Genomic DNA, 57671 nt, shown 5'->3' with positions numbered 1-57671 from the left:
TTTGCACAAATCTGGTCGGCCAGTTCGTGAACTGCTGTGTTGAGGTCGGCAATGCCGCAGACCGAATATAGGAACCCTGCCGATTGGGCTTCCCGGGCGTTCATCCTGCGGCCGGTATATAGAAGTGCGCGTGCGGGCTGCGGCCCGAGGGCCTCGACGATGTCGCTCATGGCGTCTACCGGATAGGCAAGGCCAAGCCGCCCGGCAGGGACCGCGAACAGGGCTTCGTTGCTGGCAATGCGCATATCAGTTGCTGCCGCCAGGCCAAAGGCGCCGCCAAAACAGACACCGTTGATCATTGCCACCACCGGTATCGGGCACAGCCGCACGGCTTGAAAGGCCGATGAGTTGGAAAGCTCATAGCCCTGTGCGGTCGACGCATCCTGGCGAACCTCATCGAACTCGGAAATATCCGCGCCTGCTGAAAAGTCGGTGCCGCCCTCGCCATGCATGATGATGCAACGAATGTCACCCTGCTCGCATAACCAGTTCAGGGCTACCGGAATATCGCGCCACATCTCGAAGCTGATTGCATTCTTGCGTTCCGGGCGATTGATGCTCAAATATCCCCTGTTCCCGTCGGTTGCCGCAATCAGGCCGTTTTGTGCGAATGTGTGCCTTGATTTCATTAATAATATATCCATTTGAATTTCGATGTGTCTGGCCTATCTTTACCGGATGTTGTTTTAAGTGCGATAGGGGTTGCACAGTTTGTGTCGACAGGAGCGGTCATCCGTTCCACACTTTTCGAGGCCCGGTTGGGGCGCTCATCGGAGGACGAAAACATGGTTGCTGACAAGGCTCTGAGTGCGGAGCAGGTCAAAACGATGGACCCGATCTGGGATGCAATCCGGACGGAGGCATTTCAGGCTGCTGAAAACGATCCGGTGCTTGCCACCTACCATTACTCAACAATCCTGAATTTCAGGACGCTCGAAGATGCCGTCATTCACCGCGTATGCGAGCGCCTCGATCACCCGGACATGCCGACGAATCTGCTGCGGCAGACTTTTGAGGAAATGCTGGCAGACCAGCCGGGCTGGAGTTCAATATTGCGAGTCGATATTCAGGCCGTTTACGATCGCGACCCGGCCTGCGACCGTTTCATCGAGCCGGTCCTTTACTTTAAAGGGTTCCATGCCATCCAGGCGCACCGGCTGGCTCATTGGCTTTGGGAGCAGGGGCGACGCGACTATGCGCTTTATCTCCAGAGCCGTTCTTCCGAGGTGTTCCAGACGGATATTCATCCGGGTGTGCGCATGGGCAAGGGAATATTCCTTGATCACGCGACCGGTCTGGTGATCGGCGGAACGGCGGTCATTGAGGACGACGTTTCGATATTGCACGGCGTTACGCTTGGCGGCACCGGCAAGGAGCCGGGCAACAGGCATCCGAAGGTTCGTCACGGCGTGCTGATCGGCGCGGGCGCCAAGATTCTGGGCAATGTCGAAATCGGCTGCTGCTCGCGCATCGCTTCCGGATCTGTTGTCTTGCAACCGGTTCCCGAGTCGACCACGGTGGCCGGCGTGCCGGCCCGTGTTGTCGGAAAGGCGGGTTGCAAGGAGCCGGCGCGTTCGATGGACCAGATACTGGGCGACGACTGAACGCAAGCTGTGCACAGCCTGGTATCGCGCTAGCGTAAAACAGCGAAATTCACATTGAGGCCTTTACAGCCGGATGATTGCATTGCATGAAACCGGGCGTGCAAGGCAATCAAACGGAGAGCATCTTGAAGCCCGAAGAACTGCGAAAGCTCGATTCCTATTTCAAACGGACGTTCAATCCGCAAATGGAAGTGCGGGCACGGCCGCGCAAGAATGATTCCGCCGAGGTCTATATTGGCGACGAGTTCCTGGGCGTATTGTTCCGGGACGACGAGGACGGCGATCTTTCCTTCAATTTCTCGATGGCAATTCTGGATATCGATCTCGACGATCATTGAGAAGACCGCGCGGCACCTTTTCAATCCCGCGTAAGTCGCCAAAGCAAGTTTATGAAAAGCCGCACGCGATGCGGCTTTTTTTTATGATGGCTGACCGTTTTTCGCTGCCTGGAACGCATCAAGGACATAGGATTTGATCGCAGCGTCCAGCCGCCTCCATTCGGGAAGAAGCTCGCGGGAAAAGCGGTATGTCACCGTCAGGTCCGCGCTGATGTTTATATCCCGCATGCAAGAATGTGCGCCGGAGGGCAGACCTTGCTCTATCAGACAGCGTGCTGCAAATGCGGCTTCATTATCCCGAGCGCCAACATAGAGCATCTCACCGGCATAGCGGGTGTCATTTCCAAATTCGTATGCGAGAAGCCCGCTTTCCTTCGACAGCGTGCCGCCGTCCGTCAATTTGCTGTAAACCGGATCAAGCCGCGCTGACATGTCCAACGGCATGGAGCGTGCCGACAACGACAGGAAAACAAGCCGCTGTGAATTATCGACATCATTGAACTGCTTGCGGTTGGCGTGTGTGTAGCCTTCAAGTTCAGGCCATGTGAAATAGGCATCAATGCGTTTGTGCACACCACCTTTGCGCTGGTATTCGAAGCGGATCGTGTTGGCCGGCAGCGCAATAGATTTGCCGTTTATCCTTATTGTAACCGGTGTTGGATCGACACTGTGCCCGCTCATGACCATGCGTTCGCCGATCATGCGTCCACCGATGCTGAGCGCCAGGGTCAAGACGCCGACCGCGGCAATAAAGACAGCAGCCTTGCGCAGCAACCCCGGAGAGATAAGAGGCTTGATTTCCCCGGGCAGCGTTGACGACGTCGGCTGATTCATGAATAGAGGATCCAACTGGCTCCCGCCCATACGCAGGGGAGCAATCATAATCTTCCAAGATCATTCAGGATTATGGTTAATGGGTCGTAAATTTGCGATGCGGCAGAGCCTGAAATTTGCATTACCGGTAGGTGACCGATGCGGTCACCGCCAACCCTAATTGGAGGAATTTATGCCACTTTACAGACTTGGCACCGATAGCCCGGTCGTGCCGGACGGATTTTACTGGGTTGCTGAAACAGCGGTCCTTATCGGCCGTATCGTTTTGGAAGAAGATGTCGGCATCTGGTTCGGAAGCGTGTTGCGCGGCGACAATGAGAACATCACCGTGGGGGCAGGGAGCAATATTCAGGAAAACTGCGTTCTGCACACGGATATGGGGTTTCCGCTTACCATAGGTGCAGGGTGTACAATTGGTCACAAGGCGATGCTGCATGGCTGCACAATCGGCGATAACAGCCTTGTCGGAATGGGAGCAACGGTACTGAACGGAGCCAAAATAGGCAGAAACTGTCTCATCGGCGCTGGCGCCCTGGTGACGGAAGGCAGGGAAATTCCCGACAACAGCCTGGTAATCGGTGCACCTGCCAAACCTGTTCGCCAGCTCGATGACAAGGCTATTGAAACACTCAAATGGTCAGCGCAGCACTATGTCGAGAATGCACGGCGGTTCTCCAGCGATCTGGTGCGTGTCGACTGATATTTTTGTATTTGCAAAAATTGGGGAGGGAGCCGGCGTGATGCCGGCTCCCTAGGCCTGGTCTGAGACGGGAAGGGTGGGGACTGACCAAGGCCTTACTGTTTGCGTGCCCCGCAACCGAACTGCATTTGATGCCGATATTTCGTGCGCACCGCCCGTCGCCGATACGCCAACGGCAATTTAGTTATCCCTGATGCTGCCGACCGTGGTGGGCCTGCTCTGCTTCAGTCTGGTCCATTTGCCTGAATGACGTGACGATTGTCGCTTGAGGAATGTGTATTCCGTATCCGACCAGAGCAGCACCTTGTCGCGCATATTGTCCAGAATATAGTCGCCAAGATCCGTGCGAACGGTCAGCACAGCGTGACCAGAACCGTCAGGCTGGCGCACGACCGTGATAAGAAGATCGGAGGGTTTCAATCCGGCATCCATGAGGCGCTGCCTTTTCAGCAGCACATAGTCTTCACAGTCACCCACGGACTTGGGATAGGCCCATAGCTCTTCGACGCCGAAAATCTCCATGTCGGTCTGCGGCCTGATCGCCTGGTTGACGGCATAGTTGACTTCCAGGATTTTCCGCCAGGCTTTCCTGGTCAATTTCATAGGCCGGGATTTGCGGGAACGCTGATTGCATTCGTCCGGATTGGCCCGACAAAAATTGTAGTGCCCGACCGGCTGGCTGGTAACACCCAGTGTCGTCATGTTGGAGGCGTTGGCCTGCGCTTCAATCGGCAGCGTAAACAGCGCACACACAAGCACACCCTTCAAATATGCTCTTGTTTTCATGTCTTTGTCTCCCCGTCTCTGTGGGAGGGACAATGACATCTAAGTTTTTACATCGCGCAAATAATAACAATATAACTAAGTACAAATGATTGATATAGTTGAGATAAATAAGAATAAAATCAATATAAAATAAGAATAAAAATTGTATAAAACTTGAAGCAAATTTTCCGGGTTTTGCTATCGTGCGGGAATCCCGCCTGTGTCCATCCGCCGCGTTGTATACACCTGCCGGCGTTGCCACCTTTTTGGGATACAGACGGCAGGGAACCGCGCCATGGATAAAACAGAAAAAGATCTCAGTGCCCATTGGGAGGCTGCGTATGCGAATACGCCGGCAGAAGATGTCAGCTGGTTTCAGTCAAGCCCGCAATGTTCACTGAGCCTGATTCGGCATACGGGCCTCGGCCGCGATGAACCAATTGTCGACGTCGGTGGTGGAGCCTCGACCCTGATCGATCACCTTTTGGATGATGGCTTTGGCGACCTCACGGTCGTTGATGTGGCCTCAACGGGCCTCGAACAATCAAGAAGACGGTTGGGAAAAAAACGTGCCGCCGGCGTTGAATGGGTCGTTGCTGATGTGACGACCTGGCAGCCAATGCGGCGATATCGTCTGTGGCATGACCGAGCCGTCCTGCATTTCCTGACCGATCCGGCTGATCAGGCGCGATATGTAAAAACGCTAAAGAAGGCCGTCGAACCTGGCGGGTGGGCAATCATAAGCGGATTTGCACCCGGTGGACCGCGCCGCTGCAGTGGCCTCGATATCGTTCAGCATGATGAGACGAGCCTCGGCAAACTGTTGGGCGCGGAGTTCAAATTGCTCGAAAAGCGCGATGAAACGCATCTCACGCCGTCGGGCAAGGAACAGGCATTCCGCTTCTGCCTGTTTCAGCGTGAGAGGACCTAGGGCGCCCGTCCTGCGGCACGGCGCGTCCATCCAAATACGCGGACAGACTCGTTTCCCGGTAAAGGCGCACAGGTTAATTGGTCCCGGCTGATCTGGAGACTAGATAAAGTTTTCCAGCGCGTCGGGTGGTTGGATGGTTGCGAACTCGATGGCAACACCGTCGTCGAAATGCCTTACGACGCGTGCGCGCATGGTTCCAAGTATCACCTGAGCGCCCATTTCCGGACGGACTTCCAATTCGAGAGCCGCGCCGGACATGGATAGATCGACGATGCGGCACGGATACGTGTCTCCGTCCGCCAGCCTGATTTCAGCATTTGGATTGCGCGGCACGATCCGCTCGTGGCGGCGGTCTTCCGGCAGCCCGAGCTCGTTGCGGTTTGCAAACCAGGTCAATTGGGCAGCAAGCTTCTGGCGCTTCCTGTCCGTCGCGCTTACCGCAATGCGGAAGCCGTCATCCAGCATTTCCGTGATTTTGCCTTCGATGCGGCCGATATGATCGATATAGGAAACAATCCGTTCGGTGATTCGCGGCAGAGCTGCACTTTTGAACTGCACCTCGCCTGGGGACATTGCCACCGCCACGCATTCATATTCGGTGAAATCCGCACACATCAGCCGGCCGTGCAAATTGACGACAACATTTTGATATGTCGTGTCATCTTCCGGTTCCGTCAACAGCGCCTGTGCCGATCCTTTTGCAAAATGCATGTGGCTAAAATCCGATCCTTTAAATTGTCCTTTCACAATAGGCTGTTCTGGTTAACAAGCGGTAATCAGCCGGCCTAACTATTTAGGAATTTTCCCATGCAATTGGACTGGAAAAAGACAACGCATGGTTGCGATTTGCGATGCGGGGATCGGATTTCATAATTAAGGTTAACAACTGCTTTACGTTGCCCGGCCACATGGGCTGTGGCATAGGTGGGACAACACTTCACTGGCTGCATTCAGCAGCATCACAGCACAGACTCAGGTTCGGGTGGGGCCCGACCAAAGCCGTTTGACAGCATTGTCAAACGGCTTCTTTTTTGCCTGCCGCTGATATATGAGACAATCGGTTGTAGAGCAGGAAAGGCGCTTTCATGACAGGCGATCACGGTTCCGACGGTTCAAGCGGCACGAATGCCTGGGGAAATGCCCGCCGGGCACGGCAGCCGATGTTTAATTTGCCGTCGGTAATCACCTGGATGCTCGCACTTATGTGGCTGCTTCAACTCGGCCGCGATTTTCTGTTGAGCCGCCTGCAGGACTATCAGGTTCTGATCGAGGGTGGTTTTATCCCGCTCAGATACTCTCTTGCGGCTTCAGAGCAGAGCTACGCCTGGCTGTGGACACCTGTCACATATTCGGTATTGCACGGCGGTTTTGCTCATCTGATCGTCAATTCGATCTGGCTGATGGCGTTCGGTGCGGTGGTCGCAAGGCGAATAGGCACCGGTAAGTTTTTGATATTCTGGGTTCTTTCGTCCATATGCTCGGCCGCACTCTACTGGGCTGCCAATCAGGGCAGCAATATACCGATGATCGGTGCATCCGGCGTGGTTTCCGGGCTCATGGGGGCTGCGGCGCGTTTCGCATTTCCGATGAACGGCCGATTTGACCGCTTACATGCGCATTTGCTGCCCCGCCTGACCCTGCAACAGGCAATGATGAACCGCACCGTAATCACCTATGTAGCGATCTGGTTTGGCATTAATGCGCTGGCTGCATTTGGACTTGCTGCCGGTGCAGAAGAAGGTGCGCAAATTGCGTGGGAAGCGCATATCGGCGGATTTCTATTCGGCTTTTTTCTCTTTCCGCTGTTTGACCGGCCAGGGCCTACATAGGCTGGAAATGGACGCTATATGTAGAGGAAGGATGGAATCGGCACGATTTGCCTTCCCATTTACCTGTGGCGGTCAGAATCAAAATTATTTAGTAATTACAGATTTTTAAAGCTATTTCTTGATGGTATTTTTATCCACAGCTACACGTAAGAATAAGCCACATGCACCAACATTGGAGTGCGGGTTGCGCTTGCAATTCACAATCAACCCGCGCACCATGTGTTTCGAGGAATGGCGAGCGCGCAGATTTCGCAGGCATTGCGTGTTTGGGTGACTGCGTCCTCGGCAAAAGGAGGTCACGATGACAGTTAAAGCTATTTTGGATCAAAAAGGTCGGGATGTGTTTACCGTGGGGCCGGACATTACGGTCGCGGAAGCCGGCAAGCAGCTTTCAGTGCACAAGATTGGTGCAATCGTCGTTGTGGATTCGGCTGACAAGATATGCGGTATCTTGTCCGAGCGCGATATAGTGCGCGCCCTGGCGGAGAACGGTCCGGCTGTGCTGGACAACAAGGTTTCCTCGGTCATGACATCGAAGGTGAAGGTTTGTGACGAGACCTTTTCGGTCAACCGGCTGATGGAAATGATGACTGAAGGGCGCTTCAGGCACCTTCCGGTTGAAGTTGAAGGTAAAATCGGCGGAATAATCTCCATCGGTGACGTTGTTCGCATGCGGATTGAGCAGGTCGAGCGCGAAGCGGAAGAAATCAAGGCTTATATTGCAAGCTGAATCGCAAACCCGAAAATCACGAGTAACATCAAAGGCGGCCTGCGGGTCGCCTTTTGTTTTTGCGCCGCGGCAAGGTTTTCACAAAGATCGCTATAGTGCCTGACGGATTTTTTCCGCATTGGCTTTCAAAATTTCTGGATCTTCCATATCGCCGGAGTGCGGCTTCAGCTTGATGCCCTCAAATCGCGGGATGATGTGGAAGTGCAGGTGATAAACCAGTTGCCCGCCGGCGGGCTCGTTGAATTGATGAATGGTCACGCCGTCGGCGTCAAATGCCTTGACCACGGCCTTTGACAGGCGTTGTGTCGTGGCTATGACGCTCGCCAGATCGTTTGCTTCAACATCGAGAATGTTTCGCGCGGCGGCCTTGGGAATGACCAGGCAGTGGCCTTCGCCCCTTGGCATGATGTCCATGAATGCAAAGGTCTCGGTATCCTCATAGACCTTGTGGCAAGGCATATCGCCTCGAAGGATTTTGGCGAATATGTTGTCGTTGTCATAGGCCGCCATCTGCGTCATCGTCGATCCCCATTCATGCATTTTGCGTTGCCGCGTCAATTTGCGGCCACGGCAACGATTGCCTGCTGGGAACTGTTCCGTCAAGCGGCATCAGGCCGGCTGCCGTGACCATATTGGCGGTGGCGGCAGCCAAAGAAGTGTCGCCCGCAGGAACGACAAAAACACTTGCAAGCTTGATTAAACCCTGTCGAAGATACGATAGAGCTGAAAGAATCAACGCGATCACCGGTTGCAAGCGAGTTGCCTGCAACGCGCCGGAGGCATTGCTGAGGCAATCAACGGGAGAAAATCATGGCATCCAAGAAAAACGTTTGCGAAGTTCTGCTGGAAAACCTTCATGCAGTTGGGGTGCGCAAGATCTTCGGCGTAACCGGGGATGCCCTCAACCCACTTCTGGAAGCCATGCGCCAGGATGGACGCTTCAAATGGATCGGCGTCAGGCATGAGGAGAACGCCGCCTATGCAGCCTATAGCCAGGCCACATTGTCAGGCGGTATCGGCGTTTGCGCGGGTACGGTCGGCCCGGGCGCTCTTCATTTGATCAACGGTCTCTACAGCGCCAAGAGAGAAGGCGCAGGCGTCGTGGCCATAACCGGCCAGATCGGACACAAGGAACGCAGCACGAACTATCACCAGGAGGTCGATCTGGAAAAGATGTTCGACGATGTTTGCGCGTTTCAGGCCATCATCAACTCGGCAGAACAAATGCCACGGCTTGCTCAGATCGCCATTCAAAGAGCCCTGATAGATCGGGAAGTCGTGCGCATCGAGTTGCCCATTGACGTGTCGGGAGAGGCTGTGCCCAATTTGAGGTCCCGATATCATATCGTGACCCAGCCATCGTCGGTCATTCCGCCTCAATCCGAGATCGAGCGCGCCGCCGACCTCATCAACAAAGGAAAAAAAGTGGCCTTCTTCTGCGGTGTCGGCTGCCGCGAGGCTAAGGATACAATTGTAAACCTTGCCAAGCGCATCAATGCCCCGATCGCTCATACGCTCAAGGGAAAGGACATTTTCGACTATGATGACGGCCCGGTGGTTGGAATGACCGGTCTTATCGGCAATCCGGGTGGTTATCACGCAGTACGCGATTGCGATGTGCTGGTCATGCTCGGCACTGATTTTCCCTATGAATGGTTCCTACCCGACGGACCGGAGATCATTCAGGTCGACAGCCGCGTGGAAAATGTCGGACGCAGGGCCTCAGTTACGGTCGGGCTGGTCGGCACGGTCAAGGAAACTGTAGAGCTTCTGGCGCCGCTGGTTAAGGACAAATCCGACGCTTCCTACCTCAACCGGCAAAAGAAGCGCGCAATGGGCTGGCTGGATCACATGGACAAGGACGGTTCGCTTGAGCGTGTCAGCGAGCCGCTTCACCCGCAGCTCATTGCCAAGGCAGTGTCGGACAATGCGTCGGATGATGCGGTCATTGCCTCGGATGTCGGCGAATGCACTGTATGGATTGCCCGGCAAATGCGGCTCAAGGGCGGGCGCAGGCTGGTCGGTTCCTTCAATCACGGCTCCCTCGGATCCGGCTTCCCAACGGGACTGGGGGCGATTGCTTGCGATCCGAAACGCCAGGTCTGGGCGCTTTGCGGCGATGGCGGCTTTGGCATGGCGATGCAGGACTTTGTCACCGCCGTTCGATATGACTGGCCGTTGAAGGTTGTTGTTTTCAACAACAGCGAGCTTGGCTTCGTCAAAATGGAAATGGAAGTCGGTGGATACGCCTATAACGCTGAAGCTACGCATCTGGTAAATCCGGATTTTGCGGCCTACGCCAAATCCTGCGGCGGCGACGGTGTCCGTGTTGAGAAGGCTGAAGAGATAATGCCGGCTATCGAGGCGGCATGCAGTTCCGATAAACCCTTCCTGATCGACGCCATTGTCTCGGCCGGTGAGTTTGTCATGCCCCCGCATGTGACGATCGAGCAGGCCTGGGGATTCGGCATGGTCAAGATCAAGGAGGGCATACTCGGCCTGAAGGGCGATCACACCCAGTGGGACAACTGGAAAGACGAATTAAAATCCGTGCTTTAAACGTTACTGCACAATCATTGCGGCCGCTCGATTTTTGCACCTGATTGGGTTAACAATGAGCTGCCAAATTCGTTAGAATTTGGTGAGGATTGGGGCCTATCATTTGTAGCCAACACAAGTTGCGGGTGCATGTGTGCCCGGTTCGGATGTGTATAGCGTTCCGGAACTCTGGCCGCAGTGCCTCTTCCGGGGTGAAATTTGACAGTTTGCCGCGTAAGTTGGTGTGGCAAGATTCGTCTCGTGTAGGGAAGGGTGGTGCAGGCAAGCTTTGGCACTTTTGGGGAACAATGGCAGCTTCGGGTTGAAACTGCTTTCCGGCCCGGCTGATCCTGCCAGACAACGCATGAACCGCGATCGGCGTATCCTGTCTGGAATTCGAGCCCTGGCGAGCGGCCTTGCCGTGGCGCTGATCGTAGCCATGCCAGTCGCAACGCCGGCATTTGCCTTTGAACTGTTCGGAATTCGCCTTTGGGGCGAAAAGAAGCAATCTGAACAGACGGCGGAGGATGTTCCGGATCCTATTCGCTATCAGGTCGGACTGACGGTCGACGATCCTGAACTGAAGGAGCAACTCGACAACGTCTCGCTGCTGGTTACCAAAAAGGATACGCCGCCATCCGGAACGATCGGGTTGTTGACGCGCGCCAAAAACGACAAAAAACGGCTGGTGGCGGCGTTGTTTTCGACTGCCCACTATGGCGGTACGGTCAACATACTCATCAACGGCAATCCCTTTGAAGTGGTGCCTATTGACGCTGTACTAGACAGAGGCGAGGTCACGGTGGCCATTCATGTGCTTGCCGGGCCGACCTTCACATTTGCAAATCCCGATGCTGCAACCACGAACGGACAACAAATCGATCTGACGGAATATGGCGTCGTCGCGGGACAGCCCGCGCGCTCGGAAGTGGTCGTTGAAGCAGAAAAGAAATTGGTCGCTGCATGGCGTGACAAGGGCTATGCATTTGCCAAAATCGCCGGGCGTGAGATGATTGCCGATCACAACGACCGCGAACTTGAAGTGGACCTGCGCCTCGATCCGGGTCCGCTGACGGTGTTCGGAAAAGTCACGGTGAGCGGCGCCGAGGATGTTGAGCCTGATTTCATCATCCAACAGGCAAATATACCGGAAGGGACGGTTTTCAGCCCCAAGCGGCTCACAGATGCCGCCAAGCGGCTGCGCGGACTTGGCGTGTTCGACAGCGTTGTAATCATAGAAGCAGAAGAACCCGGGCCGGGCAAATCCGTTGCAATATCAATCGAGGTCAGTGAAAGAAAACCGCGCACCGTAGGCATCGGAGTGACCGCAGCCACCAAGGATGGCCTGGGCGCCGAAACATTCTGGGTTCACAGGAATCTGTTCGGCCGGGCAGAATCCATACGCGTTGAAGGCGCAGTGTCGGGCGTCGGTCGTTCCAATTTTTCGACATCGCTCGACTATCACGTGGCAGCGACATTCACGAAACCGGGCGTGTGGGGCCCGACGACGAGTTTCCAGTCCCGTGTCGAGGCGCAGTTTCAAGATACGGATGCGTATAAAAAGCAATCGGTCGGTGGCAGCGTCGGGCTCTCCCGCGAGTTCAGTGATCAGCTGACGGGCGACATAAACCTGAACGTCGAATACGCGCGCTATCAGGATACCACCGGCCCGTCTACGAGCCTGTTGATCTCAACACCGATACAGCTCATCAGAGACACACGCGACAACAAACTCAATCCGACCTCAGGATACCGGGCGCTGCTTTCGACCGAACCAACCTATGACACGCATAATGGTGATGGTTTTTTGAAGTCCCAGGTGGCCTTCAGCACATACAGGGCCGTTAATGACGCCGGAACGTTCGTTTTGGCTGGCCGCGTTAATGTGGGCACCATCGTTGGGACGGGACTATCGCAGGTTCCTGCCGATCGCCGTTTTTATGCCGGCGGTGGCGGTTCGATCCGTGGCTATGGATACCAGTCGGCAAGTCCGAGAACCGCCGGACAGCCGAGCGGCGGCCTGTCGCTCGTTGAAACCTCGATCGAGGCACGATTCAGCCTGACGGAAACCATTGGCCTTGCGGCATTCATCGATTCCGGCGGTGCATTTACTTCGTCAACTCCGGGCCAGGGCGGCACCTGGTATACGGGCGTCGGCGCAGGCGTTCGCTATTTGACACCTGTTGGACCGTTCCGCATCGACGTCGGCTTTCCCCTTAACAAAATCAGCGGCGATCCCGATTTTGGTGTTTATCTCGGCCTTGGGCAGGCATTCTGAACGTGTTGCGGTATAGTAGGTTTGCGAATCCCATGACCGGTTGTGCCCGATGAAAAGTCTGCTTCGCATATTGTTGAGTCTATTTCTGTTAGCGCTTTGCATTGTGCTGCTCGTTTTCGCGCTGTTGGGCACCGGCCCCGGACTGTCGATGACCGCTTCCATTATCGGATCGGTTGCAAGTTCAAAGGACAGAACCGTCGAGATCGCCGATCTTGAAGGCGTATTGAGCGGAACGCCCAAGATCAGCCGGCTGAGCGTTGCGGACACCAGCGGCATATGGCTCACCGCGGATAATATCGAGGCGGATATTTCCATAGGGCGGTTGCTCGCCGGCGAAATCGACCTCGGAAGGCTTTCGGTTGACAAGCTTGCGGTTGAAAGGCGTCCGCAGGCAGCCTCGCAAAGTGATCAGTCAGGTGGTCCTGCGCTTCCGTCCATTCCCATCAAGATCGACAATGTCTTTTTGCGCGATCTCCAGCTTGCCGAGCCCGTGCTCGGTGAAAAAGCGACACTTCAGCTTACCGGCTCGGTACTGCTCAGGAACGAACCTGTCGATCTTTCAGGTGTGTTGGAGATTGTCCGCATTGACGGGACCTCCGGTGAGGTTTCCGCTGAATGGACGATATCGCCGGACAGCAACGAACTTGCGCTCCAGCTCGCAGCGAGCGAACCCGCAGACGGATTGCTTGCCCGCGCTCTCGATATCTACGGATTTCCGGCCATCGATGTGAACCTATCCGGGAGCGGCCCGCTCGATGCCTGGAAAGCCGAGCTCGCCGTCGAGCTCGATGGCAGGAAAACCGTGGAAGGCAATGTTTCCCTGTCGTTGACCGATGAGCGTCAGGCGGTTGACGGTGTGTTGAAAGGGTATCTCGCGCCGTTGCTGCCACGGCGGGTAACACCCCTTTTCGCCGGAGACACTCAGATCGAATTGTCGATGGAACGTGACGGGCAGGGGACGGTTCGCGTCGACAAACTGTCCGCCCGGTCGGCATTGCTGTCGGTCGTCGCCGGCGGCAACATATTGGCTGACGCCGGCACCGTCGACCTCAATGCCGATGTCACGTTCGGCACGGACGGGTCGGAAGTCACTTTCAGTATTGACGACAATACGACGCTGAACATCGGATATACGCGCTTGAAAACGGCCCTCAAGGGAAGCCTTGATAAGGCCGACTGGACGCTCAGCGGTTCGGTCAAATCACTTTCAGATGGAACAATTGCCGTTTCGGATGCAACAGTATCGGGGCAATCGTCGAACGTCGATTTCCTCAACCGTTCCGGTCAGGCAACAATTGAACTTGCCGCGGCGTCATTGTCGAGCGGGCAGGGCGAACTGGACCGCTTGCTTGACGGCAACGTTCGAGTGACCGCTGACGCGTCCTTTCAGCAGAGTGCGATCGAACTGAACCAGGTTGAACTGAAAACCGACGCTGTTGACGCAAAGGCGAGCGGGCAGGTTGATATTGCTGATCGAACATTTGCCTTGCGGGCGGAGTCACAGGTTGAAGCGCCGGACCAAGGCATCGTGGCCGATGTACTTGGTTCCAGGACTGCGCGCGTTTCCGGCGCCTTTACACGGGATGACGCCGGCACGCTTTCGTTCGCGGATATCCAGGTCGAAAGCAGCAACCTGACGGCTTCCGGAAGCGGGCAACTGGCGGATGGGTCGGTCGAGCTCAATTCGCAGTTGTCGCTATCAGATCTTTCAGTCTTGCGGGAGGGTCTGGCGGGCGGACTTAATATGAATGTCGGTCTGACAGGTCCGCTGAACGCCCCGAATTTTGAAGTGCAAGCTGATGGTGCTGATATTTCGGTGCTGGACAAACCACTGGAAGCGTTCTCCGTCAGCGCAAGCGGCGCGGCCTCGCCTTCAGATCCGCGGGCCAATGTTGAACTACAGGGACGGTATGAAGGCCAACCGGTTTCAATCAAGGCAAGCGTTGCCGGCGGTCCGAACGGCGCTCCGGTTGTCGATTCACTCGATTTGACCGTGCCTGGCGCCCGCGCAAACGGACAGTTGACTGCGGACACTTCGGGAATACTCACCGGCAAGCTTGACGTGGATGTTTCGTCACTGGTGGAGCTCGGACCGCTCCTGCTGCAGGAAGGATTGTCGGGGTCGCTCTCAGGCTCGGTCGTATTTGCCGACAAGAATGGCAAACAATCGGTAGAAGCAAAATTCGACGCACCGCAAATCGAGACCGGGCCAGTCGAAGCCAAAACACTGTCGCTGACGGTCACCGTGGATGACCTGAGCGATGTTCAGGCGTTTGCTGCCAGTGCGACTGCACAAGCGGTCACTGTGTCGGGCACAACGGTGGCGGATGCAAAGGCCAGTGTTTCGGGAGGCGCGCAACTGCTGCCGTTTTCCGTATCGGGACGATTGTTCGATGCGCCGATGGCGCTCCAAGGGGAAGTGTCCTCCCAACATGGAACGACGACCATCGAACTTTCAAAGGCGAGTGCAACGGTCCGCTCAATACCGGTAGAGCTGTCCAACCCGGTTTCGCTGACCCTGGCGCAAAGCGCAACCCACGTGGAAACGGCGACGCTCAGGGTTGGAGCAGGCACGGTTGTGGTGAAAGGCACTGCAACGGACGAGCTCGCCTTCGACGTCAATATCAGCGCATTTCCCGTATCGCTTTTTGAGAAAGTCGCTGCAACGGGTCTCGGACAGAGCGGGACCCTTTCCGGCACCGCAAAGATTTCCGGCACGCCATCAGATCCCAATGTGTCCTACAATCTGAAGGTCACCGATTTTTCCGTTGAAGCCACGCGGGGCGCCCGCATGCCGGCGCTTTCCGTTCAATCAAACGGCAGCTTTGCCTCCGGAACGCTGACAACGCAAACCAAGGCGACCGGCAGCGGTATCGATTTCGGTGTCAACGGAACCGTGGCCGTTCAAGACGGGCAGCGGCTCAACCTCAAGGTCGATGGCAAGGCGCCGCTTGAGCTGGCAAGTTTTGCAATGGCGAATTCAGGTGTGTTGCTGGAAGGAACGGCTCAGATTTCAATGACAGTCACCGGAAGTGCCGGCAAACCCCAGATCAACGGAAGGCTGACAACGTCCGGTGCCGATTTTGTCGACACAAACACCTCGCTCACGATACGCGAAATCAACGCATCAATTTCGTTTAACGGGACCAGCGCCAAGATTGACCAATTGCAGGGCCGGCTGGGCAGGAACGGAACAGTCTCGGCTGCCGGCAGCGTTAGCCTGAATACGGCCAGCGGCCTGCCGGCCAATCTGACCCTGACCGTAAAGGATGGAACCTATATCAGCGAAATCGTTACCGCGCAGCTCAATGCTGACCTCAAGGTGGACGGGGCGCTGCTGAATTCAGGTAAAATCAGCGGTACGATCTCACTGGAACGCACGGACATAAACATTCCGGATCAATTGCCGGCTTCGATACCTTTTGTCGATGTCATACACAAAAACGCGCCAAGGCGTGTTGTGGAGCAGGCGCGTGAGCTGGATCCGCCGGCCGATCGGTCATCCGGCGACTCGTCTGGCTCCGGCTCGGGCGGTCTGCAGCTGGATATCGCGGTGAAGGCTCCGGCCCGAATATTCCTGAGGGGCAGGGGAATTGATTCGGAATTCGGTGGCTCCATCGATATCTACGGAACAACCCGCGACCCCAGGATCAGAGGCAGCTTCTCGATGATCCGGGGGCGCATCGACATTCTGACAAAGCGTTTTAATTTCGATCGTGGCACAATCACGTTTACCGGTACGCTCGACCCGGCATTGAGTTTTCAGACCACGACCACGAACAGCGGAACGTCCTATTCCATTGTGGTCGGAGGAACAGCATCGGACCCGGAAATTTCGTTCACCTCGTCGCCGCAACTGCCGGAAGACGAAATATTGGCCAACCTGTTTTTCGGGAAAAACCTGTCCAAACTGTCGGCCATACAGGTTGCGCAGCTCGCAAACGCGCTTACGTCGCTTGGTGGCGCGGGCCAGAGCGGGGGTGTGTTGGGGCGGCTGAGAAGTGCGGCAGGCCTGGCGGATATCGACATCAATACCGATGATGCGGACGGCGGCACGTCCATCGGCATCGGTCGCTATCTGAACGACCGCACTTATCTGAATGTCGAGCAGGGGCTGTCGGGCGGTTCCGGCCGGGTTACCATCGATCTTGATTTAACTGACAATCTCAAAGCGCGCGGCGAAGCCGATACCGACGGCAATTCCAAGGCCGGGGTGTTTTTCGAGCGTGACTACTGATCGGGCAGGTAACGCCCGTGCAATCCGCCGATTGCCGCACCCACCATGAAAAGTTGCAAGCGCGCCGGTTGTGCTGGGCATCATGATTTTGCTATCGCTATCCGCTTAAATTACTGGCGGATATGACGAATGCGATGCCATACGCAAAGCAGAGGCAATTGGTTCGCAGGACCGGACCGGAGTACATCGATGAGTGAAGAATTAGAGCGCCGTATCGACCAGGGTGCAGGCAACACGCCTGCTGATCTGGTGCTGAAGGGTGGTCGCGTTTTCGATCTCGTAACCGGGACGCTGATTGAGACGGATGTTGCTGTCTGTGGCGACATTATTGTCGGCACCTGCGGGGAGTACCGCGGAACAACCGAGATCGATGTTTCAGGCAAAACAATAGTTCCGGGCTTTATCGACACTCATCTCCATATAGAATCATCCCTTGTCACGCCGCATGAATTTGACCGCTGTGTCCTGCCGCGCGGGATAACGACGGCTATTTGTGACCCGCATGAGATTTCCAATGTCATCGGCGCAGAAGGCATCCGGTACTTCCTCGAATGCGCCGAACATACGCTGATGGATATTCGCGTGCAGCTCAGCAGCTGTGTTCCGGCGACATCTTTCGAGACGGCCGGCGCTGCACTTGGTGTCGATGACCTGTTGCCCTTCAAGGACCATCCCAAGGTGATCGGGCTTGCCGAGTTCATGAACTATCCCGGTGTCCTTGCAAAGGACCCCGGGTGCCTTGCCAAACTTGATGCCTTTTCTGATGTTCCGATCGACGGTCATGCGCCACAGGTGAGAGGCTATGATCTCAACGGATACCTGGCTGCGGGCATCCGCACGGACCACGAAACGACAACGGCAGACGAAGCGCTGGAAAAGCTCAAAAAGGGTATGCATATCCTGGTGCGCGAGGGGTCGGTGTCAAAGGATCTCGAGGCCCTTATTCCCATCATTACCGAGCGTCATTCGCCGTTTATCGCCCTTTGCACGGATGACCGGAATCCGCTCGACATCGGCGAGTGGGGACATCTGGACCATATGATCCGGACAGCCATCGCGGCCGGGGTTGAACCGCTCGCCATGTATCGAGCGGCAAGCATTTCCGGTGCCCGCATATTCGGGCTTCGCGACCGCGGTCTTGTCGCGCCCGGCTGGAGGGCGGACATCGTTGTGCTTGACGATCTTGAGGCCTGCAGGGTCGACAGTGTGATCTGCGGCGGGCAAATCGTGTCGGATACCGCATTTGGCAGCCGCAAAACAGTCGAGCCCACCGGGCGCAACAGCGTCAAGGCAAGACCGGTTACCGCAAAGCAGTTGCAGTCGCCGGCCTATGATGGAGATGTGCCGGTGATCGGTGTCATTCCGGGCAAGATTATCACCGAACACTTGCGGATGAAGCTTCCATTGAGCAACGGACATCCTCAAATCGATCTCGATCAGGATGCGATCAAGATCGCCGTGGTCGAACGGCACGGCAAGACGGGCAATATCGGCATCGGTTTCGTGAAGGGATTTGGCATCAAGCGCGGGGCGATTGCTTCGACCGTTGGCCATGATTGCCACAATATCTGCGTTGTCGGCGCCAATGAAGATGACATGGCAGTTGCAGCCAACCGGCTTGGCGAAATTGAAGGCGGATTTGTTGTAGTCGACGACGGCAAGGTGCTGGCAGAGATCAGTCTCCCCGTAGCTGGTCTCATGAGCCTTGAGCCCTATGAAGCGGTGCACGACAGGCTGATCAAGTTGCGCGATGCGGCCAGGGATCTCGGAACCGTCCTGGAAGAACCCTTTCTCCAGGTCGCCTTCCTTCCATTGCCGGTGATCCCACATCTTAAGATCACCGATCTCGGTGTTTTCGATGTCGACAAATTCGCGCTGGTCGATGCCACCGATTAGCGGCTTTAACTCGCCTGTAGGCGTCTGCGCCGCATGGTCTGGTATTCAAGGCCGATGCAGCCCCAGATGATACCAAGCAGGATATAAAAGTGCCGCCAGTGGTCTGTGTCGATGAAGGTCGAGACCAGGATGTGGCCGAAGAAGACGATGTAGGTACACATGAAATAGGGTTGCCAGGGCCGGTCGCGAAGCAGGCATTTGAAACCGGCCGACAGTGTCCAGACGATCAGTGTCAGGTAGGATACAAACCCGAGCCACCCGTAATCCAACAGAGCTTTCAGCCAGATGTTGTGGGTGTCTTCTCCGTAGTAGGTTCCGAAAACCAGCGGCCCCACTCCGAGCGGGTTTTCCATTGCCAGGAGGAAGCCCAGCCGGTAGCGGGCGAACCTGCCGAACTGGGCGCTGTCATAGTCCTGCACAAGCTGCGCCCTTGTCGTGAACAACTGCGAAACCTGTTCGAACTGGAGCGCAACCAACAGCGTCAATATCAAAAGGGCGATACCGGCGATACTCACCAGCAATATGCGCAGCCGAAACGCCGCAGACCGCTCCTTCAGGAGCATCAGGAAAATCAGCAGCATGATGGAAAGGCCATAGAGCCCCCAGGCCGCGCGCGAGAATGCAAGGAAGATCGCGAGCGTTAAAACGACAAGCGCCAACACACGCGGCAACAGTGCCGCCAGCTTGCCGGTCAGGGTCTGATGCAGGAGATAACATGCCGGCAGGACAAGAAACGGTCCGAAGACGTTGGGGTCTTGAAATGCGCCCTTTGCTCGACTGTACCGAATGAAGGTCTCGCTCGACGGTATCAGGTGAAAGTATCCCAGAATGCCGAGCAGGCCGGTCGCAAGCGCGCCAAAAATATAGGCGGTGAAAATGACTTTCAGTCTTGATTCATCCGCCTCTATGACAGCCGCGAACAACACCGATGACAGTGCGAGAAACACCGATACCGCCATGTAGAGCGGCGGATCCGTGCCAAGCTCGTCAACAACCGCGAGCGACAGCAGACCACCGATGTTAAAGAAAATCAGAATGGTCAGCAGTATGGCGCTGTTGCGCGAAAGCCGTAACCCGAAAAGAAACCAGAGGGCGATCAAAGCAGCCATGTAGATTTCGTAGGGCGCAGGCTCGTAAATCACGAATGCGGTCAGGAAGACACCAATGGCCAGCGACAACTTGGCCAGCACGGAGCCGGCAGTCGGTTCTGTCCGGTGTTGGGCGGCAACGTCCATCAGTAGGCATTGTCCGTGTTGAGCAGTTTAATCGGCGTCAACAGCAGGATCTTCAGGTCAAACAGCAGCGACCAGTTTTCAATGTAGTAGAGATCGAAAGCGGTGCGCTGCTTGATCTTCTCGTCGTCATCGATTTCGCCGCGCCAGCCGTTGATCTGCGCCCAGCCGGTTACGCCCGGCTTGACGCGGTGGCGTGCAAAATATCCGTCCACGACTTCCGCGAACATCCTGTCGTGGCTTTGCGCCTGTATCGCATGCGGCCGCGGTCCGACCAGCGACAGGTCACCCCTGAGCGCATTGAAAAACTGTGGTAGTTCGTCGATGGACGTTCGCCGGATGAAGCGACCGACAGGTGTAACGCGAGGATCGTTTTTGGTCACTGCATTGCGCGCGGAGTGGTCGGTCTTGTCGGCATACATTGAACGGAACTTGTAGACGTTGATAACCTCGTTGTTAAATCCGTGACGCTGCTGGGTGAAAAGGACAGGCCCCTTCGATGTTAATTTGACGGCAATTGCCGTTACCAGCATCACCGGTGAAAATACAATGATGCCCAGCAGGCTGAAGACGATATCGAAAATACGCTTTGCCACCGAATCCCAATCGTTGATGGGACGGTCGAATATGTCCAGCATCTGCACGGCGCCGATGTTGGAATAGGCCCTCGGGCGGAAGCGGAGTTCGCTCGAATGGGCAGCGAGGCGGATATCGACCGGAAGAACCCAGAGTTTCTTCAAAAGATCCATTACCCGTTTTTCCGCCGTTAGCGGCAGTGAGATAATCAGCATGTCGATACGTGCCAGGCGGGCGAACTCCACCAGCTCCGAAACGTTACCGAGCTTGGGATAACCGGCGACAACGGCCGGCGAACGGCGGTCCCCGCGATCATCGAATATTCCGCAGATTCTGACATCATTGTCGGGCTGCTGCTCGAGCGCCCGGATGAGCTGCTCTGCCGCCTTGCCGCCGCCGACGATGACGGCACGACGCTCCATGGTGCCGTCGCGGGCCCAGCGCCGAATAGCAAAGGCGATAAAATTACGACCAATCAGAAGGAAGACTATGCCGACCAGAAACCAGGAACCGAACCAGACCCTGGAAAATTCCTCGCCCACTTTTAAGAAAAACGCGGCCGCGGTCATGACGGCGAAGGTGATCGACCAGCAAATGAGCAGTTTTGGCAAAGCCCGAAGGGCCGACCGCAGCGATTGCAGCTGATAGACGTCGCTGATCTGAAACAGGAGGACAGCAAAAAGAGCACCGGCTATGCAGGCGAGGATGTAGTAGGTCTCAAGACCGCTCCTCGGCATGACGTAATAAACGAATACGCCAATGCCGCACAGGCTGAGGCCGCAAATCTCGAACAGGCGCGCAATCCCGGTTATCATAGCAGGCGAATAGCTGTCGTCGCCAAGTTGCCTGGCGATTTGCAGCGCCAGTTTGCTGACTTTTTCGGATGGTTGTCCGGCGGCGTTTTCATTGCCGGGCACGGATGCGCCCGTGGCTGCGTTCGGCTCCGCATTGCCGTTGGCTTTGATGGAACTTCCTGCGCTCATCTGATCAGCTTCTATACCCCGCACTCAAAGGTCAGAATTATCATACAGCTGTTAATTTTGTTTGACCTGCCAGGCAGGAAGACCCAGGCTGCCTCAAGCCTGCGGACATGTTGCAGCGACTACAATTTGCCGCGGTGTTTTAGATCTTTGATGATGCGATAAATATTCTATTTAAAGTAAAAAATAAAATTATAACAAATGGATGTATAAAATATTGTATGTATTACATCAATACAGGAGGTTGCTGATGTGTTTGCTGACCTGCTGTGCCCAACGGCTTCATGCGCTGCATTCACGGTAGAATGCGATCATTCGTTCGGCCATTCCGTCGGCGGAAAAGCGGTTCCGTAATTCACTCTTGTCGGGCATGTATTCATTGAGCTTTTCTGGCTGCTGAACAGAAAGCGCCATGGCCTGAGCAAGCGCTTCTTCATCTTCCGGCGGCACCAAAGCACCGCTGTCCGGGCCGAATATCTCCGGGATGCCGCCGACATTGGTCGCAACGACAGGCCGTCCAGCCGCCAGCGTTTCAAGCACCAGGTAGGGAAGGGATTCGGCCCGCGAGGGTACGATGACGGTTTTGCCGAGTTTCAGCGCCTGCGATACAGGCATGGCAGCGTGCATCGTCACGCGCTCGGAGCGGCCGCTTTGAAGCAGCATTTCGGCATATTTCGCCTTTTCGTCGCCGTCTCCGATCATGACGGCAGTCAGCGGTCTACCGGTAATCTGTTCGGCCCGTATCAGTGCGTTGATGAAGATATCGGGGCCCTTCAATTGCCGCATCATGCCGATATACAAAAAATCCGCGGCGCTGTTGTCCGGGACGATGTCGTTGAATTCGTTTTCAAGCAGGCCGTTATAGATCAGCCGGTTGCGCGTTTTGGTGGCGCCGACCTTCTCCAAATAGGCTTTGCGCTCGTAGTCGCTGACAAATGCCAGGCCATCGGTGAAGTGCTCAAGCCACCGTTCGAGAGCGAAATAGAATTTTCCCGACAGACGGGAGCTGCTGTAGTGCAGGCTCCCGCCGTGAGGGGAATAAAGGCGGGCTACGCGAGACCTTGAAACCCGCAACCTTGAGCCGATCAGACGGGCAAATGCGCCACCCTTGGCGCCGTGCCCGTGAATGATGTCCGGCTGCAAACTCTTTATTTCGTTGGCGCACCTTATGAACGCGATGAGATCTGAGGGGCCGACAGAGCGACGTATGGGGGTGCGCGTGAGGCCCAGATCGAGATAGGGGCGAATATTGTCAAAAAGCGCGTCTTCATGGGCCCCGCCGGTAGTGCTGTCGCAAAGAATGCCGACTTTATGTCCAGCCTTGTGGTGATGTTCTGCAAGGTCCCGCACGTGACGGAAAATGCCGCCAACCGGAGAGCGAAAGCAGTGCAGTATGCGAAGGGAGTCCTGATCCGACATATTGCTGTTCAGACCTTTGCCGTCAGAAGAGACGTTCACGGACATAAATCGTATCGCCTGCCAGAATGGGATCCGAAATCGTTACCCGTCCTGTCAGGACGTCACCGTTGACCTTTCTCGTAATGTCGACATTGGTCTGATTTGCGCGCGCGGTGTAACCACCGGCAATTGCTATCGCGTTTTGCACATTCATCCCCGGAACATAAGTATATTGACCGGCTGAGTTGACCTCGCCGAGTATGAAAAACGAGCGGTGCTGATCCACCTGGATCGAAACATCCGGATCACGCAGGTATCCCTGGCGCAACTGGCCTGCAATTTGACCCTCCAGTTCCTTGACCGTCTGGCCACGGGCGCTGACGGAACCGATCAGCGGAAAGGCAATGTATCCAGCCTGATCGATCGCATAGGTATTTGTCAGGTCTTCCTGTTCGAAAACGGTGATGCGCAGATTATCACCCGAATCAAGCCGATACGGCTCGACAACGGCGCGGTGAAAGGCTTCTGGTGCGGGCCTGTAGCCGGAGCAAGCCGCAAGCGACAACGCCAAGCCGGACAGACATAGGATGACCGCGAATTTCAAATTACCTAGCGCCATTTTCCGCAATTACTCTGTGAACGTGAGACGACTGAACGTGCCCTGTTATCGTCCGGTTAAGGTTAATGGCCGGTAAAGTGCGCCGCTTTTTCGTGTAGGTATTGGGGATTTGCGTTGGATTTACGGCAGGTGGCGTCAAGTTGTAAACGATCCGTAAATGCGGGCTTAACCCTTATGTTACCATAATCTTTTACTCCTTCGGCTAACTGGATTGGAGTATCAGGCAATGTCCCGTGCGCATACAAACGGCAACGATGTGGATATCGATATCGCGCGTTTATTCGCTGCCGTATGGGAGCGCCGCCTTGCCGTTGTATCGCTCATGCTCATTGTCTGTGCGGCAGCTTTCGTGATCTCCGGAATGATAGCTCCGCGCTACCGTGCGGAGAGCCGCATTCTTATTGAATCGCGCGAGTCCGTATTTTCGCAGAGCGAGCAGTCAAATAGAGGCCAATCCCAGTTTCTGGACGAACAGGGGATTGGCAGCCAGGTCGAGATCATCAATTCGACCAATCTCATCAAATCGGTCGCAGATCAGCTTGACCTTGTCGACGATCGCGAATTCAGCGCCGCGGCTAAACCTTCCATAATGACCAGCCTTCTTATCATGCTCGGCGTCTCAAGCGATCCTTACGACGTGCCGCCGGAGGAAAGGCTGATCGAGACCTTCAGAAAGCACCTCACGGTCTACCAGGTTTCCAATACACGGGTAATTGCGGTCAGCTTCTGGTCAACCAACCGGCAGCTTGCCGCCAAGGTCGCCAACGCAATTGCGGAAACCTACCTCAATGCGCAGAGCGGCGCCAAACTGCTTTCCAATGCAGATACGACGGCGTGGCTGGAGCCGGAAATAGCCGATCTGCGCGACAAGGTCCGCCTTGCTGAAGCGAAAGTCGCCGACTTCCGTGCAAAGACAGGCCTGCTTCTGGTTGATGAAAGTGCAACGCTAGCGACACAGCAGCTTGCTGAGATCTCCACAGAGCTCAGCCGCGTCCGCGGTGAAAAGGCCGAGGCGCAGGCTCGCGCGATGGCGGTCAAGAATGCCATCGACAGCGGTCGCGCTACGGACCAGTTCGCCAATGCGGTGCAATCCGAAGTCATTCAGAGGTTGCGCGAGCGGCAGGCTGCCATCCAGTCCGAGATTGCCGATTTGTCCGTCACCTTGCTGGACGAACATCCGCGGATAAAAGGGCTGCACTCGCAGCTCAGGGACATCGATGGTCAGATAAGGTCAGAGGCGCGAAATCTGCTGCGGGGGTTCGAAAACGAAGCTGAGGTCGCTCAGCTTCGTGAAGAGGAACTGTCCGGGCAGCTCGACGCCCTTAAGGCGGATTCGGCTCGTGCCGGCAGTGAGGAAGTCGAACTCAGGGCGCTGGAGCGAGAAGCAAAGGCTCAGCGAGAGTTGCTTGAGGCATACCTCAGCCGTTACCGTGAAGCAGCCTCGCGTTCGGACCGCGGCAACCTTCCTGCCGATGCGCGCATTATTTCAGAAGCACTGGTTCCGACGGAGCCGTATTTTCCCAAAACCGTGCCGATCTTGATCATTGCGGGGCTTGCCACGTTCCTGATTGCCTCGATTGTCATCATGATGCGTGAACTGTTTTCCGGCAGGGCGTTGAAACCGGTCAGCTATGGCAAGCCCGAAGAGAACAGCCAGCAGCCCGACCGGAGCGAACCGCCGGCTGACTGGCGCTCCATTCCACAACGCTACCCGGTCACGCCAAACCCGGTGCGTGAAGCAGAGGCAGAACCGGAGCTACCAGCCGCAGATGTGCTGGATGATGACGATGCGATAGCAGAAGACGTCGAACGGCCAAATAGCGAAGCGGAACCCGACAAGGTCGGAACTGACACGCCGGACATGCATTTCGACAACGGACCGGAAGCCTTGCCGCCGAGCATGCAAATGGCGATCGATGAGGAAGATACCGAAACACCGGATGAGGCCGACGGTCACACGCTGATCGCGGAGAAAGACGGTGAGTACAGTGTCAGTGCCATCACCGGCCATCTGATTGCCGCAGGAACGAAAATAGCGGTTGTCGTTTCTCCCGAGGGAGACAAGGGATCAACAACGTCGGTCATGCTCGCACGCATGCTGGCCAATGAAGGCCGGCAGACATTGCTGGTGGACATGACGGGATCGGCCTGTCCGAGCCGCATGATGGTGCCGCAGAACGATCTGCCGGGCATAACCGACATTCTGGCGGATGCATGTACGGTGCCGGAGGCGTTGCACGCCGACAGGCTTTCCAATGCTCATATTCTTCCGCAGGGTACACAGGATCCGGCAGAAGCAATGCGGTTTGCCGACCGTCTGCCCGAGATCATCGGATCGGTGTCGAACGTCTACGACATCGTCGTTGTGGAATGTGGTCCCGCAAATTCGGTCGGCGTCAAGCGGCTTTTGAACAACAACGAAATGGAGATGATCTTTTCCGTGGTCCAGCCGGAGGAAGCCCTTATAACCGAATATCTGACCGATTTTTATGCGGAGGGATTCGAGCAACTGCTGATGATGAGTCCCGGGGCCGGAACACCGACCCGACCGGACCGCAGCGCGGCGTAGGTTTGCATGTTATCCGTTTGTCAGACGCAACCGAACTGCCTTTGCAAGCCTGAAAGCACTTGGATGTGATTTGATGAAACGCTTGAGGCTGGTGACCGCGCGCGCGCTCAAAGCACCGACGCGGCCAAGAAGCGTGATCGCGATGATCGTATCGTAGTGGACCGTTTCCACGTCGCACCAGGATCGCTTGAACTGTTCGTCGCCAATGCCAAAATCGAAGACTTCAGCACCTGCCTCGCATGCATCGTGAATGACAAGATAGAACAAAAGCTCGCCCGGGCTGGCGTATTCCGTGTCACCCACGGCAATAGAACTGAACTGGCATATGACTTCGCCTCCCTTGGTGGAGAGCGCCGCAATAGCGCACAGCAATTCGTCGCGTTCTCTTAGTCGGATAGCACACAATTCGAGCTGCTTGCAGTCCTCGTGCTCCAGGCTTTCGTCGGCGAGACGGTGGAAAAAAGCCTTTGTGCGTGCGTCGGAAAATACATCCGGCAGGCCTTGTTGCTCGAAACGAGCCGCCTTCTGACGAAAGAAAGCATTGAGTAATTCGTGTGCCTCTTCTGCCGATTTGGCCTTAACGTAGTCGTATCCACCCAATTCATCGAGCCGGCGTTCGGAAGTTCGGAATTTTTTCCTGCGCCGCTTGGCATTGTTGCGGCCAAGGACCGCTTCAAACCCACCCTGGAGGGTAACCTGGAACGCGTGGTTCTGGTTTTCCAGGCTTGGCCAGTAGGAGAACGGATGCCTGCAGCCCCTGAAGTGATGTGGCTGGCGGTCGAGATAGATAAAGTCCACACCAAGCGGCAAGGCTGCGATCTGCCCGCGGATTTCCAGCATCGAATCAGCGTCGGCCTCGCGCAGAAAGCCAGGGTCAAATACGCCGAAATTTGAATTGTTGAAGGACGCGGCGATATAGGTGGCGACCCTGAAAGGGCCGATCCTGGAAATGTTAAGCGGCAGGATGAAGGCGGTTTCGCCCGTCCTGGGACCGGATGTATAGGTCGCCGATATGATCAGCGGTTTCGCGCCTGTTTCGGTAATCCAGCCCTGACACCAATCATAGGTTTGGTGGACAGTGCACTGCGGTGCCGCTTCCAGCGCGCGCCAATCCGCTTCCAAAGGCCTGAGCTCGTTCGTGCATTGCAGGTTGTAGCTGGTCCTGTCAGCCGGTTTTAGCATTCAAAACCACCCCGTCCGTCTGCCGCCATTGATTTTCGACCCGATACGCCTGCACTGCCCAATACCCGCCATTCCAGAAGAATGATGACAGTCGCTGCATTCTGCAGACAATCGCCAGTTCGGAACGATAGTCCCGTCCAGCTTAAAATATTGTGTTTGTTGCAAATTTGACCGATCGAAATTGCCGGTACGGTTAACAGGCGGCAAAGGCCCGCATACAGTCCCTAACGCTGCGGTTTTTCCATCCAGCGAATAATCCACATGGCCGGCAGCACCCAGATCAGACCGGTGATGAGAAAATAGAGCAGGTGAACCCACCAGGGCGACTCGGCAAGCCTATAGGTTGCAACGGTTGTCGCAATCAGCGCGTAAAGTACGACCAGCGCGATGAGGACAATCATTCCGACAAGTTTTCGAAGGCGCACGGGCATCCGGTCAAACACGCTCTTATTTTCCATTGCTGCTGCAAGTAAAGGATTTGCCGATCCGATCAAGCTCTTTTTCGTGTGAGGGGTGAGGCAAGATGGTGCTTGCGTTCTGCCACCGACTGTTACAAATGTCCGCAAACAAAATGTGTCGGAAGGCCCGAATGACGACATCCCAATCCCTGCGTGCCCAAAATGGCAACCGCATAGCAATACGTATCTGGCTTGGCATTGTGACACTGGCCATATTTGCCCTGGTGATAGTGGGCGGTGCAACGCGCCTGACCGATTCGGGACTTTCGATTACCGAGTGGAAGCCGATCCATGGTGTAATCCCGCCACTTTCTCAGGCGGAATGGGAAGAAGAACTGGAGCTCTACCGGCAGATCCCTGAATATCAGCAGATCAACAAGGGCATGAGCCTTTCCGAATTCAAATACATCTACTGGTGGGAATGGGCACACCGGCTGTTGGCTCGCGGAGTAGGGGTGTTGTTTGGTATTCCTTTGCTCTTGTTCTGGGTGAGCGGCCGCATCGAGCCGCGATTGCGGCTGCCGCTCGTCGGCATTCTTGCCTTAGGCGGGCTGCAGGGGTTCATTGGTTGGTGGATGGTGTCGTCCGGGCTTGTCGACCGGGTCGATGTCAGCCAATACCGGCTCGCTACGCACCTGACCCTCGCATGCGTTATCTTTGCAGCGATCATCTGGGTGTCGAGAGGACTTGCCCAATACAGCAACGATACCGTTCCTTCCGCGACCTCGAGCCGCTATGCGGGTCTGATCGCCATCATGGTGCTTGTCCAGATCTATCTCGGCGGGCTCGTCGCAGGGCTCGATGCAGGTCTTGCCTACAACACCTGGCCGATGATGGACGGAGCGCTTGTGCCGGCGAACCTCTTTTCGATGAAACCGCTATGGGCGAATTTCTTCGAAAATGCGAAGACCGTCCAGTTCACGCACCGGATGTTTGCCTATGCGCTGTGGTTTGTCGCGCTGATCCACATGCTGGCAAGCCTGTCCAGGGCATCTGGAACCACTCATGCAAGGCGTTCGGTCGTGCTCTTCGCGTTGGTCACACTGCAGGCAGCCGCCGGTATTGCGACACTGGTTCATCAGGTTCCGGTTTCCTGGGCGCTGATCCACCAAGGCATGGCACTGGTCGTGCTCGCCTTCGCGATAGCGCATTGGCGGGCGTTCAAGGGAAGTTATCCGTTGCCTGAAGAGCAGGGCGTGGCAATCGCTGCTACAGGCCGGTAAATATGGAGCCGGCCTGTTTGCTTCATAAGTTGATTCAGCTTGCCAGCATCAGATTCATGTTCTGAACGGCTGCGCCTGACGCACCCTTGCCGAGATTGTCGAGCAGGGCGACCAGATTGACGTGCCCGCCATCGGGACTACCGCAGACAAAAAGCTTCATGCCGTCGGTACCGGCAAGTTCCTCGGCGTCGATGCGTGCCAGCTGAGTGCTTTCTTCAAGCGAAACGACTTCAACGATCTGCTGTCCGGCATAGTGATCGGCCAGGACCGAGTGGATGTCGGCCAGCGTGGGCGAACCGTTCAGCATATCCAGGTAAAGCGGCACCTGGACAATCATGCCCTGGGCGAACCGCCCGACGCTCGGTGAAAACAGCGGCTTGCGGTCGAGCAGGCCGTGCTCCCTCATTTCCGGTACGTGTTTGTGCTGGAGAGAAAGGCCATAGGCAAAATGCGGTGCAGCGATGTGCTCCGGATGCGCTTTATCTTCCATCTGGGCGATCAACTGTTTGCCGCCGCCGGTGTAACCGGAGACGGCGTTGACGGTGATCGGATAATCGGCCGGCAGCACATCGTTCATCCGCAGCGGCCGGATCAACGCGATGGCACCGGTCGGATAGCAGCCGGGATTGGCAACGAGACGCGCTTCCGCAATCCGCCGTGCCTGCTCCTTTTCCATCTCGGCAAAACCATAGGCCCATTCGGGATCGGTCCGGTAGGCCGTGCTGGTGTCGATCACACGGGTCGAATTGCTGCCCTCAAGCATGCCGATCGCCTGTCTGGACGCTGCATCCGGCAGGCACAATATGGCGATGTCGGCCTCATTCAAATGGTCCTGCCGCATCTGATCGTTGCGGCGCTCGGCCTCGGGAATCGAGATGACATTGACATCATCACGGCCGGCCAGGCGGGACCGTATCTGCAGTCCGGTTGTGCCGTGCTCACCATCAATGAATATCTTCGGTTTCATGTTCGTCTCGATTTCTGTTTCTTAATGCCGGCGCGAAGCCGGATTGCCACCATATGCGATCTGCGACAATTAACCAACGCCGGCCCGAACGATCGGCGGTTGCAATCGGTTTTATGCTGCGGCAATAACGACGTTTCTTTTACGCGCACTCCCCTATAATTTATAGCGGTGCCCCATTTCAATAGGGTTTATTTCATGTTGGCAGGCTGCCGTCTTCACGTATTTGTCTTTTCGGTATCGGCGCTGGTTTCATTCAGCGGCGTGGCACTGGCGGAAAATCTAACCATTGGCTCCGTTGAAGATCTTGGCAAGGCATTGTTTTTCGACGTCAATCTGTCGAAGAACCGGACGCAATCCTGCGCAACATGCCATTCGCCGGAAACAGGTTTTTCCGACCAGCGCGACAATGGTTTCGGCGAGCCGGTATCAGGGGCCGTTTCCCTTGGCGATGACGGCAAATCGATTGGCGACCGCAACGCCCCAACGGCAAGCTATGCACGCTTCAGCCCATCCTTCCACCTGCGTGAAGATGGCGAATATATAGGCGGACAGTTCTGGGACGGCCGTGAGGCCGATCTGGAAGGCCAGGCCGGTGGGCCACCCCTCAATCCGTTGGAAATGGGTATGGCAAGCAAGGCGGATGTCGTCGGAAGGCTGCAGGAAAATCCCTATTATGTCGCCGCGTTCAAGACCTTTTTCGGCAAGGAGATATTCGACGATCCGGACACGGCTTATGGCGCTATGGCAAAGAGCATCGCGGCCTTTGAAAGAACGGATGTATTTTCTCCGTTCGATTCGCGCTACGACCGCTACCTGAAAGGCAAGGTCAAGTTCACGGATCAGGAGGAACTGGGGCGCGTCCTGTTTTTCTCCGACCAGTTTTCCAATTGCAATCAGTGTCACCAGTTACGGAAAATTCCCGGTGCTGAGCGCGAGACCTTCACCAATTACGAATATCACAATATCGGCACGCCGGTGAATGCGGCGGTCCGCGAAGCCAATGGCGGCGGCGAGGCGGCCGCCGACCTCGGACTGCTGGCGAATTCCGCCGTGAGCGATCCGGCACAGGCCGGCAAGTTCAAGGTTCCGACCCTGCGCAATGTAGCCGTCACCGGGCCCTATATGCACAATGGCATATTTGAGGACCTGCGAACTGTCGTGCTCTTTTATAACCAGTACAACACGACCGCTCCTTCAGCGAAGATCAATCCCGAAACCGGCAGGCACTGGGGCAGGACGGAGTTCGAAAAGACACTGTCGACTGAGGAACTGACTGTCGGCCCCGCACTTGACGACAAGCGCGTCGACGCGCTCGTCGCATTCTTAAAGACCCTGACCGATGCCAGATACGAGCATCTGCTTGAAGACAGATAGCGTAGGGCGATCCATCATTCTTGCAGATAGCGGAATTTCGAACCGATATTCGTTTCGATTTCATGGCAAGAAACGGGTGGATCACCTGATGTTATCCTGCCAGTTTCCTTGCAGGTGAATTCTTGCAAAGGAACGAATGTTGGAAACTCCCAAAACAATGGACACTCAGGACTGGAGCCTGTTGATCCTGCTTTCGGTCCTATGGGGCGGGGCATACTTTTTTGCCGGTGTTGCCGTTAAGGAGCTGCCGCCGCTAACAGTCGTACTGGCCCGGGTATTATTGGCGGCTGTCGCGTTGCTGCCGCTGTTTTGGTACTTCGGCCATTCGTTGCCACGGTCCTTTTCCGGCTGGCTACCGTTTTTTGGAATGGGCCTGTTAAACAATGTGCTTCCATTCGGCTTCATATTTGCCGGTCAGACCCAGATAACGGTTGGTCTTTCCTCGATCATCAATGCCATGACCCCGTTGTTCACCGTTGTCGTCATGGCCTCATTTCAAGAGGAACGCCTGACCGCCTACCGTGTCATCGGGGTGGTTTTGGGCGTCGTGGGGGTTGCTGTGCTGCGTGGGTTCGACGGCCCGATCGGCGGCAGTCAAACACTCGGTATTGCACTGTGCATGGCCGGTGCGCTGAGTTATGGCTTTGCGGCACTTTGGGGCCGCAAATACCTTGTCGGAGTTCCGCCGTTAAAGTCCGCGACATGCCAATTGTTGTGCTCGACGTTAATCATCGCAGTTGTCGTTTCGCTGATAGATCAACCCTGGACGCTTCCTGCACCGAGCCAGGGTGCGGCGTTGTCATTGGTGGCTCTCGCCGTCTTCGGCACGGCGCTCGCCTATATCGTCTTTTTCAAGATCCTGGTTCGTGCAGGAGCGAGCAATGTCATGCTGGTCACATTGCTCATCCCGGTAACGGCGCTGATCCTCGGTAACGTATTTCTTGGTGAACCCATCCGGTCAAAGGAAATCCTCGGCGCGGTCATCATTGGCGCCGGGCTATTGTTCATTGATGGCCGCGTGATCAACCGGTTGATCGGCAAGCGTGCTGCCACGGGATGACAACAGTCTTTGCCCGGAATTTACGAATAATCGTTCACCGCAATAGGAAGCAGTCCGTTCAGCCGCTTTCCGGCAACTCCCGGGGATTTCCGGCTGGTGCGCCCGCTGACTGTACGAAAAGGCTCCCAATCTCGCGCGGTGAAATGAATGTGTAGAACATTGGAACGACGAAGAGCGTAAACATGGTTCCGATGGACATGCCCGTCGCAATGACCAGCCCCATGGAATAGCGTGCTGCCGCTCCGGCGCCGGAGGCGGTTAGCAGCGGCAGGACACCCAGGACCATTGCAGCCGTCGTCATCAGGATCGGCCGCAGGCGGATCCGGGCCGCCATTTCGATCGCCGCGCGTCTGTCGAGCCCATGCTGGCGTCTTTGCTCATTGGCGAACTCGACCATCAAAATACCGTGCTTGGTGATCAGTCCGACTAGGGTGATAAGGCCGACCTGCGTGTAGATATTGAGCGTGGCCAAGCCGAGGTTGAGAAATATGATCGCGCCGAAAAGCGACAGCGGAACCGACATGAGAATGATGAACGGGTCGCGGAAACTTTCAAACTGCGCCGCAAGCACGAGATAGATGACCAGGATTGCGAGGCCGAATGTAACAAGGATTGTGGCACCGGCTTCCTTTTCCTGCCGCGACTGGCCGATGTAATCGACGAATGCACCCGCCGGCATGACTTCACGGCCGATTGCCTCGACGGTTGCCAGCGCATCGCCGCTGGTGACGGTCGGCAACGGAATTCCGGAAATGGTCGACGAGTTGAGCTGGTTGAACTGTTCGATTGCCTCCGGTGCCGCAACCATCTCGAAACTCACCAGCGCGGAAAGGGGTATCATTGCCCCTGCCGCCGAGCGCACATAATACCTTCCCAGCAGTTCGGGATTGATCCGGTCTTCCTGCGCCACCTGGGTAATGACGTCATAGCTGCGGTTTTCCCGGTCGAATTCGGAGATTGCGGCGCCACCGACGAGCGCCCCCAATGTGGTGCCGATCTCGCTGATCGGAATGCCGAGCGAGGCCGCGCGGTCGCGGTCGATGATGATGCGCGCCTGGGGCGATTCAAATGAAACCGAATTCTGGACCGCGATGAATTTACCCGATTGCAGAGCCCGCCGGCGTATCTCCTCGGATATCTCAAAGACCTGCTCCGGACTGCCGAGCGAGCGCACGACATATTGCACCGGTAAGCCGCCGCCCGTGCCGGGCAGGGACGGCGGTGCGAACACAAAGGCTTGCACGCCGGGGCTTCTATCGACGGCACTCTGGATTGCCTGCTTCGTCTGAGCCGCCGGTTGAGGCCGGTCGGCCCAATCGGTGAGTTTTACTCCGAAAAACCCGCTGCCGCCTCCGCCGCTGCCGACAATGGAGAAGGAATCTTCGATTTCAGGCAGAGCTTCGCGAAGATCGTGGAATTCGCGCACATAAAATTGCGTGTAATCGGAATTGGCATATTTGGGCGCGTTGACAATGCCCATGAAGAAACCCTGGTCTTCCTCCGGCGCCAGCTCCGAAGACGTATTGAGAAACAGGAAGCCGGTCGTGCCGATCATCATCAGCACCATCAGGAGGGTGGCCCAGCGAACGTTGAGCGAGCCGTGCAGCGCTGCGTGGTACTTTTTCTCCAGCCAATCAAACCGGCGATCGACAAACCCGGCGAAGCCGCGTTGTCCGCCCTCGACATGGGGCTTCAGCAGTCTCGACGCCATCATGGGCGATAACGTCACCGCCACGACGCCCGAAATGATCACCGCGCCGGCAAGCGTGAAAGCAAATTCGCGGAACAGTGCGCCTGTCAGTCCCGTCGTGAACCCGATCGGCGCATAGACTGCCGCCAGAGTTATGGTCATGGAGACGATCGGACCGAAGATTTCCTGCATGCCGATGATCGCGGCATCCATAGGCGTTTTGCCTTCCTCGATATGACGATGGATGTTCTCCACGACGACAATGGCATCGTCGACGACAAGCCCGATGGCCAGAACCATCGCGAGCAGGGTCATCAGATTGATCGAAAAGCCCAAGGCGAAGAGGAAGATGCAAACGCCGATGAGCGACAGCGGTATAGTCACGATCGGGATCACCACGGAGCGGAACGAACCGAGGAAAAGAAGGATCACCAGGATGACGATAATCACGGCTTCGGCAATCGTCTTGAAAACCTCGTCGATCGAAGCCTGAATGAAGCTCGATGCGTCGTAGACGACCTCGGCGGTCATGCCGGCCGGTAAGGCCGGCTGCATCGCCGCGACTTCCTTGTGAACGATCTTGGCCACATCGAGCGGGTTTGCCGAAGGTGTGGTCGTCACCCCGATAAATGTTCCCTCGCGGCCGGAGAACATCACCTTCACATCGGTGGATTCCGGCCCGAGCTCGACGCGCGCCACATCACGCAGCCGGACGATCTGATCGCCCTTGGATGTGAGCGGCAATGCCCCGAATGCCTCGGCGGTCTGCAGTGTGGTCTGCGATTCCAGCGAATAGGCGACAAACTCGTTTTTGGTGTTGCCGGGCGCTGACAGGAAGTTTGCGGCCTTGATGGCAGCGACAACTTCAGCCGCGGTCAGGTTGCGCGAGGCAAGGCGCAGCGGGTCGATCCACACCCGCATTGCGAAGTTCTGGCCGCCCAGGATTTGCGCATCCGCCACGCCTTCGAGCGTCGACAATCTGGGCTGTATGACACGGACAAGATATTCGGTGACCTGCTGCGGGTTCATCTGCGGGCTGGCGAAGGTCAAATACATCAGCGCGAATGACTGACCGGTGCCCTTGGCGACGATAGGGTCTTCCGCGTCGCTTGGAAGCGATGCCCGGATCGCCTGCACCTTTGCATTGACCTCGGTGAGCGCCGCATTCGGGTCTGCGTCGAGCTTCATCTGCACCGTTACGGTGCTGAGCCCCAGGCGGCTTTGCGAGGTGACATAGTCGACCCCTTCCGCGCTGACGACCGCTTTGGCGATGGGGGTTGTCACGAATCCCTGGATGAGATCCGCGGACGCGCCGACATAGACTGTCGTGATCGTAATCGCGGTTTCCTTGACCTCTGGATATTGGCGCACCTGAAGGTTTGCAAGCCCCTGCAGGCCGAGAAGAAGGATCAGCAGCGAAACGACGGTGGACAGGACCGGTCTTCGGATGAAGCGCTCTGTAAATGTCATGACCGGCTCACTTGTTCTCGCTTGCCTGGATGATATCGACCGAATTGTCGACCTTGACACTGGCGCCCGGTTGCAGCTTGTTCTGGCCGGATGTGACGATCACATCGCCGGCCAGAAGACCGTCGGTAATTTCGATATCGCGACCCTCGCGGCGGCCGGGCGTGACAAATACCTGCCGGATAATCTTGCCGCCTTTAGCCGCGCCCTCCCTTTCGTCCGGGATGACCTTGTAAATATAATCGCCGTAAAGCGAGGTCACGACTGCCGTTTGCGGCACGGCAACAATGTCGTTCTCAACCGGCAAGTCGATACGCACGTGCAAAAACCGGCCCGGAATGATCTCTTCACCCGCTGAATCGACCATTTTTGCGCGCACGTTCACAAGGCGCGTCTGCGGGTCGCCTCGCGGGTCGATACCTACAATGGTCCCCGACAGGTCCAGATCGGATTCATTAAGGCCGAACCTGACCGACTGTCCAAGTTCCAAGCGTTCCATGAACTGCTCGGGAACGCTGAAGTCGACGGTCATGTTTTCCAGATCCTGCAGTGTTGCGACCACAGTGCCAGACGAGACGTACTGGCCCACCTCGATTTGCGGGATGCCGATCGTGCCTGAAAACGGAGCCTCCAGTGATTTCAGTTCTATAGATGCTTTCGTCCGGGCGAGCTTCGAGCGGGCGGCATCCAGATCGCCGGAAACCTGGTCCAGCGCGGCCTGTGTATTGATCCCGCGGCTCATAAGCTGCTTGCTGCGCTCCAGTGCCGTTTCGTTGATTTTGACAGCTGTCTCCGCGTCAAGCAGGTCGGCACGTTCGACCGCATCGTCAAGGCGCACGAGCACGGCGCCTTTCTCGACCTTGTCGTTGGCGTTGAAGAGGATCTCCTTCACCAGCCCCACGGACTGTACGGCAAGCTCGGCACCCTTGGCCGCGCGCGCCGTACCTATAGCGGTAATGCCCGGGTTCCACGTCCTCGTTTCCACGGTCGTGGTGGAGACAACCTGCGCCGGCGGCTGCATGTTCGCAAAGAACTGCCCAATCATTTCCTGCCGGAAGAAGTTGAACCAGATGAGACCGGCGCAAACTGCGGCTGTGACCAATAGAAACAGGCTGGCCATGATTCGCCTTTTCATGAGCATATTACTTTCTGTCGATGTCCGGAGCGGCAATATAGGGCAATTTGGTGTGAGTTGTGTCTGTTTGTTCTACCGCTTTGGGGACGTACTCCATTTTAGAGAAGTATTCTATATAGGCGCGTGCGGTTTCTTGTCATCTTCCGCCGTAGTTGTAGTCAATCTTCCAATTGATGATCCAGCGGCCCGTCTCTCGCCAACATTGAGCGCTAACCTGATCGACTGACACAATTCGGGAGTTCAACAACATGGCTGCACATGATCAAACTCCACTAGGGTCGGGGTTCGGGCCAAAAACACCTGCATCGGATATTGTCAAAGGTCTCGATCTTTCGGGAAAGAATGCCATTGTAACGGGTGGTTATTCGGGCATTGGCCTCGAAACCGCCCGGGTATTGGCCGCAGCCGGCGCGCATATTACCGTGCCGGCGCGCGACCGGGTAAAGGCGGAAGCTGCGCTAGAGGATGTGTCCGGGGATATCGCGATTGCGGATATGGATCTCGGTGAAATTGCAAGTATCCGCAAATTTGCCGCCGATTATCTGTCATCCGACCGGCCGCTTCACATCCTGATCAACAATGCCGGTATCATGGCCTGTCCGGAGGCACGGGTCGGTCCGGGTTGGGAAAGCCAGTTCGGCGTTAACCACCTTGGCCATATGGCGCTCACTACGGCGCTTCTGCCGGCTTTACGCGGGGCAGGCGGGGCCCGCGTTGTAGCGCTGTCGTCTACCGCGCATATTCAGGGCGGTATTGATTGGGACGATCCGCATTTTCAAAAACGTCCGTATGAAAAGTGGACGGCCTACGCGCAGGCAAAAACCGCCAATGCGCTGTTTGCCATCGGGCTTGATGAGCGCGAAAGGGCAAATGGCATACGCGCCTTTTCGGTCCATCCGGGCGGCATATTCACACCGCTCCAAAGGCATTTGCCGGAAGAGGAAATGGTTGCGCTCGGATGGAAAAACGCCGATGGGTCAATGCCGCCGGCCGTTGCTGCCCTTTTCAAGACACCGGAGCAGGGAGCTTCAACCAGCGTTTGGGCTGCCACGTCCGCCCAGTTGGAAGGCAATGGCGGTGTCTATTGTGAAAATTGCGATATCGCAAAGCTTGCGGATGAAGACAGCCAGCGCTGGGAGCATGTGCGAAGCTGGGCGTGCGATCACGAGGGCGCCGAAAGGCTGTGGAAAATGAGTGAGGAGATGCTGGCAGCCGCATAAGCCGCACAGATGGGGTAGAGCCGACCGATCTCATTAGGATACAAAAAAAGGCGCTGCCGGTGGCAGCGCCTTTGCATATAAGCGGGCAGATAGCGTCTTAACGCTTGGAGAACTGGAAGGACCGGCGGGCCTTGGCCTTGCCGTACTTCTTGCGTTCCACAACGCGGCTGTCGCGGGTCAGGAAGCCGCCCTTTTTGAGTACGGCGCGCAGGGACGGCTCATAAAGGGTCAGTGCCTTCGAAATGCCGTGGCGCACAGCGCCGGCCTGGCCGGAGAGGCCGCCACCGGTAACCGTGGCAACAATGTCGAACTGTCCATCACGGGCAGCGGCGATGATCGGCTGCTGCAGGATCATCTGCAGGACAGGGCGAGCAAAATACTCGGCAAAGTCCTTCTTGTTGACGGTGATCTGTCCGGTGCCCGGCTTGATCCAGACGCGAGCAACGGCGTCCTTGCGCTTGCCTGTGGCGTAGGCGCGGCCCTGTTCGTCAATCTTCTGAACGTAAACGGGAGCCTGGACTTCAGCGGCTTCCGTGGCGCCGCCGAGTTCTTCGAGCGAGTTGAGTTCAGCCATGATCAGCCATTCCTCTTGTTTTTGGCATTCAGCGAAGCGACATCGAGAACGGCCGGCTGCTGAGCTTCATGCGGGTGTTCGGAGCCTGCATACACACGCAGGTTTTTCATCTGGCGGCGGCCAAGCGGTCCGCGCGGGAGCATGCGCTCGATTGCCTTTTCAACGACACGCTCGGGAAAGCGGCCTTCGAAAATCTGGCGCGCTGTGCGTTCCTTGATGCCGCCCGGATAACCGGTGTGCCAGTAATATTTTTTGTCGGTGTATTTGCGGCCGGTAAGTACGGCTTTGTCCGCATTGATGATGATGACGTTGTCACCATCGTCCACGTGCGGCGTGAAAGTGGCTTTGTGCTTGCCGCGCAAGCGCAGGGCGACGAGGGAAGCAAGGCGGCCGACGACGAGACCTTCGGCGTCGATGAGGACCCACTTCTTCTCTACCTCGGCGGGCTTCTGCGAGAAGGTTTTCATAACTGATAGCTCTCTAATCTGTACCTTTGAGACAAAGGCTTTTCTTGTTGCTTGGTGCCGGATGGAAGGCCGGCAAAAACATATCGGCCCCACCAGGGACCGACAATGGCGCGGGTTATAGAACAGACCGGTATGACGCGCAAGCGCTATTTTAGCCGTTACTTTCAATAAAGAATAATAAAATCAATATCTTATAAAATAGGTAATATTTTACCACAAGGGCAAAGCGAATTTGATGCGGAATTCGGGTCTATTTTCTGGGCGGGATCGAATAGGTGCCGGTGGCATGGGCCGCCGTGAGGCCGCCCGGAGCGCGCATGTCGACATCGAAAACAACCAGCGATTTTCCAAATTTCAAAATGCGGCAATGTCCGTCGATGGGTCCGGCTTCCGCCTTGCGCATGAAGTTGATGTTGAGATTGGTGGTAACGCTCAACGCTTCCGGGCCAAAATGCGAAAGAACGCAGACATAACCACCGATATCGGCCAGCGTGAACAACGAAGGGCCCGAAACGGTGCCGCCGGGTCTCAGGTGCCTTTCGGTCGCATCGAGCCGCACGGTACAGCCGCCCGGCGTTACCTCAAGTGCACGGTAATCGGCAAAATCGTCGTTCAGTTGCGGATAGACCTGCTTGAGAAAGGCATTGACCTCTTCGGCCGTCATCACGGGCTTGAAATTCTCGATCGACATTTATGTTGGATCCGTTTCCAAGTTGGTTTGGTGTTCAGCTGTCCTTGGCCGAGTTGATCGGACGATTGAGTGTCCAATCAAATGTGCCGAGATCCCGTTCGCGTACAGCCTGCTTCCAGCCGACTTCCTCGGCCCGGCCTTTGAAATTGAGGCCTTCGGGCGAATGGCGGGTAATACCATCAAATATCGTCGCGAACATCTGCGTCTGTTTCAGCCCCATGGCCTCGATGGCCTGATTGACGACAAGCTTCTGCATCATCAACTGATTGATCGGAACACCGGCCATCCTCTCGGCGAGCGCTTCGACTTCATCATCGAGTCTGTCGGCGGGAACGGATTTCAATATCAAACCCATCTGCTCGGCTTCCGTGCCTGTCACGGTGTCACCCGTAAAAAGCATGCGCTTGGCTTTTTCCGGACCCAGGCGATAGACCCACATGGCCGTTGTCGGGCAGCCCCAAACGCGTGTTGGCATATATCCGATGCGTGCGTCGTCGGCCATCACGATCATGTCGGAGCAAAGCGCAATATCCGATCCGCCTGCAACCGCAAACCCATGGACTTTTGCAACAACCGGAATCTGAGAACGCCAAAGCGACATGAAGGCTTCTGTGTTGCGCATCATGAAGGAATAATCCTTCATTGGATCCCAGGGCATTTTCTGCGTTGCTTCAAAACCTTTCCCTTCACGGGCTTCGGCGTAATAGGCAAGATCGTATCCGGCGCAAAACCCTTTGCCGGCACCCGACAAAACGATGACATGGACACCGTCGTCACTGTTGGCTTCCATGACTGCCGCCTCGAGTTCCCGCGGCAGGTCGTCATCAATGGCGTTCATGACCTCAGGGCGGTTAAGGGTAATTCGACCGATACGGCCGTCCTTTTCAAACAGGACCTTTGCCATCATTATTCTCCCATGGACACCAAGCCGGCGTCTTCTAACGTTAACGTAAACGTAAGTGGTTGCGTCGCGCTTGCCAAGAGCGTTCCAGGCGATATACCAGTGGATCAACAGGGATGGCAGTAGGCCCGTTGTAAAGCTTTTTTGGAGGATCGAAATGTCTGAGGCTCGCGCGACGCAAGACCGTGATGATGAGGCACTGGTTGTCTCTCAGCTTGCAGATGGCGTGCTGCGCCTGACGCTAAACAATCCTCCCGCCAACGCTCTTTCCATTGCGATGATGGAATCCCTGAAGTCGGCACTGGTGCGCGCCGGGGAAGATGAAGAGGTACGGGTGGTGATTCTTGCGGCTGCCGGCGATCTCTTTTGCGCCGGACATGACCTCAAGGAACTCACAGCGCACCGCAGCGACAAGGACCGCGGCCGGGCATTCTATGAACAGACGATGCGGCTTTGTTCAGATCTGATGATCAGTATTACCAAGCTGCCAAAGCCGGTGATCGCGGAAGTCGACGGGCTTGCCACCGCCGCCGGTTGCCAGCTTGTAGCGACATGCGATCTGGCCATTTGCACAGATACGTCGAGCTTTTGCACGCCGGGTGTGAATATCGGATTGTTTTGCTCGACACCGATGGTCGCGATATCGCGGGCCGCGCATCGCAAGCAGGCCATGGAGATGCTTTTGACGGGTGAACCGGTCGACGCATCGACGGCCAAGGAGTTCGGGCTGGTCAATCGGATCGTGCCGAAAGAGTACCTGCGCACGGTTACGGACAAATACGCTTCCGCCATCGCCTCAAAATCTTCACTGACACTGAAGATCGGCAAGGAAGCATTTTATCAGCAGATAGAACGTCCGCTTTCCGAAGCGTATGACTATACCGCGTGGGTCATGACGGAAAATATGATGGCGCGCGACGCGGAGGAGGGCATCAACGCTTTCCTGGAGAAAAGGGATCCGAAGTGGTCCGATCGCTGAGCAGGTCTGCTTAGCGGCCATTCTCCTGATCGGAAACCGGCTTGCACTCCAGCACCTTGCACTGTCGCGTGTCTTTGGCAGGGACATAAGCGGTAGCACCGCGTTCGCCGAAGTCGCAATAGCGGCTGTGCGACACGTAGATGTCATAAAGTGTCAGATCGGAAATGCGCGGCGAGGGATACCGTAATATTGCGGCATTCTCGGTTTGGAGAATGTTCTGGATCCGGCTGCAGGTCAGCGACGGGGTGTTGTAACGGCTGATGGCCTGCGCCGGCAGACTGACTGCGAACAGACAGATGAACAGCAGTATCCTCTTTGTCATCTGTTTCCTCCTCCTTTATTTTCTCCACTTGGCAGTGGCAGGATGTAACACTATCGTGCCGGCAAAACGCGACTGCAACAAAGCAAGCTTATTTGTGTACTAAATTCCCCTCGGACGCACTTTAATGCGCCTTCTGTGAATCATTTTTCCATAAGGTGTACAGGTGGTCACGAAAATCAAGAGACGGTAATGAATCACGATAAATATGAGGATGCCTACATTGCCGGCATTTTGCACTCGGTTGAGACGATTGCGATGGTTGGCGCCTCGCCAAAGGACGTGCGACCCAGCTTTATCGTGATGAAGTATCTGCTTGCCAAGGGATACAAGGTCACTCCCATCAATCCCGGACACGCCGGTAAAGAGATTCTCGGGCAGACAGTCTTTGGGCACCTTTCGGATGTTCCGCACCATATCGATATGATCGAAGTGTTTCGCGGATCGAGTGCTTTGCCGGGGATTGTCGATGAGGTTCTGGCGTTGAAGGACCGGCCGGATGTCTTGTGGGCGCAGTTGACAGTTCGAAATGACGAAGCTGCCGAAAGGGCGGAAGCGGCCGGAATGAAGGTGGTGATGAACCGGTGTCCGAAAATCGAGTATGGCCGTCTTTCGGGAGAGATTGGCTGGAACGGCGTCAACAGCCGTGTGATTTCTGCAAAAAAACCCGTGCTTCAGCGCGGTTATCAGGCACTGGGAATCAGGGTTCGGCCCAAATAGGCGTCCGGTGAAACTGACCCGGTGGGCACAGTTCTCCATTGTGCTTCAATGTCGACGCGCAAAAACTTCTTTGACCTTCTTGCCCCCTTACGGGATAACCGTGCATTCCAGTCAACAGTTCCAGAGGGGATTTAGATGTCGAACAGTGAACCGGGCTTCAGCACATTGGCCATTCATGCCGGCGCGCAGCCGGATCCAACGACAGGCGCACGTGCCACGCCGATTTATCAGACAACCAGTTTTGTATTCGAGGATGCTGATCACGCCGCATCGCTGTTTGGTCTGAAAGCCTTCGGAAACATCTATACCCGCATCATGAATCCCACACAGGCGGTGCTCGAGGAACGTATTGCGGCTCTCGAGGGAGGTACGGCCGCTCTGGCGACAGCGTCCGGGCACGCGGCGCAGTTGCTGGTGTTTCATTCCATCATGCAGTCCGGTGACAATTTCATTGCCGCCAACAAATTGTACGGCGGATCAATCAACCAGTTCGGTCACGCCTTCAAAAATTTCGACTGGCAGGTCCGCTGGTGCGATCCCGAAATCGTGGATGGGATCGAAGAACAGATAGATGAGCGGACCCGCGCCATTTTTATCGAAAGTCTCGCCAATCCGGGTGGAACCTTTATTGATATCAGAGCGATTGCCGATATCGCCCACAAGCACGGCATCCCGCTGATCGTCGACAACACGATGGCAAGCCCCTATCTTGTGCGGCCGATCGAACACGGAGCTGATCTTGTCGTTCATTCCCTGACCAAATTCATTGGTGGCCACGGTAATTCGATGGGCGGTGTAATTGTGGATGGCGGCACGTTCGACTGGTCCGCTTCCGGGAATTATCCGATGCTGTCCGAACCGCGCCCGGAATATGGCGGCCTGGTTCTTCACGAGACCTTCGGAAATTTCGCGTTTGCCATTGCATGCCGTGTTCTCGGCCTGCGCGATTTCGGTCCGGCGATCTCGCCGTTCAACGCATTTCTGCTGCTGACCGGCGTTGAGACGCTGCCGCTGCGCATGCAGCGCCATTGCGACAACGCGCTGGAAGTCGCAAGGTGGCTCAAGGATCAAGATAAGGTCGCCTGGGTGTCCTATTCGGGTCTGGAGGAAGACGAGAACCATGCCCTGATGAAATCCTATTCGCCGAAGGGCGCGGGTGCCGTCTTTACCTTCGGTCTGACCGGCGGTTACGAAGCGGGTGTGAAATTTGTCGAAGCGCTCGAAATTTTCTCGCACCTGGCCAATATCGGCGACACGAAATCGCTGGTTATCCACCCTGCGTCCACGACACACCGCCAGCTTTCCCCTGAGCAGCAGGAGACTGCCGGCGCCGGAGCCGATGTTGTACGGCTGTCTATCGGTATCGAAGATGTGGCGGACATCATCGGCGATCTGAAGCAGGCGCTCGACAAAGTCTGATCCGATCATCAGTCGAAAAGTGAAACCTACCCGGCTCTGGTTTTCCAGCGGCCGGGTTTTTGGTGGGGATCGTTACGCCGACTTTGCAATCTGAGGTTTCTGACGGCGCCCATCCTTGCTATCGTTGGTTTGGATGATCTTGCCGATTGGAGGTTGGCGACGATGATTGCGCTTCTGTTTGCCCTGCTGGCACTGGCGATGGTGCTTGCATGGTACGACCATTGGCGGTGGGCCTATGCATTGTTTGCTGTGACATTGTTACTGAGCATCTACTGGCTCGATTTCCACGCCACCACACCGCTCAAGATCATATTGTGAGGGCCCGGGGATGATTGTCGCGCCACATCCATCAAGGACCCTCAACGCCATCGGTCTTTTGGTTATCTGCTTTGTGCTGATCGCAGGCTATGTGTTCCAGTTTGCCCTGGACGAATTGCCATGTCCCTTATGTCTGCTTCAACGGGTCGGCCTGGTCATGGTCGGATTCGGGCTCAGTCTCAACCTGATCTACGGCGCCAAACCGCATCATTATGGGATCATGCTGATCGGAGCGCTCTACGGTGGGTCTGTCTCGGTCAGGCAGATCCTGTTGCATATCGTGCCCGGAACGGGTGCCTATGGCTCACCGGTTCTGGGGCTGCATTATTATACATGGGCGGGTATCTGCTTCTTTTTGATCCTTATCGGAACCGCCGTCATGCTGCTTTTCGAAGGCCAGTACAAAGGCCTGAAGGACGAGCCGGGCCATGAGAAGTTCGGTGGTCACAAATTGGCAAAATTTGCGTTTTTCCTGATGCTGGTTCTTGTCGCGGGCAATGCTGTCTCCACGCTGCTGGAATGCGGACCGACGGTGTGCGCAGATCCGCCGACGGAATACAGGCTGATTGAAGATCTCAAAGACAGTGGATAGGCAGCTACCAGCTCAAATCCAGACGTTCGAGGCCGTGGAAGTGGTAGGCATCGCGATATCGCGGCGTGTCGCTGAGCTTCAATCCCGGCAAGCGCTCGAACAGGATCGGCAGCGAGGTTTGCAATTCCAGACGCGCGAGCGGCGCGCCGATGCAAAAATGAATGCCTGCGCCGAAGGTGACATTGGCCTGGTCGGGCCTCCCCGAAACAAAGCTTGCGGCATCGGCAAACTGTGCAGGATCCCGGTTGGCGGCGCCAAGCATCAGGCCGATCTGCTCGCCTTTCCTGATTTCTATGCCGTTGTCCAGTTCCACATCCTGCAGCGCATAGCGGGTAAAAAGGTGCAGTGGCGCGTCGTAGCGCAGCGATTCCTCGATGGCGGCTTCCGTTGACGCCGCGTCCGCAAAGAGCGCCCGGTGATCGAGCCGGTTTTCCAAAATTGCCTTTACCGCATTGCCGGTCTGATGGACTGTCGCTTCATGTCCCGCATTGAGCAAAAGGACACAAGTCGAAATCAGTTCGCCGTCGCTGAGCCGGTCGCCTTTGCGCTCCGATGTCACCATGTGGCTTATCAGATCGTCCGTCGGGTTTTTGCGGCGCGCGGCGATCAGTTCTGTCAGGCAGGCGGAAAATTCCTGAGCGGCTCTGTTCGCGTCTCTTTCTGTGGTCTCGTCGGTTTCGAACATATACATGCGCACCATGCGGTGCGACCAGTCCAGAAGTTCGCCGTTGAGTTCCTGGGGCACGCCCAGCATGCGGGCAATGACTGAAACCGGTATGGGCTCGGCGAATGTCTTGATCAGTTCAACGCCGCCATCATCGGCAAAGAGGTCTATGGTCGCGTGGGTCAGCGCCTCGATATCCGGGCGCAGCTTTTCGACCTGGCGGGACACGAAGGCGCGGTTGACCATCGTCCTCAGACGAGTGTGGGCGGGCGGCTCCAGTTCCAGCAGCGAGTGCGCTTCGATGGCGTCGAAATCAGCAAGGTGCGGCTTTGGATCGGCCATGCCCAATTCCTCGCGCGTCGCCACGTGGAGGATTTGCCGGCCGAAGCGTTTGTCACGCAGCAGTCGGTTGACGTCGGCAAAGGCGGCAAAGCACCACATATCGTAGTTATTCCAGAAGAAAGCCGGGCACTCCTCGCGGATGGCTTCATAATAGGGATAGGGGTCGTTGTAGAATTCGGGGTCGCGAGGATTCAGGTCGACCGTTTTGGCCTTGCTGTCGAATTTCATTTGCACGTCTTAATTATCCCATGGATTTGTTATTTGAGGTAAGCGGTTGCCGGGGAGGGGCGTTGATCTGTGCCCAATCGGCACTATACCTTGCCGGTGACAGCTTTAACCATTTTGCACACTTTACGGAATGTGGGAGCCGGCGGATATCAACATGTCTTGAACCCAAACGCCATCGCATCTTATGTATGCGGAATGAGTTATTGATCCGATTCTCCGAATCGTCCGGATTCGGTGCAGCATAAAAAGGCCACTCAATGTCCAATCCAGTAGATACCGCACTGAACCTTGTTCCCATGGTCGTCGAACAGACAAACCGTGGCGAACGTGCCTTCGATATTTTTTCCCGTCTGCTGAAAGAGCGCATCATCTTTATCACCGGACCCGTCGAGGACGGCATGGCGGCGCTGGTTTGTGCACAGCTTCTTTATCTCGAAGCCGATAATCCAAAAAAAGAAATCGCTCTCTACATCAATTCGCCCGGCGGTGTTGTGACGTCCGGCATGGCCATCTACGATACCATGCAGTTTATCAAACCAGCGGTTTCCACCCTGTGCATCGGGCAGGCGGCCTCGATGGGATCTTTGCTGCTTTGCGCCGGTCACAGCGACATGCGTTTTGCAACGCCAAATTCGCGCATCATGGTTCACCAGCCTTCAGGCGGTTTCCAGGGGCAGGCCTCGGATATCGAGCGCCACGCTCAGGACATCATCAAATTGAAGCGCCGGTTGAATGAAATCTACGTTCAGCACACCGGCAAGGACTACGACACCATTGAGAATACGCTTGATCGCGATCATTTCATGACGTCGGATGAAGCGAGGGATTTCGGACTTATCGACCGGGTGATTTCCTCACGCGAAGCGATGGAAGACGAAGCAAAAGAATAATCTTTTGCCGCCAGATCAACACATTGGTGCGGCAAAAGGGCAACAGATTGGCGTATTTGGGGCTGGAAGCAGCCAAGAATGGCGTTAATTCTGAACGTTAAGGGTATTTTCAAGACAAAGCGCATAGCTTTGTATTCGGTGCCCTGTATATTGACGATGGGATAGCTCCTAGGGCACCGTCATAATGTGTCCTGATTGACAGGTTTCTGTCGGTCGCGACAGGTGGCCCAAAGACTGATTGGCCTGACGCTCGTTCAGGCCGCTGGAAGGAATAAAGTATGAGCAAGGTCAGCGGTGGTAGCGGCGGCGACTCGAAAAACACGCTCTATTGTTCGTTTTGCGGCAAAAGCCAACATGAAGTCCGTAAGCTGATCGCGGGACCGACTGTTTTCATCTGTGATGAGTGCGTTGAGTTGTGCATGGACATCATCCGCGAGGAAAACAAATCCTCGATGGTGAAGTCGAGCGACGGTGTGCCGACGCCGCAGGAAATCATTGATACGCTGGACGAATATGTCATCGGGCAGGGACAGGCCAAACGCGTTCTTTCCGTCGCGGTGCACAATCACTACAAGCGGCTGGCCCATTCCAGCAAGAGCAACGATATCGAGCTGGCTAAGTCGAACATCATGCTTGTCGGCCCGACCGGCTGCGGCAAGACCTATCTCGCGCAGACGCTTGCCCGCATCATCGACGTGCCGTTCACGATGGCTGATGCAACGACGCTTACCGAGGCCGGCTATGTCGGTGAAGATGTCGAGAATATTATCCTGAAGCTGCTGCAATCGGCAGACTATAATGTCGAGAGGGCGCAGCGCGGCATCGTTTACATAGACGAGGTCGACAAGATTTCACGCAAGTCCGACAATCCTTCCATTACCCGCGACGTTTCGGGCGAGGGCGTTCAGCAGGCATTGCTCAAAATTATGGAAGGCACAGTTGCCTCCGTTCCGCCGCAAGGCGGCCGCAAGCATCCCCAGCAGGAATTCCTCCAGGTCGACACGACAAACATCCTGTTTATCTGCGGTGGTGCCTTTGCGGGTCTCGACAAGATCATCTCGGCAAGGGGTGAAAAGACATCCATCGGATTCGGTGCCACGGTCAAGGCGCAGGACGAACGCCGCGTTGGTGAAATCCTGCGTGAGCTTGAGCCGGAAGATATGGTCAAGTTCGGTCTCATTCCCGAATTCATCGGCCGTTTGCCGGTCATCGCGACGCTGGAAGACCTTGACGAGGACGCTCTGATCCAGATCCTGTCGGAGCCGAAAAACGCGCTCGTCAAGCAGTATCAGCGCCTGTTCGAGATGGAAGATGTCGAACTGACCTTTCATGAGGATGCGCTGCGCGGTATCGCCCGCAAGGCGATAGCCCGTAAAACCGGCGCGCGCGGTCTGCGCTCAATCATGGAAAAAATCCTTCTCGATACGATGTTTGAATTGCCGTCTCTGGAAGGCGTTCAGGAAGTCGTTATCTCGGATGAGGTAGTGTCCGGATCTGCAAGACCGCTCTACATCTACTCCGAGCGCGAGGAAGAAAAAGGCAACGCCACTGCATAGCGGATGTGTACACTTAAGGAATGCAGGAACCCGCCTTCAGGCGGGTTTTTTGTGTGCTGCAAAGGGCACGCCGCTGTTTTTCCGCGACATAATTGCCATCACATAAGGCGACCGGGACTTGACATTGAAGTGCGCGCGGAAAATAGAACCGTAAAACAGCATATCCCGGCGGATGTGCCTTGCGGGAAATTGTGGATGTCCGTTGTTTGACGTGAGACCCCACTGGTCTAAAGCTGATACTAATCAGATCGGGATGAGATTCGAACTTTGGCGAATGTTTTGTGGGTTCCCGCGTGTGATTATGGACTTGAAACACCAAATTGAACACTCCACTTAGGAAACAAGTGAAGTGAGGGCCGTTTCAGACCAAGCCACGGGCTGTGTGGCGGCCGAAAGGAAACAAGATGAATGAAATAACCACCCAGCAGAACGAAGCAGCCACGTATCCGGTATTGCCGCTGCGCGATATCGTCGTGTTTCCGCACATGATTGTGCCGCTGTTCGTGGGTCGGGAAAAGTCCATTCGCGCGTTGGAAGAGGTCATGGGGGCCGACAAACAGATCCTCCTGGCAACTCAGATCAATGCCGGTGACGACGATCCGGAAACGGACGACATTTACGAAGTCGGGACTGTTGCCAATGTTCTGCAGCTTTTGAAATTGCCCGATGGCACCGTAAAGGTGCTTGTCGAAGGCAAAGCGCGGGCTCAGATAACGAGTTTTGCGGAGAATGAGGAATTTTATGCGGCCTATGCCGACGAGCTTCCCGAGCCCGATGAGGACCCGGTAGAGATCGAGGCGCTGTCTCGTTCGGTGGTTTCCGAGTTTGAAAACTACGTCAAGCTGAACAAGAAGATTTCTCCGGAGGTTGTCGGGGCGGCCAGCCAGATCGATGATTATTCGAAACTTGCCGATACCGTTGCCTCGCATCTTTCCATCAAGATCCCTGAAAAGCAGGAAATGCTTGCCACCGTGAGCGTCAAGGAGCGGCTTGAACGCGCGCTTGGCTTCATGGAAGGTGAGATTTCCGTGCTGCAGGTGGAAAAGCGCATCCGTTCGCGGGTCAAGCGCCAGATGGAGAAGACGCAGCGCGAGTATTATCTCAACGAACAGATGAAGGCGATCCAAAAGGAGCTCGGTGACGGCGAAGAAGGCCGTGACGAAATGAGCGAACTGGAAGAGCGCATCGAAAAGACCAAGCTTTCGAAGGAAGCGCGCGAGAAAGCGGACGCCGAGCTCAAGAAGCTCAAGCAGATGAGCCCGATGTCAGCCGAAGCCACGGTGGTGCGCAATTACCTCGACTGGCTGCTCGGCATCCCGTGGGGCAAGAAATCCCGCATCAAGGTCGACCTGAACAAGGCCGAAGGTATTCTGGAAGCTGATCACTACGGGCTCGAGAAGGTCAAGGAGAGAATCCTCGAATATCTCGCCGTTCAGAGCCGGTCCAACAAGATCAAGGGGCCGATCCTGTGCCTCGTCGGACCGCCCGGCGTCGGCAAGACGTCACTTGCCAAATCGATCGCCCGTGCGACGGGCCGCGAATATGTCCGCATGGCCCTTGGCGGCGTGCGTGACGAAGCTGAAATCCGCGGTCACAGGCGGACCTATATCGGATCGATGCCCGGCAAGGTCATCCAGTCGATGAAAAAGGCCAAGAAGGCAAATCCGCTGTTCCTGTTCGACGAGATCGACAAAATGGGCATGGATTTCCGCGGCGATCCTTCATCGGCTCTGCTCGAGGTGCTTGATCCGGAACAGAATTCGACCTTCATGGATCACTATCTCGAGGTGGAATATGACCTGTCGAACGTGATGTTCATCACCACGGCCAACACGCTCAATATTCCGCCGCCCCTGATGGACCGCATGGAGATCATTCGCATTGCCGGTTACACCGAGGATGAGAAGCTCGAGATCGCGCGCCGGCACCTGCTGCCGAAGGCGTTGCGGGACCATGCGCTTCAGTCTGGCGAGTTCTCCGTCAGCGATGACGCTCTGCGTGAAATTGCGCGCCGCTATACGCGTGAAGCCGGTGTGCGTAATTTCGAGCGCGAGCTGATGTCGCTTGCCCGGAAGGTCGTAACGGAAATCCTCAAGGATGGTGTCGAATCTGTCGATGTCACAGCAGAAAACCTGGACAAATATCTGGGTGTTCCCCGGTTCCGTTATGGTGAGGCCGAGCATGACGACCAGGTTGGCGTCGTGACCGGACTGGCCTGGACCGAAGTTGGCGGCGAATTGTTGACCATTGAAGGCGTCATGATGCCGGGCAAAGGTAAGATGACCGTTACCGGCAATCTTCGCGATGTGATGAAGGAGTCGATCTCAGCTGCAGCGTCCTACGTGCGCTCGCGTGCGGTGGATTTCGGCATTGAGCCGCCGATGTTCGACAAGCGTGATATTCACGTGCACGTTCCGGAGGGTGCTACGCCGAAGGACGGACCGTCCGCCGGTGTTGCAATGGCAACGTCGATCGTTTCGACCATGACGTCCATACCGGTTCGCAAGGATGTGGCCATGACCGGAGAGATCACCCTGCGCGGTCGTGTGCTTCCCATCGGTGGTCTCAAGGAAAAGCTGCTTGCGGCTCTGAGGGGCGGTATCAAAACCGTCCTGATCCCGGAAGAAAACGCCAAGGACCTTGCTGAAATTCCGGACAACGTCAAGAACGAACTGGATATCATTCCGGTATCGCATATGAGCGATGTGCTCGAAAAAGCGCTGACAAAACAGCCCCAGGCGATCGAGTGGGATGGCGCGGAAACGCCCCTTCCATCGGACAATGGCGGTGACGATGCGGGTACTTCGGTGGCTCACTGATTCTGCCGAAAATCACCCGGCAAAGCGATTTTGGAACGGGCTTCGGCCCGTTTCTTTCGTTTTTGGGGGGTAAAAACCACAAAAAATGCCGGAAAACCGGGGTTTTTGGCACTCAATCATTGTGATTTTCGGATTGAACCGTACAATCCCCTTCGACTTTGTATTGAGTCGATTCTTACACACTGAGAGGGTTGGAAAATGAACAAGAACGAACTGGTTGCTGCCGTTGCTGACAAGGCCGGTATGAGCAAGGCTGATGCCGGCTCAGCAGTTGAAGCTGTGTTCGACACCATCACATCCGAGCTGAAGGGTGGCGGTGACGTTCGTCTGGTAGGATTCGGAAACTTTTCCGTGTCACACCGCGAAGCTTCAAAGGGCCGCAATCCAATGACTGGCGCGGAAGTTGATATCCCAGCCCGTAACGTTCCGAAGTTTTCGGCAGGCAAGGGTCTCAAGGACGCTGTTAACAGCTAGATCCTTCACCGAATATTTGGTGCTATTAAACTTGAAGCCCGGCATGCGTGCCGGGCTTTTTCGTGCCTGAGCCAACAGGAAGCTAACAACGCTTGCCGCCTTTTTCAAAAGCGGCAACAACCCGCTCTCCCGCCGTTCAACTTGGTGAAGATACCCGGCCGCCGACACAGCGATTGCCCGTGAATCGTCTTTGCACTATGGATGGTTGGTTGGATTTCAATAATCAGCCAGTTGGTGAATCATGGACACGCTGCACGACCCATCCGGGAAGGGCACAAAAGCCGCTCTTTCGTGGGCGGGGCATACCAAAGCGACATTGACTTTGGGTGTGCCGCTGATCGGCGCGCAGCTTGCGCAGATGGCGATCAACGTCACGGACACCGTGATGGTCGGCTGGCTTGGCGCGACTGAGCTTGCGGCCACTGTCCTGGCAACACAGATATTCTTTCTGTTCTTCATTTTTGGCTCGGGATTCGCCCTGGCTGTCATGCCGGTTGCTGCGCAGGCTCACGGGCGTGATGATGTGCGGGGCGTGCGCCGTTCGGTGCGCATGGGCATGTGGGTGATTCTCCTTTATGGCGCACTCGTCATGATGCCGTTGTGGATGACGGAATCAATTCTGCTGATGCTCGGTCAGAGCAAGGAAACCGCCGCGCTTGCAGGCGACTATATGCGCGTCGCCCAGTGGGCGATGGTGCCGAGCCTGCTGATCATGGCGTTCCGGTCTTACCTCAGCGCTCTGGAGCGGGCGCAAATCGTTTTGTGGGCAACTGTTGCCGGAACGCTGCTGAACGCCTTTTTGAACTACGCCTTCATTTTCGGCAATTTTGGAGCGCCACGGATGGGGGTCGTTGGCGCCGCAGTCGCTTCTCTTGGCACCAACCTGCTCAGTTGTCTTCTATTGCTGCTCTATTGCGTCCTGAAGCGGGAGTTGCGCCGCTATGAACTCATGGTCCGGTTCTGGAGATCCGACTGGCAGGCATTCTTCGAAGTCCTGAAACTCGGTTGGCCAATAAGCGCGACGATCCTCGCCGAGGTCGGCTTGTTCGCGGGCGCGTCCGTCATGATCGGCTGGATTGGCACGATTGAGCTCGCGGCTCATGGAATTGCCCTGCAGCTTGCGGGAATTGCTTTCATGTTCCCGCTCGGTCTTTCCAGCGCGGCGACCGTGCGTGTGGGCAACGCCTATGGCCGCAACGACTGGCTCGGGCTCAGCCGTGCAGGGACCGTGGCCATCGGTCTGGTGGTTGCCGTCACGCTGCTGCTTGCAACCGTTTTCTGGACCGTGCCCGAGGTGCTGATCGGCTGGTACCTGGATGAAGATAATCCCGATGCCGGTGCGGTATTGCGGCACGCGGTTCCTCTTTTGGCTGTGGCGGCCGCGTTCCAACTTGTTGACGGCCTGCAGGTTATCGGCGCGGGGCTCCTGCGCGGCCTCAAGGATACGAAGGTGCCGATGGTCTTTGCCGTCATAAGTTATTGGGCGGTTGGAATGACGGCGGCTTATGTCCTGGCGTTTCCCGCCGGTTTGGGCGCTGTCGGCGTGTGGTGGGGGCTGGCGCTCGGACTTTCCGTCGCCGCGCTTTTAATGAATTGGCGCTACCAGCAGCGCGAGCGGCTCGGGCTGGTGGGTGTGCGGACCGGTTAGTCCGGACCCGGCCTAATTACCGCCGCTCATGCTCAAACCCTACCAAGTGAACCAGATAGGCGAGGCGGCGTTTTATGCGCTTCAATACAACACATGTCCGGAGCGACCGTTTGTGATGGCTCGCCACGAACGGATATCCCACGTGCGAACGGTCCACATATCCAGCGCCGCCAACTGGGAATACCGTACGCGACTTTCGACAGCGAGCATCGGGCGGTACGAACGGTGGCAGTGATTTTCAGGAGGGCTTGGTGGGCGGTGAGAGACTCGAACTCCCGACATCCTCGGTGTAAACGAGGCGCTCTACCAGCTGAGCTAACCGCCCTTCGGAAAATCTTGGCACCGTTTATGCGCTTCGCAAACGAAGTGCAAGAAAAAAGACGCGTCAATGCCAAAGTTTTTAGTCCATAAGCAGCCCCGGCGACCGTTTTAAAAAATTGTCGCCAGAATGTAATAAAAGCGCATGATCAGTGCTTGACAGCCACCGGGGAACAGCTTAATTCACCGCTCACGTTTCGCACACAAGCGGAACGCAAGCGCGGGTGTAGCTCAGCTGGTTAGAGTGCCGGCCTGTCACGCCGGAGGTCGCGGGTTCGAGCCCCGTCACTCGCGCCATTCTTTTTCAAACATGATCAAGGCTCATCTTGGGATGTAGGGCGGTCCCCGATACGGGGGTGTGCGTCCAGATAATTGCTCACATATGATGCAGAGCATATTTTCCGCCATGCCATTTCCGCGACCGGCATGAGGTGCTGATACGGCCGAATATTAGAATTTTGAAAAATTAATCGTTAGGCGCCAAAGTAAATTGACGCGAAAGACTGACATTTAATAATTTATATTTTAGTTTTCCATGGTTGAATTCTAAATCGATTCTTTCTGAAGTATCGTTCTTCAATGAATTTCAGTGAAGTTAGCCTTCACAAATTTGAGAGAAATTGCCTTTTGCGCTGATTTTCGGCTGCTATTTTTGAATAATGCAGTGAAATTCTCTCAATTCTGAAAAAAAATCTTTGTTGCTTGCTACGGCATCTGTTCGGGATCGGCTGTTTGCTTAGCTTGCGCAATATTTTTCACCCACAACATTAATAAGCAGCGCTAACTTTTTGGCACAAATTTTCATTTCCCGTTTCGTTTGCGCGATATATCAAACGATTAACATAAAGTATTTCCAATTTATTTCCATGTATAAAATTTGAATAAAATTTTATCTTAATTGTATTCTTAAATATAACTTGCTGTCAAGATTGACTTATAGCTTGGTTACAGTTGTTATAAATTGCTCAAAGAAGATTAATTGTTGATAAATCATAAATTTTTCGCGCCAAAGCGCGGGAAACGCGTGATGGGAAGCGTAAAGGGGAGTACCATGGAGATCACCAGACGATCTATTTTAGCGGCTGCGCTAACAGGCGTGGCCCTCGTGCTCGTGGATTCGGATACGGCCTTGGCCGGAAAAAAAGGTGGCCACGGCGGTAAAGGTGGCAAGGGTGGCGGCAAAGGTGGTGGTAAAGGTGGTCACGGTGGCGGCAAAGGCGGCCATGGCGGCGGCAAAGGCGGCCACGGTGGCGGCAAAGGTGGCCGCGGGGGCGGTAAAGGTGGCTACGGCGGTGGCAAAGGCGGTCGCGGAGGTCGAGGTGGCCACGGTGGTAAAGGCGGCCACGGCGGCAATGGCGGCAACGGCAACGGCAACGGCAATTCCGAGGGCATTGGAAGCGCCGAGGGCTGTAACGGCAGGAACTGGCGCCTGTTGTGCTCGTTCAACAATTGAGGCCAGACTCACGCCTGAACTGAACCAGGGCTTTAGACTGTGCACCCGGCAATTCATTGCCGGGTGTTTTGTGTTGTGCAGAATGCTTTGTGTTCGCTGAATTGACGGGCTCGCCCCCCTAGCAAATTGTCGCAGGTTAATTCCCCGAATGCGGCACCTTGGCCGGTGTCATGCGAACGTTGCCGGATGCGTTGGCAACGCTGATAAAACCCTTAAATTCCAATGAGCAGCCAAATGCGCTACGGCGCGGGGCAACACGATTGTAAATTCGTCGCATTTATGTGTTTGCGGGCGGCCATTTGCGTTGACTGTACTGACTTAATGTGTAAACCGGCACATTAGAACCGTTCGCGACCGCGGCGGGTGCGCCAAAGCAAGGAAACCAAGATGACTGAACTCTTAAGTTCATATCTCCCCATTGTGGTTTTTCTCGGAATTTCACTGGTGATCGGATTGGCCCTTTTGCTGGCTCCCTTCCTGATCGCCTTCAAGGCGCCTGATTCAGAAAAGCTGTCTGCTTACGAATGCGGTTTCAACGCTTTCGACGACGCAAGAATGAAATTCGACATCCGATTCTATCTGGTCGCAATCCTGTTCATCATTTTCGACCTGGAAGTTGCTTTCCTGTTTCCCTGGGCCGTTTCCTTCGACGGCATCGGCTGGTTCGGTTTCTGGTCCATGATGGTGTTTCTCGCCATTCTCACGATTGGCTTCATATATGAATGGAAAAAGGGAGCGCTGGAATGGCAGTAGGTGACACAACGCTGGTTGCACCACAGCCTCGCGGTATTATCGATCCGGCAACCGGAAAGCCGGCTGGTGCGAACGATCCCTTCTATGGCGAAATCAATAACGAACTCGCCGACAAGGGCTTTCTTGTCACATCGACGGATGAGTTGATCAACTGGGCACGCACGGGCTCGCTGATGTGGATGACGTTCGGCCTTGCCTGCTGTGCGGTTGAAATGATGCAAGCGTCCATGCCGCGCTATGACGCGGAGCGCTTTGGTTTTGCGCCGCGCGCCTCGCCGCGCCAGTCCGACGTGATGATTGTTGCAGGAACGCTCACCAATAAGATGGCGCCGGCGTTGCGCAAGGTCTACGACCAGATGCCGGAGCCGCGCTATGTTATTTCCATGGGCTCGTGTGCCAATGGCGGTGGCTACTATCACTATTCCTATGCGGTCGTGCGCGGATGCGACCGGGTCGTTCCGGTCGATATCTACGTGCCCGGCTGTCCGCCCACGGCGGAAGCTTTCTTATACGGTGTTCTGCTGCTGCAGAAGAAAATCCGGCGCACCGGCACGATCGAGCGATAGGAGAGGTTGGTTCAATGAGTGAAGCACTGAATGAACTGGCCTCATACCTTGGTGAGCGCCGTGGAGAGGAAATTGTTTCTTCGGAAATTCGCTACGGCGAGTTGACGCTGGTCACCACGACAGCGAATATCATCTCGCTGTTGACGTTCCTGCGCGACGATGCGCAGTGCCAGTTTGTCAGTTTTACCGATATCTGCGGTGTCGATTGGCCGTCACGTGCACGCCGTTTCGATGTTGTCTACCACATGCTGTCGCCACGGCAGAACATGCGCGTCCGTGTCAAGCTCGAAGTGGGCGAGGGAGAAACCGTTCCATCGGCGACTTCGGTTTATCCCGGCGCTGACTGGTTCGAGCGTGAAGCCTATGACATGTACGGGATTCTCTTCACCGACCATCCGGATTTACGCCGGATTCTGACCGATTACGGGTTTGACGGTTATCCGCTGCGCAAAGACTTTCCAACGACCGGTTTTGTCGAAGTGCGCTACGACGACGAGGTCAAGCGGGTGGTGTACGAGCCTGTTCAGTTGAAACAGGAATTCAGAGATTTCGATTTTCTATCACCTTGGGAGAGCGCTGAATACGTCTTGCCCGGTGATGAAAAGGCAAGTGAATAGGCGATTGTCGAGCAGGACCAAAGCATGACCGGCACACAATCAGGATCCGACGGCCAACGTCGCAAGGCACAATGCCTGTGCGGCTCCGTGCGTTTTTCCGCCGTTCCCGTTTCGGCGGAGACGAGTGTTTGTCACTGCCACATGTGTCAGCGCTGGGCAGCCGGGCCGTATTTCGGCGTTCACTGCGGCAACAGCGTTGAATTCGAGGCGGACGATGATCTCGTGCGTTATCACTCGTCGCAATGGGCCGAACGGGGATTTTGCCGCAAATGCGGAACATCTCTTTTCTGGAATCTGCGCGGTAAGGACGATTACCACGTTTCCCTGTCGGCATTGGAAGGCGGGCAGGATTTGAGCTTCACGACCGAAATATTCATCGATGAGAAGCCCGATACCTACGAATTTGCCAACGACACCAAGAAACTGACCGGAGAAGAGTTGTTTGCCATGTTCTCCGGCGGGCAGGAACAAAGCGATGACTGAGCACAACGTACGGAATTTCAATATAAATTTCGGACCACAGCATCCGGCTG

General features: G+C 55.9%; 52 protein-coding genes and 2 tRNA genes (2 of these 54 running past the window's edge). 31 read left to right on the top strand and 23 right to left on the bottom strand.

Annotated elements, in window-relative coordinates; genetic code table 11:
• Positions 1-629: the 5' portion of an enoyl-CoA hydratase-related protein gene (locus tag ABVT35_RS13015; RefSeq protein ID WP_368467005.1), read on the bottom strand. The gene continues 175 nt to the left of window position 1, outside the view; 629 of the gene's 804 nt are visible here — the first part of the coding sequence; it begins with the start codon at positions 627-629; the stop codon falls past the left edge of the window.
• A 156-nt stretch (positions 630-785) separates the two neighbouring features.
• Between ABVT35_RS13015 and cysE the strand changes: the two genes are divergently transcribed.
• Entirely contained in the window at positions 786-1604 is an 819-nt protein-coding gene (cysE, locus tag ABVT35_RS13010) for a serine O-acetyltransferase (protein ID WP_368467004.1), read from the top strand.
• Between the two features lie 125 nt (positions 1605-1729).
• Entirely contained in the window at positions 1730-1942 is a 213-nt protein-coding gene (locus ABVT35_RS13005) for a DUF3126 family protein (RefSeq protein ID WP_368467003.1), read from the top strand.
• Positions 1943-2023: 81 nt separating this feature from the next.
• Here the strand turns inward: ABVT35_RS13005 and ABVT35_RS13000 are convergent, their stop codons facing one another.
• On the bottom strand, positions 2024-2776 hold the full coding sequence (locus ABVT35_RS13000) for a hypothetical protein (RefSeq protein ID WP_368467002.1): 753 nt from the start codon (positions 2774-2776) through the stop codon (positions 2024-2026).
• A 172-nt stretch (positions 2777-2948) separates the two neighbouring features.
• On the opposite strand from ABVT35_RS13000, the gene ABVT35_RS12995 reads away from it, so the two are divergent.
• Positions 2949-3476, top strand: a complete 528-nt coding sequence (locus tag ABVT35_RS12995; RefSeq protein ID WP_368467001.1) for a gamma carbonic anhydrase family protein — start codon at positions 2949-2951, stop codon at positions 3474-3476.
• Between the two features lie 180 nt (positions 3477-3656).
• Here the strand turns inward: ABVT35_RS12995 and ABVT35_RS12990 are convergent, their stop codons facing one another.
• Entirely contained in the window at positions 3657-4262 is a 606-nt protein-coding gene (locus tag ABVT35_RS12990) for a transglutaminase-like cysteine peptidase (RefSeq protein WP_368467000.1), read from the bottom strand.
• A 274-nt stretch (positions 4263-4536) separates the two neighbouring features.
• On the opposite strand from ABVT35_RS12990, the gene ABVT35_RS12985 reads away from it, so the two are divergent.
• Positions 4537-5172, top strand: a complete 636-nt coding sequence (locus tag ABVT35_RS12985) for a trans-aconitate 2-methyltransferase (RefSeq protein ID WP_368466999.1) — start codon at positions 4537-4539, stop codon at positions 5170-5172.
• Positions 5173-5271: 99 nt separating this feature from the next.
• On the opposite strand, the gene ABVT35_RS12980 is transcribed toward ABVT35_RS12985, so the two are convergent.
• A complete protein-coding gene (locus ABVT35_RS12980; RefSeq protein ID WP_368466998.1) occupies positions 5272-5883 on the bottom strand; it encodes a PilZ domain-containing protein in 612 nt (203 codons plus the stop codon).
• Positions 5884-6257: 374 nt separating this feature from the next.
• Here ABVT35_RS12980 and ABVT35_RS12975 point away from each other — a divergent pair, with 374 nt between their 5' ends.
• Positions 6258-7001 (top strand): rhomboid family intramembrane serine protease, encoded by a 744-nt coding sequence (locus tag ABVT35_RS12975; RefSeq protein WP_368466996.1) that lies wholly within the window; start codon positions 6258-6260, stop codon positions 6999-7001.
• A 301-nt stretch (positions 7002-7302) separates the two neighbouring features.
• The gene (locus ABVT35_RS12970; protein WP_368466994.1) at positions 7303-7731 is read left to right on the top strand and encodes a CBS domain-containing protein; all 429 of its coding nucleotides are present in this window, start codon (positions 7303-7305) and stop codon (positions 7729-7731) included.
• A 90-nt stretch (positions 7732-7821) separates the two neighbouring features.
• Here ABVT35_RS12970 and ABVT35_RS12965 read toward each other — a convergent pair whose 3' ends face one another.
• Positions 7822-8241 (bottom strand): HIT family protein, encoded by a 420-nt coding sequence (locus tag ABVT35_RS12965; RefSeq protein ID WP_368467866.1) that lies wholly within the window; start codon positions 8239-8241, stop codon positions 7822-7824.
• A gap of 22 nt (positions 8242-8263) precedes the next feature.
• Positions 8264-8485, bottom strand: a complete 222-nt coding sequence (locus ABVT35_RS12960; protein ID WP_368466992.1) for a hypothetical protein — start codon at positions 8483-8485, stop codon at positions 8264-8266.
• A 56-nt stretch (positions 8486-8541) separates the two neighbouring features.
• Here ABVT35_RS12960 and ABVT35_RS12955 point away from each other — a divergent pair, with 56 nt between their 5' ends.
• The 4 genes from ABVT35_RS12955 to ade all read left to right on the top strand — a co-directional run bounded on the left by ABVT35_RS12955 (position 8542) and on the right by ade (position 18680).
• Complete coding sequence (locus ABVT35_RS12955) at positions 8542-10290, top strand: thiamine pyrophosphate-dependent enzyme (RefSeq protein WP_368466990.1); 1749 nt, start codon at positions 8542-8544, stop codon at positions 10288-10290.
• Positions 10291-10558: 268 nt separating this feature from the next.
• Complete coding sequence (locus tag ABVT35_RS12950; protein ID WP_368466988.1) at positions 10559-12547, top strand: autotransporter assembly complex family protein; 1989 nt, start codon at positions 10559-10561, stop codon at positions 12545-12547.
• A gap of 49 nt (positions 12548-12596) precedes the next feature.
• Complete coding sequence (locus ABVT35_RS12945) at positions 12597-16784, top strand: translocation/assembly module TamB domain-containing protein (protein WP_368466985.1); 4188 nt, start codon at positions 12597-12599, stop codon at positions 16782-16784.
• 189 nt (positions 16785-16973) lie between these two features.
• Positions 16974-18680: an adenine deaminase gene (gene ade / locus ABVT35_RS12940; RefSeq protein WP_368466983.1), complete on the top strand. Its 1707-nt coding sequence runs from the start codon at positions 16974-16976 to the stop codon at positions 18678-18680.
• Positions 18681-18685: 5 nt separating this feature from the next.
• Here ade and ABVT35_RS12935 read toward each other — a convergent pair whose 3' ends face one another.
• From ABVT35_RS12935 to ABVT35_RS12920, 4 genes are all read right to left on the bottom strand, one after another.
• The gene (locus ABVT35_RS12935; RefSeq protein WP_368466981.1) at positions 18686-19915 is read right to left on the bottom strand and encodes an O-antigen ligase family protein; all 1230 of its coding nucleotides are present in this window, start codon (positions 19913-19915) and stop codon (positions 18686-18688) included.
• Positions 19915-21471 (bottom strand): undecaprenyl-phosphate glucose phosphotransferase, encoded by a 1557-nt coding sequence (locus tag ABVT35_RS12930; protein WP_368466979.1) that lies wholly within the window; start codon positions 21469-21471, stop codon positions 19915-19917. The genes ABVT35_RS12935 and ABVT35_RS12930 overlap by 1 nt, the downstream gene beginning before the upstream one ends.
• 279 nt (positions 21472-21750) lie before the next feature.
• Positions 21751-22887 carry a glycosyltransferase family 4 protein gene (locus ABVT35_RS12925; protein WP_368467864.1) on the bottom strand — a complete coding sequence of 379 codons (1137 nt, stop codon included), beginning with the start codon at positions 22885-22887 and terminating at the stop codon, positions 21751-21753.
• A gap of 22 nt (positions 22888-22909) precedes the next feature.
• Positions 22910-23485: a polysaccharide biosynthesis/export family protein gene (locus ABVT35_RS12920; protein WP_368466976.1), complete on the bottom strand. Its 576-nt coding sequence runs from the start codon at positions 23483-23485 to the stop codon at positions 22910-22912.
• A 226-nt stretch (positions 23486-23711) separates the two neighbouring features.
• Here ABVT35_RS12920 and ABVT35_RS12915 point away from each other — a divergent pair, with 226 nt between their 5' ends.
• Positions 23712-26054 (top strand): exopolysaccharide transport family protein, encoded by a 2343-nt coding sequence (locus ABVT35_RS12915; RefSeq protein WP_368466974.1) that lies wholly within the window; start codon positions 23712-23714, stop codon positions 26052-26054.
• A 9-nt stretch (positions 26055-26063) separates the two neighbouring features.
• Here the strand turns inward: ABVT35_RS12915 and ABVT35_RS12910 are convergent, their stop codons facing one another.
• Both ABVT35_RS12910 and ABVT35_RS12905 read right to left on the bottom strand, forming a co-directional pair.
• The gene (locus tag ABVT35_RS12910; RefSeq protein ID WP_368466972.1) at positions 26064-27236 is read right to left on the bottom strand and encodes a GNAT family N-acetyltransferase; all 1173 of its coding nucleotides are present in this window, start codon (positions 27234-27236) and stop codon (positions 26064-26066) included.
• 224 nt (positions 27237-27460) lie between these two features.
• A complete protein-coding gene (locus tag ABVT35_RS12905) occupies positions 27461-27667 on the bottom strand; it encodes a DUF2842 domain-containing protein (protein ID WP_368467862.1) in 207 nt (68 codons plus the stop codon).
• Positions 27668-27825: 158 nt separating this feature from the next.
• Here ABVT35_RS12905 and ABVT35_RS12900 point away from each other — a divergent pair, with 158 nt between their 5' ends.
• Positions 27826-28917 (top strand): COX15/CtaA family protein, encoded by a 1092-nt coding sequence (locus ABVT35_RS12900; protein ID WP_368466970.1) that lies wholly within the window; start codon positions 27826-27828, stop codon positions 28915-28917.
• 34 nt (positions 28918-28951) lie between these two features.
• Here the strand turns inward: ABVT35_RS12900 and argC are convergent, their stop codons facing one another.
• Complete coding sequence (gene argC, locus ABVT35_RS12895) at positions 28952-29884, bottom strand: N-acetyl-gamma-glutamyl-phosphate reductase (protein WP_368466968.1); 933 nt, start codon at positions 29882-29884, stop codon at positions 28952-28954.
• A 195-nt stretch (positions 29885-30079) separates the two neighbouring features.
• Here argC and ABVT35_RS12890 point away from each other — a divergent pair, with 195 nt between their 5' ends.
• Both ABVT35_RS12890 and ABVT35_RS12885 read left to right on the top strand, forming a co-directional pair.
• Positions 30080-31258 (top strand): cytochrome-c peroxidase, encoded by a 1179-nt coding sequence (locus ABVT35_RS12890; protein WP_368466966.1) that lies wholly within the window; start codon positions 30080-30082, stop codon positions 31256-31258.
• Positions 31259-31415: 157 nt separating this feature from the next.
• Positions 31416-32318, top strand: coding sequence for a DMT family transporter (locus ABVT35_RS12885; protein WP_368466964.1), 903 nt, complete (start codon positions 31416-31418; stop codon positions 32316-32318).
• Positions 32319-32376: 58 nt separating this feature from the next.
• Here the strand turns inward: ABVT35_RS12885 and ABVT35_RS12880 are convergent, their stop codons facing one another.
• Positions 32377-35478, bottom strand: coding sequence for an efflux RND transporter permease subunit (locus ABVT35_RS12880; protein ID WP_368466962.1), 3102 nt, complete (start codon positions 35476-35478; stop codon positions 32377-32379).
• A 7-nt stretch (positions 35479-35485) separates the two neighbouring features.
• The gene (locus ABVT35_RS12875; protein ID WP_368466960.1) at positions 35486-36610 is read right to left on the bottom strand and encodes an efflux RND transporter periplasmic adaptor subunit; all 1125 of its coding nucleotides are present in this window, start codon (positions 36608-36610) and stop codon (positions 35486-35488) included.
• Positions 36611-36858: 248 nt separating this feature from the next.
• Between ABVT35_RS12875 and ABVT35_RS12870 the strand changes: the two genes are divergently transcribed.
• Positions 36859-37830 carry an oxidoreductase gene (locus ABVT35_RS12870; protein WP_368466958.1) on the top strand — a complete coding sequence of 324 codons (972 nt, stop codon included), beginning with the start codon at positions 36859-36861 and terminating at the stop codon, positions 37828-37830.
• 97 nt (positions 37831-37927) lie between these two features.
• Here ABVT35_RS12870 and rpsI read toward each other — a convergent pair whose 3' ends face one another.
• From rpsI to ABVT35_RS12850, 4 genes are all read right to left on the bottom strand, one after another.
• A complete protein-coding gene (gene rpsI, locus ABVT35_RS12865; RefSeq protein WP_368466956.1) occupies positions 37928-38404 on the bottom strand; it encodes a 30S ribosomal protein S9 in 477 nt (158 codons plus the stop codon).
• 2 nt (positions 38405-38406) lie between these two features.
• Positions 38407-38871 (bottom strand): 50S ribosomal protein L13, encoded by a 465-nt coding sequence (gene rplM, locus ABVT35_RS12860; protein WP_368466954.1) that lies wholly within the window; start codon positions 38869-38871, stop codon positions 38407-38409.
• Between the two features lie 250 nt (positions 38872-39121).
• The gene (locus tag ABVT35_RS12855; protein ID WP_368466952.1) at positions 39122-39562 is read right to left on the bottom strand and encodes a PaaI family thioesterase; all 441 of its coding nucleotides are present in this window, start codon (positions 39560-39562) and stop codon (positions 39122-39124) included.
• 34 nt (positions 39563-39596) lie between these two features.
• Entirely contained in the window at positions 39597-40466 is an 870-nt protein-coding gene (locus tag ABVT35_RS12850) for a crotonase/enoyl-CoA hydratase family protein (protein ID WP_368466950.1), read from the bottom strand.
• Between the two features lie 154 nt (positions 40467-40620).
• Between ABVT35_RS12850 and ABVT35_RS12845 the strand changes: the two genes are divergently transcribed.
• Positions 40621-41442 (top strand): enoyl-CoA hydratase, encoded by an 822-nt coding sequence (locus ABVT35_RS12845; protein ID WP_368466948.1) that lies wholly within the window; start codon positions 40621-40623, stop codon positions 41440-41442.
• 10 nt (positions 41443-41452) lie between these two features.
• On the opposite strand, the gene ABVT35_RS12840 is transcribed toward ABVT35_RS12845, so the two are convergent.
• A complete protein-coding gene (locus ABVT35_RS12840) occupies positions 41453-41764 on the bottom strand; it encodes a hypothetical protein (RefSeq protein WP_368466946.1) in 312 nt (103 codons plus the stop codon).
• 189 nt (positions 41765-41953) lie between these two features.
• On the opposite strand from ABVT35_RS12840, the gene ABVT35_RS12835 reads away from it, so the two are divergent.
• The 4 genes from ABVT35_RS12835 to ABVT35_RS12820 all read left to right on the top strand — a co-directional run bounded on the left by ABVT35_RS12835 (position 41954) and on the right by ABVT35_RS12820 (position 44810).
• Positions 41954-42481 (top strand): CoA-binding protein, encoded by a 528-nt coding sequence (locus ABVT35_RS12835; protein ID WP_368466945.1) that lies wholly within the window; start codon positions 41954-41956, stop codon positions 42479-42481.
• 135 nt (positions 42482-42616) lie between these two features.
• Positions 42617-43900: an O-acetylhomoserine aminocarboxypropyltransferase gene (locus ABVT35_RS12830; RefSeq protein ID WP_368466944.1), complete on the top strand. Its 1284-nt coding sequence runs from the start codon at positions 42617-42619 to the stop codon at positions 43898-43900.
• Between the two features lie 162 nt (positions 43901-44062).
• Positions 44063-44218, top strand: a complete 156-nt coding sequence (locus tag ABVT35_RS12825; RefSeq protein WP_368466943.1) for a DUF5993 family protein — start codon at positions 44063-44065, stop codon at positions 44216-44218.
• 10 nt (positions 44219-44228) lie between these two features.
• Positions 44229-44810 (top strand): disulfide bond formation protein B, encoded by a 582-nt coding sequence (locus ABVT35_RS12820; RefSeq protein ID WP_368466942.1) that lies wholly within the window; start codon positions 44229-44231, stop codon positions 44808-44810.
• A gap of 4 nt (positions 44811-44814) precedes the next feature.
• On the opposite strand, the gene ABVT35_RS12815 is transcribed toward ABVT35_RS12820, so the two are convergent.
• Positions 44815-46044 carry a cytochrome P450 gene (locus tag ABVT35_RS12815; protein ID WP_368466941.1) on the bottom strand — a complete coding sequence of 410 codons (1230 nt, stop codon included), beginning with the start codon at positions 46042-46044 and terminating at the stop codon, positions 44815-44817.
• A 257-nt stretch (positions 46045-46301) separates the two neighbouring features.
• Here ABVT35_RS12815 and ABVT35_RS12810 point away from each other — a divergent pair, with 257 nt between their 5' ends.
• The 5 genes from ABVT35_RS12810 (at position 46302) to ABVT35_RS12790 (ending at position 53431) form a co-directional block, all read left to right on the top strand.
• Positions 46302-46934 carry an ATP-dependent Clp protease proteolytic subunit gene (locus ABVT35_RS12810; protein ID WP_368466939.1) on the top strand — a complete coding sequence of 211 codons (633 nt, stop codon included), beginning with the start codon at positions 46302-46304 and terminating at the stop codon, positions 46932-46934.
• A gap of 278 nt (positions 46935-47212) precedes the next feature.
• The gene (gene clpX, locus ABVT35_RS12805; protein WP_368466938.1) at positions 47213-48490 is read left to right on the top strand and encodes an ATP-dependent Clp protease ATP-binding subunit ClpX; all 1278 of its coding nucleotides are present in this window, start codon (positions 47213-47215) and stop codon (positions 48488-48490) included.
• A gap of 404 nt (positions 48491-48894) precedes the next feature.
• Positions 48895-51309 (top strand): endopeptidase La, encoded by a 2415-nt coding sequence (gene lon, locus ABVT35_RS12800; protein WP_368466936.1) that lies wholly within the window; start codon positions 48895-48897, stop codon positions 51307-51309.
• Between the two features lie 198 nt (positions 51310-51507).
• Positions 51508-51783 carry a DNA-binding protein HupB gene (hupB, locus tag ABVT35_RS12795; RefSeq protein ID WP_368466934.1) on the top strand — a complete coding sequence of 92 codons (276 nt, stop codon included), beginning with the start codon at positions 51508-51510 and terminating at the stop codon, positions 51781-51783.
• Positions 51784-52024: 241 nt separating this feature from the next.
• Positions 52025-53431 (top strand): MATE family efflux transporter, encoded by a 1407-nt coding sequence (locus ABVT35_RS12790; RefSeq protein ID WP_368466932.1) that lies wholly within the window; start codon positions 52025-52027, stop codon positions 53429-53431.
• Between the two features lie 249 nt (positions 53432-53680).
• Here ABVT35_RS12790 and ABVT35_RS12785 read toward each other — a convergent pair.
• A tRNA-Val gene (locus ABVT35_RS12785) sits at positions 53681-53756 on the bottom strand.
• Between the two features lie 213 nt (positions 53757-53969).
• Here ABVT35_RS12785 and ABVT35_RS12780 point away from each other — a divergent pair.
• Positions 53970-54046 (top strand) — tRNA-Asp (locus tag ABVT35_RS12780).
• 790 nt (positions 54047-54836) lie between these two features.
• Here ABVT35_RS12780 and ABVT35_RS12775 read toward each other — a convergent pair.
• Entirely contained in the window at positions 54837-55214 is a 378-nt protein-coding gene (locus ABVT35_RS12775) for a hypothetical protein (RefSeq protein WP_368466931.1), read from the bottom strand.
• Between the two features lie 375 nt (positions 55215-55589).
• Here ABVT35_RS12775 and ABVT35_RS12770 point away from each other — a divergent pair, with 375 nt between their 5' ends.
• The 5 genes in view from ABVT35_RS12770 to ABVT35_RS12750 are tightly spaced (at most 24 nt apart) and all read left to right on the top strand, a layout consistent with a single transcriptional unit that may run on beyond the window.
• Positions 55590-55955 carry an NADH-quinone oxidoreductase subunit A gene (locus ABVT35_RS12770; RefSeq protein WP_368466930.1) on the top strand — a complete coding sequence of 122 codons (366 nt, stop codon included), beginning with the start codon at positions 55590-55592 and terminating at the stop codon, positions 55953-55955.
• The gene (locus ABVT35_RS12765; RefSeq protein WP_368466929.1) at positions 55946-56521 is read left to right on the top strand and encodes an NADH-quinone oxidoreductase subunit B family protein; all 576 of its coding nucleotides are present in this window, start codon (positions 55946-55948) and stop codon (positions 56519-56521) included. The genes ABVT35_RS12770 and ABVT35_RS12765 overlap by 10 nt, the downstream gene beginning before the upstream one ends.
• A gap of 14 nt (positions 56522-56535) precedes the next feature.
• A complete protein-coding gene (locus ABVT35_RS12760; protein WP_368466928.1) occupies positions 56536-57138 on the top strand; it encodes an NADH-quinone oxidoreductase subunit C in 603 nt (200 codons plus the stop codon).
• Positions 57139-57162: 24 nt separating this feature from the next.
• Complete coding sequence (locus ABVT35_RS12755) at positions 57163-57621, top strand: GFA family protein (RefSeq protein ID WP_368466927.1); 459 nt, start codon at positions 57163-57165, stop codon at positions 57619-57621.
• A protein-coding gene (locus ABVT35_RS12750; protein ID WP_368466926.1) for an NADH-quinone oxidoreductase subunit D crosses the window boundary here: on the top strand, positions 57614-57671 show its 5' end (the start). It continues 1133 nt past the right edge of the window; the window shows 58 of its 1191 coding nt (coding positions 1-58); it begins with the start codon at positions 57614-57616; the stop codon falls past the right edge of the window. Before ABVT35_RS12755 ends, ABVT35_RS12750 begins: the two co-directional genes overlap by 8 nt.

Source organism: Hoeflea sp. TYP-13 (assembly GCF_040932035.1).
Lineage (GTDB): Bacteria > Pseudomonadota > Alphaproteobacteria > Rhizobiales > Rhizobiaceae > Hoeflea_A.
Note: the sequence above shows the minus strand (reverse complement) of the source record. Positions and strands in the feature narration are given on the sequence as shown.

Bases quoted from the DNA above. Each gene is read 5' to 3' on its own strand.
- cysE (WP_368467004.1), top strand. From the start codon at position 786: ATGGTTGCTGACAAGGCTCTGAGTGCGGAGCAGGTCAAAACGATGGAC.
- ABVT35_RS13000 (WP_368467002.1), bottom strand. From the start codon at position 2,776: ATGAATCAGCCGACGTCGTCAACGCTGCCCGGGGAAATCAAGCCTCTT.
- ABVT35_RS12995 (WP_368467001.1), top strand. From the start codon at position 2,949: ATGCCACTTTACAGACTTGGCACCGATAGCCCGGTCGTGCCGGACGGA.
- ABVT35_RS12990 (WP_368467000.1), bottom strand. From the start codon at position 4,262: ATGAAAACAAGAGCATATTTGAAGGGTGTGCTTGTGTGTGCGCTGTTT.
- ABVT35_RS12985 (WP_368466999.1), top strand. From the start codon at position 4,537: ATGGATAAAACAGAAAAAGATCTCAGTGCCCATTGGGAGGCTGCGTAT.
- ABVT35_RS12980 (WP_368466998.1), bottom strand. From the start codon at position 5,883: ATGCATTTTGCAAAAGGATCGGCACAGGCGCTGTTGACGGAACCGGAA.
- ABVT35_RS12975 (WP_368466996.1), top strand. From the start codon at position 6,258: ATGACAGGCGATCACGGTTCCGACGGTTCAAGCGGCACGAATGCCTGG.
- ABVT35_RS12970 (WP_368466994.1), top strand. From the start codon at position 7,303: ATGACAGTTAAAGCTATTTTGGATCAAAAAGGTCGGGATGTGTTTACC.
- ABVT35_RS12965 (WP_368467866.1), bottom strand. From the start codon at position 8,241: ATGGCGGCCTATGACAACGACAACATATTCGCCAAAATCCTTCGAGGC.
- ABVT35_RS12955 (WP_368466990.1), top strand. From the start codon at position 8,542: ATGGCATCCAAGAAAAACGTTTGCGAAGTTCTGCTGGAAAACCTTCAT.
- ABVT35_RS12945 (WP_368466985.1), top strand. From the start codon at position 12,597: ATGAAAAGTCTGCTTCGCATATTGTTGAGTCTATTTCTGTTAGCGCTT.
- ade (WP_368466983.1), top strand. From the start codon at position 16,974: ATGAGTGAAGAATTAGAGCGCCGTATCGACCAGGGTGCAGGCAACACG.
- ABVT35_RS12935 (WP_368466981.1), bottom strand. From the start codon at position 19,915: ATGGACGTTGCCGCCCAACACCGGACAGAACCGACTGCCGGCTCCGTG.
- ABVT35_RS12930 (WP_368466979.1), bottom strand. From the start codon at position 21,471: ATGAGCGCAGGAAGTTCCATCAAAGCCAACGGCAATGCGGAGCCGAAC.
- ABVT35_RS12925 (WP_368467864.1), bottom strand. From the start codon at position 22,887: ATGTCGGATCAGGACTCCCTTCGCATACTGCACTGCTTTCGCTCTCCG.
- ABVT35_RS12920 (WP_368466976.1), bottom strand. From the start codon at position 23,485: ATGGCGCTAGGTAATTTGAAATTCGCGGTCATCCTATGTCTGTCCGGC.
- ABVT35_RS12915 (WP_368466974.1), top strand. From the start codon at position 23,712: ATGTCCCGTGCGCATACAAACGGCAACGATGTGGATATCGATATCGCG.
- ABVT35_RS12910 (WP_368466972.1), bottom strand. From the start codon at position 27,236: ATGCTAAAACCGGCTGACAGGACCAGCTACAACCTGCAATGCACGAAC.
- ABVT35_RS12905 (WP_368467862.1), bottom strand. From the start codon at position 27,667: ATGCCCGTGCGCCTTCGAAAACTTGTCGGAATGATTGTCCTCATCGCG.
- ABVT35_RS12900 (WP_368466970.1), top strand. From the start codon at position 27,826: ATGACGACATCCCAATCCCTGCGTGCCCAAAATGGCAACCGCATAGCA.
- argC (WP_368466968.1), bottom strand. From the start codon at position 29,884: ATGAAACCGAAGATATTCATTGATGGTGAGCACGGCACAACCGGACTG.
- ABVT35_RS12890 (WP_368466966.1), top strand. From the start codon at position 30,080: ATGTTGGCAGGCTGCCGTCTTCACGTATTTGTCTTTTCGGTATCGGCG.
- ABVT35_RS12885 (WP_368466964.1), top strand. From the start codon at position 31,416: ATGGACACTCAGGACTGGAGCCTGTTGATCCTGCTTTCGGTCCTATGG.
- ABVT35_RS12880 (WP_368466962.1), bottom strand. From the start codon at position 35,478: ATGACATTTACAGAGCGCTTCATCCGAAGACCGGTCCTGTCCACCGTC.
- ABVT35_RS12875 (WP_368466960.1), bottom strand. From the start codon at position 36,610: ATGAAAAGGCGAATCATGGCCAGCCTGTTTCTATTGGTCACAGCCGCA.
- ABVT35_RS12870 (WP_368466958.1), top strand. From the start codon at position 36,859: ATGGCTGCACATGATCAAACTCCACTAGGGTCGGGGTTCGGGCCAAAA.
- rpsI (WP_368466956.1), bottom strand. From the start codon at position 38,404: ATGGCTGAACTCAACTCGCTCGAAGAACTCGGCGGCGCCACGGAAGCC.
- rplM (WP_368466954.1), bottom strand. From the start codon at position 38,871: ATGAAAACCTTCTCGCAGAAGCCCGCCGAGGTAGAGAAGAAGTGGGTC.
- ABVT35_RS12855 (WP_368466952.1), bottom strand. From the start codon at position 39,562: ATGTCGATCGAGAATTTCAAGCCCGTGATGACGGCCGAAGAGGTCAAT.
- ABVT35_RS12850 (WP_368466950.1), bottom strand. From the start codon at position 40,466: ATGGCAAAGGTCCTGTTTGAAAAGGACGGCCGTATCGGTCGAATTACC.
- ABVT35_RS12845 (WP_368466948.1), top strand. From the start codon at position 40,621: ATGTCTGAGGCTCGCGCGACGCAAGACCGTGATGATGAGGCACTGGTT.
- ABVT35_RS12840 (WP_368466946.1), bottom strand. From the start codon at position 41,764: ATGACAAAGAGGATACTGCTGTTCATCTGTCTGTTCGCAGTCAGTCTG.
- ABVT35_RS12835 (WP_368466945.1), top strand. From the start codon at position 41,954: ATGAATCACGATAAATATGAGGATGCCTACATTGCCGGCATTTTGCAC.
- ABVT35_RS12830 (WP_368466944.1), top strand. From the start codon at position 42,617: ATGTCGAACAGTGAACCGGGCTTCAGCACATTGGCCATTCATGCCGGC.
- ABVT35_RS12825 (WP_368466943.1), top strand. From the start codon at position 44,063: ATGATTGCGCTTCTGTTTGCCCTGCTGGCACTGGCGATGGTGCTTGCA.
- ABVT35_RS12820 (WP_368466942.1), top strand. From the start codon at position 44,229: ATGATTGTCGCGCCACATCCATCAAGGACCCTCAACGCCATCGGTCTT.
- ABVT35_RS12815 (WP_368466941.1), bottom strand. From the start codon at position 46,044: ATGAAATTCGACAGCAAGGCCAAAACGGTCGACCTGAATCCTCGCGAC.
- ABVT35_RS12810 (WP_368466939.1), top strand. From the start codon at position 46,302: ATGTCCAATCCAGTAGATACCGCACTGAACCTTGTTCCCATGGTCGTC.
- clpX (WP_368466938.1), top strand. From the start codon at position 47,213: ATGAGCAAGGTCAGCGGTGGTAGCGGCGGCGACTCGAAAAACACGCTC.
- lon (WP_368466936.1), top strand. From the start codon at position 48,895: ATGAATGAAATAACCACCCAGCAGAACGAAGCAGCCACGTATCCGGTA.
- hupB (WP_368466934.1), top strand. From the start codon at position 51,508: ATGAACAAGAACGAACTGGTTGCTGCCGTTGCTGACAAGGCCGGTATG.
- ABVT35_RS12790 (WP_368466932.1), top strand. From the start codon at position 52,025: ATGGACACGCTGCACGACCCATCCGGGAAGGGCACAAAAGCCGCTCTT.
- ABVT35_RS12770 (WP_368466930.1), top strand. From the start codon at position 55,590: ATGACTGAACTCTTAAGTTCATATCTCCCCATTGTGGTTTTTCTCGGA.
- ABVT35_RS12765 (WP_368466929.1), top strand. From the start codon at position 55,946: ATGGCAGTAGGTGACACAACGCTGGTTGCACCACAGCCTCGCGGTATT.
- ABVT35_RS12760 (WP_368466928.1), top strand. From the start codon at position 56,536: ATGAGTGAAGCACTGAATGAACTGGCCTCATACCTTGGTGAGCGCCGT.
- ABVT35_RS12755 (WP_368466927.1), top strand. From the start codon at position 57,163: ATGACCGGCACACAATCAGGATCCGACGGCCAACGTCGCAAGGCACAA.